The 57,671-nt window shown below is 33.3% G+C and carries 49 protein-coding genes and 1 pseudogene (2 of these 50 cut by a window edge); 34 read left to right on the forward strand and 16 right to left on the reverse strand.

Annotated features, from left to right (window positions below; translation table 11 throughout):
- The 7 genes and pseudogenes from ERL59_RS13210 to ERL59_RS13235 form a co-directional block, all read left to right on the forward strand.
- On the forward strand, nt 1–1,729 hold the 3' portion of the coding sequence (locus ERL59_RS13210; protein WP_160646702.1) for an IucA/IucC family protein. The gene continues 59 nt to the left of window position 1, outside the view; the window shows 1,729 of its 1,788 coding nt (coding positions 60–1,788); the start codon falls outside the window, past its left edge; it ends in the stop codon at nt 1,727–1,729.
- Nucleotides 1,704–2,276 carry a GNAT family N-acetyltransferase gene (locus ERL59_RS13215; protein WP_328699950.1) on the forward strand — a complete coding sequence of 191 codons (573 nt, stop codon included), beginning with the start codon at nt 1,704–1,706 and terminating at the stop codon, nt 2,274–2,276. Before ERL59_RS13210 ends, ERL59_RS13215 begins: the two co-directional genes overlap by 26 nt.
- Complete coding sequence (locus ERL59_RS13220) at nt 2,263–3,600, forward strand: lysine N(6)-hydroxylase/L-ornithine N(5)-oxygenase family protein (protein ID WP_160646703.1); 1,338 nt, start codon at nt 2,263–2,265, stop codon at nt 3,598–3,600. Before ERL59_RS13215 ends, ERL59_RS13220 begins: the two co-directional genes overlap by 14 nt.
- Nucleotides 3,597–5,384 (forward strand): annotated as a pseudogene (locus ERL59_RS13225) (IucA/IucC family protein); the annotation flags it as partial. The gene ERL59_RS13220 and the pseudogene ERL59_RS13225, both read left to right, overlap by 4 nt.
- A 48-nt stretch (nt 5,385–5,432) precedes the next feature.
- Nucleotides 5,433–5,993, forward strand: a complete 561-nt coding sequence (locus ERL59_RS21105) for a GNAT family N-acetyltransferase (protein WP_328699951.1) — start codon at nt 5,433–5,435, stop codon at nt 5,991–5,993.
- Nucleotides 5,983–6,927, forward strand: a complete 945-nt coding sequence (locus ERL59_RS13230) for an alpha/beta hydrolase (RefSeq protein ID WP_160646705.1) — start codon at nt 5,983–5,985, stop codon at nt 6,925–6,927. Before ERL59_RS21105 ends, ERL59_RS13230 begins: the two co-directional genes overlap by 11 nt.
- Nucleotides 6,928–7,187: 260 nt before the next feature.
- The gene (locus ERL59_RS13235) at nt 7,188–8,567 is read left to right on the forward strand and encodes a DEAD/DEAH box helicase (protein WP_160646706.1); all 1,380 of its coding nucleotides are present in this window, start codon (nt 7,188–7,190) and stop codon (nt 8,565–8,567) included.
- Between the two features lie 118 nt (nt 8,568–8,685).
- On the opposite strand, the gene ERL59_RS13240 is transcribed toward ERL59_RS13235, so the two are convergent.
- The 4 genes from ERL59_RS13240 to ERL59_RS13255 all read right to left on the reverse strand — a co-directional run bounded on the left by ERL59_RS13240 (nt 8,686) and on the right by ERL59_RS13255 (nt 12,525).
- Nucleotides 8,686–9,759, reverse strand: coding sequence for a CotS family spore coat protein (locus ERL59_RS13240; protein ID WP_407925713.1), 1,074 nt, complete (start codon nt 9,757–9,759; stop codon nt 8,686–8,688).
- Nucleotides 9,760–9,835: 76 nt separating this feature from the next.
- On the reverse strand, nt 9,836–10,618 hold the full coding sequence (locus ERL59_RS13245) for a HipA family kinase (RefSeq protein WP_160646708.1): 783 nt from the start codon (nt 10,616–10,618) through the stop codon (nt 9,836–9,838).
- Between the two features lie 5 nt (nt 10,619–10,623).
- Entirely contained in the window at nt 10,624–11,709 is a 1,086-nt protein-coding gene (locus ERL59_RS13250) for a glycosyltransferase family 4 protein (RefSeq protein ID WP_160646709.1), read from the reverse strand.
- Between the two features lie 6 nt (nt 11,710–11,715).
- Entirely contained in the window at nt 11,716–12,525 is an 810-nt protein-coding gene (locus ERL59_RS13255) for a UTP--glucose-1-phosphate uridylyltransferase (RefSeq protein WP_160646710.1), read from the reverse strand.
- Nucleotides 12,526–12,746: 221 nt separating this feature from the next.
- Here ERL59_RS13255 and ERL59_RS13260 point away from each other — a divergent pair, with 221 nt between their 5' ends.
- From ERL59_RS13260 to ERL59_RS13275, 4 genes are all read left to right on the forward strand, one after another.
- Nucleotides 12,747–13,889 (forward strand): glycosyltransferase family 4 protein, encoded by a 1,143-nt coding sequence (locus ERL59_RS13260; RefSeq protein WP_160646711.1) that lies wholly within the window; start codon nt 12,747–12,749, stop codon nt 13,887–13,889.
- 5 nt (nt 13,890–13,894) lie between these two features.
- A complete protein-coding gene (locus ERL59_RS13265) occupies nt 13,895–14,962 on the forward strand; it encodes a CotS family spore coat protein (protein WP_160646712.1) in 1,068 nt (355 codons plus the stop codon).
- Nucleotides 14,943–15,722 (forward strand): hypothetical protein, encoded by a 780-nt coding sequence (locus ERL59_RS13270; RefSeq protein WP_160646713.1) that lies wholly within the window; start codon nt 14,943–14,945, stop codon nt 15,720–15,722. The genes ERL59_RS13265 and ERL59_RS13270 overlap by 20 nt, the downstream gene beginning before the upstream one ends.
- A gap of 82 nt (nt 15,723–15,804) precedes the next feature.
- On the forward strand, nt 15,805–16,044 hold the full coding sequence (locus tag ERL59_RS13275) for a hypothetical protein (protein ID WP_160646714.1): 240 nt from the start codon (nt 15,805–15,807) through the stop codon (nt 16,042–16,044).
- A 69-nt stretch (nt 16,045–16,113) separates the two neighbouring features.
- On the opposite strand, the gene ERL59_RS13280 is transcribed toward ERL59_RS13275, so the two are convergent.
- Nucleotides 16,114–17,418 (reverse strand): UDP-glucose dehydrogenase family protein, encoded by a 1,305-nt coding sequence (locus ERL59_RS13280; RefSeq protein ID WP_160646715.1) that lies wholly within the window; start codon nt 17,416–17,418, stop codon nt 16,114–16,116.
- A gap of 174 nt (nt 17,419–17,592) precedes the next feature.
- On the opposite strand from ERL59_RS13280, the gene ERL59_RS13285 reads away from it, so the two are divergent.
- The 3 genes from ERL59_RS13285 (at nt 17,593) to ERL59_RS13295 (ending at nt 20,680) form a co-directional block, all read left to right on the forward strand.
- Nucleotides 17,593–19,020, forward strand: a complete 1,428-nt coding sequence (locus ERL59_RS13285) for an alpha/beta hydrolase (RefSeq protein WP_160646716.1) — start codon at nt 17,593–17,595, stop codon at nt 19,018–19,020.
- A gap of 48 nt (nt 19,021–19,068) precedes the next feature.
- Nucleotides 19,069–19,656 carry a hypothetical protein gene (locus tag ERL59_RS13290; RefSeq protein WP_160646717.1) on the forward strand — a complete coding sequence of 196 codons (588 nt, stop codon included), beginning with the start codon at nt 19,069–19,071 and terminating at the stop codon, nt 19,654–19,656.
- A gap of 166 nt (nt 19,657–19,822) precedes the next feature.
- A complete protein-coding gene (locus ERL59_RS13295) occupies nt 19,823–20,680 on the forward strand; it encodes a hypothetical protein (protein WP_160646718.1) in 858 nt (285 codons plus the stop codon).
- Nucleotides 20,681–20,850: 170 nt separating this feature from the next.
- Here the strand turns inward: ERL59_RS13295 and ERL59_RS13300 are convergent, their stop codons facing one another.
- Entirely contained in the window at nt 20,851–21,768 is a 918-nt protein-coding gene (locus ERL59_RS13300) for an aldo/keto reductase (protein WP_160646719.1), read from the reverse strand.
- Between the two features lie 527 nt (nt 21,769–22,295).
- On the opposite strand from ERL59_RS13300, the gene ERL59_RS13305 reads away from it, so the two are divergent.
- The 5 genes from ERL59_RS13305 (at nt 22,296) to ERL59_RS13325 (ending at nt 27,632) form a co-directional block, all read left to right on the forward strand.
- Nucleotides 22,296–23,417: a stalk domain-containing protein gene (locus ERL59_RS13305; protein WP_160646720.1), complete on the forward strand. Its 1,122-nt coding sequence runs from the start codon at nt 22,296–22,298 to the stop codon at nt 23,415–23,417.
- A 121-nt stretch (nt 23,418–23,538) separates the two neighbouring features.
- A complete protein-coding gene (locus ERL59_RS13310; protein WP_160646721.1) occupies nt 23,539–24,711 on the forward strand; it encodes a hypothetical protein in 1,173 nt (390 codons plus the stop codon).
- 66 nt (nt 24,712–24,777) lie between these two features.
- Nucleotides 24,778–25,473: a response regulator transcription factor gene (locus ERL59_RS13315; RefSeq protein WP_160646722.1), complete on the forward strand. Its 696-nt coding sequence runs from the start codon at nt 24,778–24,780 to the stop codon at nt 25,471–25,473.
- Complete coding sequence (locus ERL59_RS13320; RefSeq protein WP_160646723.1) at nt 25,470–26,861, forward strand: sensor histidine kinase; 1,392 nt, start codon at nt 25,470–25,472, stop codon at nt 26,859–26,861. Before ERL59_RS13315 ends, ERL59_RS13320 begins: the two co-directional genes overlap by 4 nt.
- A gap of 105 nt (nt 26,862–26,966) precedes the next feature.
- Nucleotides 26,967–27,632 carry a tetratricopeptide repeat protein gene (locus tag ERL59_RS13325; protein WP_160646724.1) on the forward strand — a complete coding sequence of 222 codons (666 nt, stop codon included), beginning with the start codon at nt 26,967–26,969 and terminating at the stop codon, nt 27,630–27,632.
- Between the two features lie 74 nt (nt 27,633–27,706).
- On the opposite strand, the gene ERL59_RS13330 is transcribed toward ERL59_RS13325, so the two are convergent.
- Complete coding sequence (locus tag ERL59_RS13330) at nt 27,707–27,928, reverse strand: DUF1128 domain-containing protein (protein ID WP_160646725.1); 222 nt, start codon at nt 27,926–27,928, stop codon at nt 27,707–27,709.
- Nucleotides 27,929–28,079: 151 nt separating this feature from the next.
- Between ERL59_RS13330 and ERL59_RS13335 the strand changes: the two genes are divergently transcribed.
- The 8 genes from ERL59_RS13335 (at nt 28,080) to glpX (ending at nt 36,452) form a co-directional block, all read left to right on the forward strand.
- Nucleotides 28,080–28,283, forward strand: a complete 204-nt coding sequence (locus ERL59_RS13335; protein WP_235929888.1) for a hypothetical protein — start codon at nt 28,080–28,082, stop codon at nt 28,281–28,283.
- Nucleotides 28,284–28,646: 363 nt separating this feature from the next.
- Complete coding sequence (locus ERL59_RS13340) at nt 28,647–29,843, forward strand: NAD(P)-dependent malic enzyme (RefSeq protein ID WP_160646726.1); 1,197 nt, start codon at nt 28,647–28,649, stop codon at nt 29,841–29,843.
- 166 nt (nt 29,844–30,009) lie between these two features.
- Nucleotides 30,010–31,053, forward strand: a complete 1,044-nt coding sequence (gap, locus tag ERL59_RS13345) for a type I glyceraldehyde-3-phosphate dehydrogenase (protein WP_407925715.1) — start codon at nt 30,010–30,012, stop codon at nt 31,051–31,053.
- On the forward strand, nt 31,032–31,202 hold the full coding sequence (locus tag ERL59_RS13350; RefSeq protein ID WP_160646728.1) for a GapA-binding peptide SR1P: 171 nt from the start codon (nt 31,032–31,034) through the stop codon (nt 31,200–31,202). The genes gap and ERL59_RS13350 overlap by 22 nt, the downstream gene beginning before the upstream one ends.
- Nucleotides 31,186–33,834 (forward strand): pyruvate, phosphate dikinase, encoded by a 2,649-nt coding sequence (gene ppdK / locus ERL59_RS13355; protein WP_201763561.1) that lies wholly within the window; start codon nt 31,186–31,188, stop codon nt 33,832–33,834. Before ERL59_RS13350 ends, ppdK begins: the two co-directional genes overlap by 17 nt.
- Before the next feature lie 67 nt (nt 33,835–33,901).
- Nucleotides 33,902–34,531, forward strand: coding sequence for a helix-turn-helix transcriptional regulator (locus ERL59_RS13360; RefSeq protein ID WP_328699952.1), 630 nt, complete (start codon nt 33,902–33,904; stop codon nt 34,529–34,531).
- A 15-nt stretch (nt 34,532–34,546) separates the two neighbouring features.
- Complete coding sequence (locus tag ERL59_RS13365; RefSeq protein WP_160646784.1) at nt 34,547–35,371, forward strand: pyruvate, water dikinase regulatory protein; 825 nt, start codon at nt 34,547–34,549, stop codon at nt 35,369–35,371.
- 94 nt (nt 35,372–35,465) lie between these two features.
- Complete coding sequence (glpX, locus tag ERL59_RS13370) at nt 35,466–36,452, forward strand: class II fructose-bisphosphatase (RefSeq protein ID WP_160646729.1); 987 nt, start codon at nt 35,466–35,468, stop codon at nt 36,450–36,452.
- A 158-nt stretch (nt 36,453–36,610) separates the two neighbouring features.
- Here the strand turns inward: glpX and ERL59_RS13375 are convergent, their stop codons facing one another.
- Both ERL59_RS13375 and ERL59_RS13380 read right to left on the reverse strand, forming a co-directional pair.
- Complete coding sequence (locus ERL59_RS13375; protein WP_160646730.1) at nt 36,611–37,294, reverse strand: SOS response-associated peptidase; 684 nt, start codon at nt 37,292–37,294, stop codon at nt 36,611–36,613.
- Between the two features lie 11 nt (nt 37,295–37,305).
- The gene (locus ERL59_RS13380; RefSeq protein WP_160646731.1) at nt 37,306–38,844 is read right to left on the reverse strand and encodes an NAD(P)H-hydrate dehydratase; all 1,539 of its coding nucleotides are present in this window, start codon (nt 38,842–38,844) and stop codon (nt 37,306–37,308) included.
- A 300-nt stretch (nt 38,845–39,144) separates the two neighbouring features.
- Here ERL59_RS13380 and ERL59_RS13385 point away from each other — a divergent pair, with 300 nt between their 5' ends.
- A complete protein-coding gene (locus ERL59_RS13385) occupies nt 39,145–39,438 on the forward strand; it encodes a hypothetical protein (RefSeq protein WP_201763563.1) in 294 nt (97 codons plus the stop codon).
- A gap of 99 nt (nt 39,439–39,537) precedes the next feature.
- On the opposite strand, the gene ERL59_RS13390 is transcribed toward ERL59_RS13385, so the two are convergent.
- The 4 genes from ERL59_RS13390 to ERL59_RS13405 form a co-directional block, all read right to left on the reverse strand.
- The gene (locus tag ERL59_RS13390) at nt 39,538–41,802 is read right to left on the reverse strand and encodes a YcdB/YcdC domain-containing protein (RefSeq protein WP_160646732.1); all 2,265 of its coding nucleotides are present in this window, start codon (nt 41,800–41,802) and stop codon (nt 39,538–39,540) included.
- An 80-nt stretch (nt 41,803–41,882) separates the two neighbouring features.
- Nucleotides 41,883–44,177 (reverse strand): M56 family metallopeptidase, encoded by a 2,295-nt coding sequence (locus tag ERL59_RS13395; RefSeq protein ID WP_160646733.1) that lies wholly within the window; start codon nt 44,175–44,177, stop codon nt 41,883–41,885.
- Nucleotides 44,178–44,251: 74 nt separating this feature from the next.
- Nucleotides 44,252–44,632 carry a BlaI/MecI/CopY family transcriptional regulator gene (locus ERL59_RS13400; RefSeq protein WP_160646734.1) on the reverse strand — a complete coding sequence of 127 codons (381 nt, stop codon included), beginning with the start codon at nt 44,630–44,632 and terminating at the stop codon, nt 44,252–44,254.
- 170 nt (nt 44,633–44,802) lie between these two features.
- Nucleotides 44,803–46,167, reverse strand: coding sequence for an MATE family efflux transporter (locus tag ERL59_RS13405; protein WP_160646735.1), 1,365 nt, complete (start codon nt 46,165–46,167; stop codon nt 44,803–44,805).
- A 343-nt stretch (nt 46,168–46,510) separates the two neighbouring features.
- Between ERL59_RS13405 and adh the strand changes: the two genes are divergently transcribed.
- Both adh and ERL59_RS13415 read left to right on the forward strand, forming a co-directional pair.
- Nucleotides 46,511–48,031 (forward strand): aldehyde dehydrogenase, encoded by a 1,521-nt coding sequence (gene adh / locus ERL59_RS13410; protein ID WP_160646736.1) that lies wholly within the window; start codon nt 46,511–46,513, stop codon nt 48,029–48,031.
- A gap of 1 nt (nt 48,032) precedes the next feature.
- Complete coding sequence (locus tag ERL59_RS13415) at nt 48,033–48,377, forward strand: DUF779 domain-containing protein (RefSeq protein ID WP_160646737.1); 345 nt, start codon at nt 48,033–48,035, stop codon at nt 48,375–48,377.
- Nucleotides 48,378–48,473: 96 nt separating this feature from the next.
- Here ERL59_RS13415 and ERL59_RS13420 read toward each other — a convergent pair whose 3' ends face one another.
- Complete coding sequence (locus tag ERL59_RS13420) at nt 48,474–49,790, reverse strand: D-arabinono-1,4-lactone oxidase (RefSeq protein WP_160646738.1); 1,317 nt, start codon at nt 49,788–49,790, stop codon at nt 48,474–48,476.
- Complete coding sequence (locus tag ERL59_RS13425) at nt 49,778–50,965, reverse strand: amino acid deaminase/aldolase (RefSeq protein WP_160646739.1); 1,188 nt, start codon at nt 50,963–50,965, stop codon at nt 49,778–49,780. Before ERL59_RS13425 ends, ERL59_RS13420 begins: the two co-directional genes overlap by 13 nt.
- 191 nt (nt 50,966–51,156) lie before the next feature.
- Here ERL59_RS13425 and ERL59_RS13430 point away from each other — a divergent pair, with 191 nt between their 5' ends.
- Both ERL59_RS13430 and ERL59_RS13435 read left to right on the forward strand, forming a co-directional pair.
- Complete coding sequence (locus ERL59_RS13430; protein WP_160646740.1) at nt 51,157–52,902, forward strand: 5'-nucleotidase C-terminal domain-containing protein; 1,746 nt, start codon at nt 51,157–51,159, stop codon at nt 52,900–52,902.
- 605 nt (nt 52,903–53,507) lie between these two features.
- Complete coding sequence (locus ERL59_RS13435; RefSeq protein WP_160646741.1) at nt 53,508–53,738, forward strand: spore coat protein; 231 nt, start codon at nt 53,508–53,510, stop codon at nt 53,736–53,738.
- A 103-nt stretch (nt 53,739–53,841) separates the two neighbouring features.
- Here the strand turns inward: ERL59_RS13435 and ERL59_RS13440 are convergent, their stop codons facing one another.
- Nucleotides 53,842–54,168 (reverse strand): dehydrogenase, encoded by a 327-nt coding sequence (locus tag ERL59_RS13440; protein WP_235929889.1) that lies wholly within the window; start codon nt 54,166–54,168, stop codon nt 53,842–53,844.
- A gap of 188 nt (nt 54,169–54,356) precedes the next feature.
- Here ERL59_RS13440 and ERL59_RS21440 point away from each other — a divergent pair, with 188 nt between their 5' ends.
- Nucleotides 54,357–55,451: an NERD domain-containing protein gene (locus tag ERL59_RS21440; RefSeq protein WP_160646742.1), complete on the forward strand. Its 1,095-nt coding sequence runs from the start codon at nt 54,357–54,359 to the stop codon at nt 55,449–55,451.
- Between the two features lie 370 nt (nt 55,452–55,821).
- Nucleotides 55,822–57,671, forward strand: partial view of a methyl-accepting chemotaxis protein gene (locus tag ERL59_RS13450; protein ID WP_160646743.1) — the 5' portion only. The gene runs 133 nt beyond the window's last position; only the first 1,850 of its 1,983 coding nucleotides appear in the window; its start codon is at nt 55,822–55,824; the stop codon falls past the right edge of the window.

Raw genomic sequence — 57,671 nt, forward strand, 5'->3', positions numbered from 1 at the left:
TTTAAAAGAAACAAATCATTATGAGTGGGATGAGCAAACGAAAATGATCAGATGTCCTTTACAACATGTTGGTGGGGAACTGATAGTGAAGGTTGAGTATTTTTCACTAACAGGGCGTCATTTATTTGATTTTCCTGTGAAATATGAGACAGATGGAGGGAACAAATCACTTGATCTTGATTATGTTACCCTCATCTCACTTCTATGTAAAGAGTTAACAATGTCTGAAAATCATCAAGAAACACAGGATGAGTTAATGCTAAGAGTGATTCAAAGCTGCCAACAAATATCTCGATTTGTAGAGGCAAGAAACCATGAATTTGAGGATTTATTTTCATTAAATTCAACATTTATTGAAACAGAGCAAGCTCTTCTTTTTGGTCATTTATTACACCCAACCCCTAAAAGCCGGCAGGGATTCAGTGAAGAGGAGCTACCCATCTACTCACCAGAAATGAAGGGGCGGTTTAGTCTTCATTATTTCCGTGCTCATCGTTCGATTGTAGAGGAAGACTCAGCCGTTGAAAAATCAGCAATAGAGTTGATTAAAAATGAATTGTTGCAAGATCCTGAAGTACAAAGCTCCTTTAAACAAAAGTACTGTCAGACAGACGATTATGCATTGATTCCAATACATCCTTGGCAAGCTCAATACTTATTAGAAAAACCACAAGTCAAAGATTTGATATCAAAAGGGGAATTAGAATATCTAGGAAGTGCAGGCACTGCATTTTATGCAACCTCTTCATTAAGATCGGTATATCATCCAAGAGCTTCTATGATGTACAAGCTGTCGCTCAATATTAAAATCACAAATTCCTTGCGAGTGAATAAGCGTAAAGAATTAGAGCGAGGGGTTGAAGTAAAACGTTTATTAGATACAGAAGTTGGCAAGGAGTGGAAGAAAAAGTTTCCTCATTTTGAGATTATTACCGACCCTGCTTATTTAACCATTCGATTGGATGGGGAAGAAGAGTCTGGTTTTGAAGTCATGATTCGAGATAATCCTTTTCAAGAAGGAGAAGAGCATCATGTAATGCCGATTGTTGCTCTAGGTCAAGATCATCCGTTAGATAATAAGACCACCTTATTAGGTGAAATCATTCAACATTTAGCAAAACAGGAGGGACGTTCACAAGAAGATGTCAGTTTGGATTGGTTCCGCAATTATTTAAACATATCCTTGCAGCCTCTCGTTTGGTTGTATATGACGTATGGAATTGCTTTGGAAGCTCACCAACAAAATAGTATTGTTAGATTAAAAGAGGGTTATCCAGAAAAGGTATATTATCGAGATAATCAAGGTTATTATTTTTGTGAATCTATGCACGAAACCTTGGAGCAATTTCTTCCTGGCATTAGCGAGAAAAGCCAAACGACCTGTGAAGATGAGATAGCAGATGAGAGATTTCGTTATTATTTCTTTTTTAATCACTTATTTGGAATAATTAATGCCTTTGGTTGCAGCGGTCTTATCGAGGAACATAAATTATTAGCAGAGTTAAGAGAACAACTAGAGCAATTAAGGCCAATCAATCGTATGCCTTCTAAGCTATTAGATAGTCTGCTAGATGAAAAAATACTTCCTAGTAAAGGCAATTTATTAACTAGATTTTATGACATGGATGAGCTTGTTGGATCATTAGCCACACAATCTGTATATGTCAAAACAATGAATCCACTCACTGCTAAGGAGGTTTATCGTGTTGGTCAGCTTCAAGATATTTGATCAAGAAATCCAAAAAACGATCTCTTTTCGTCCAGTAGAGTTAACAAAAGATGTGAATAGACTCCATAATTGGATGCACCAGCCGCATGTCGTTCCATTTTGGAATCTTGCAATATCCTTAGAAGATTATGAAAAACACCTTAAAAATTTTTTGAATGATAATCATCAAATATTATATATAGGTGAACTGGATGGAGCACCGATGAGCTACTGGGAAGCATATTGGGCGAAGGAAGATATCATTGGTCAATATTACAATGTTGATTCATATGATCAAGGCATTCATCTATTAATCGGACCAAAAGAATTCATTGGTAAAGGTTTGTCTCTGCCTTTTTTACGAGCTATGGTGAAATTTCAATTTCGGCATTTACAAACAAAAAAAGTCATTGCAGAGCCAGATATTCGTAACGATAAAATGATTTATGTTTTTGAAAAATGTGGCTTTGAAAAAGTGAAGTCCGTTGAATTACCAGACAAAACAGGGATGTTGATGTTTTGTGATCGTGAACGTTTTAAAAGGAGATGGAAGTATGAAGATTTATGATGTCATTGGAATTGGAGTAGGACCTTTTAATTTAGGACTTGCAGCTTTACTAGATCCAGTTGCAGAAATCGAAGCTCTATTTTTTGAACAAAAATCGCAATTTGAATGGCATGAAGGAATGCTCATTGAAGGTACGACATTACAGGTTCCTTTTTTAGCGGATATGGTTACAATGGCTGATCCTACTAGCCCATTTAGCTATCTGAATTATTTAAAGGTTCATCAACGATTATATCATTTTTACTTTCTAGAGCATTTTTTAGTCCCGCGTAAAGAATACAATCACTACGGACAATGGGTAAGCTCACAACTTGATTCATTAATGTTTCATCATCGTGTTGAAAATATCCAATTTATTGAGGAAGGTAACGATTCATTTTACAAAGTAGAAGTGCGTGATCAAACTAATGATGAAGTTAACAGTTACTTTGCTAAACATCTTGTTTTGGGCATAGGTAGTGAACCTTATATGATGGATATGCTTGGTCCATTTTCAAACGAGGATATCTTTCATTCTGCTCTCTTTTTACAAAGAAAAGAGAGAGTTAAACGTGCTGAATCTATTACGATTATTGGATCAGGACAAAGTGCGGCAGAAGTTTTTTATGAACTTTTAAAAGAACAACCTCAGTATGGATATGAATTAAATTGGTTTACACGTTCACGAGGGTTTTTTCCTATGGAATATTCCAAGCTTGGTTTAGAGCACTTTTCTCCTGATTATATTCAATATTTTTATCAATTGCCTCAGTCAAAACGGGATCAGATATTACCTAAGCAAGATTTATTATATAAGGGGATTAGTGCTAAAACCATCGCTGACATTTATGAGCAGCTCTATCATTTAACTATTGCGAATAAAGAAATACCCGTAAATATGCTCGCATTAACAGAATTGCAAAAGGCTGAGGAAATGAATATAAATGGGCGAGTAAAGTATAAACTGCATTTACAGCAGATTGAGGAAAATACTTCAATTGAGACAGAAAGTGAAATTGTTATTGCTGCTACGGGATATAGGCATCCAATTCCTTCTTTTATTTCAGATATTCGCTCACAGATTACCTGGGATGAACAAGGTCGGTATATTGTTGGAGAAGATTATAAATTACAACTTACTAACCAGATAGAGCGTCATATTTTTGTACAGAATGGTGAGGTTCATACTCATGGCATAGGTGCTCCAGATCTTGGGCTAGGTGCTCATCGTAATTCAGTCATTATTAATGCATTAACAGGTCGGGAAGTTTATCCTATTCAAAAGAAAAATGTATTTCAACAGTTTGGTATAAATAAAAACAATCGAAGAGGTGTAAATATATGAATTACATCGATGAATTGAAACAAATAACGCCACATATTTGGAAGCAAGCTGGCACACAATTGTTAGAAAAAATGTTTGCGGAATTTATGTATGAAAACATTATTGATCCAGAAATCATGCAAAAAGATGGAGATATCGGACAGTATAAATTATTGCTTGATGAAAGAATAGAATATCGCTTTGAAGCAAAACAGCGAATGTTTGACAGTTATCAAATTTTGGAAGGTTCTATAGAACGAGGAGTTCATGGTGTATTTTTAAAAGCAACACAGCCTATTCAATTTTTATTAGATATCCAAAAATTGATTGGAATGCGCTCAACTACTACAGGACATCTCATTAAAGAATACCAGCATACGTTACTGGCGGATTGCCACATTTTATTAAAGAAAAAAAATAAAGAAGCTAATTTGTTAGATATGGATTATGCAGAGATTGAAGGAGAAATGGAAGGACATCCTTGGATTACTTACAATAAGGGTCGAATTGGTTTTGGATATGATGACTATTTGGCATATGCTCCTGAAAGCAAACAAGAGGTGAAGTTGACTTGGTTAGCAGTTGACAGAAGCATTGCATCCTTTCAAGGAACTAGTTCACTTTCGTATGAAACATTGATGTTGAATGAACTGGGTCAAGATCTTATAAATCATTTTACAGCTATTTTAACAGAAGAACACATTTTACTAGAAGATTATTTATTCATTCCAGTACACGAATGGCAGTGGAACAATATATTGATTCCTTTATTTGCTGAAGACCTTGCTTTAAGAAAAATCATACCACTTGGTGAAGGTACAGATTTATATTTACCACAGCAATCTATCCGTACATTTGTAAATAAGAGCAGCAAACATAAACATCATGTAAAATTGCCAATCAGTATATTAAATACATTAGTGTATCGTGGTTTGCCGGGTGAAAGAACAGTAATTGCCCCGGAAATAACGGAGTATATTCAAGGTATTTGTGAACAAGATCGATTTTTGAAAGAAGAATGTCGACTTATTTTACCTGGAGAAGTGGCTTCAATACATGTTAGACACGATTATTATGAGAAATTAGAAAATGCACCATATCAATATATTGAAATGTTAGGAAGTATTTGGCGTGAGAGTATTTATTCATATCTTGATGAAGGGGAGAAAGCCATTAGCTTAGCATCTTTACTTTATGTTGATGATCAAGGTAGACCGTTTATTGGTCAGTTAGTGGAGGGATCTGGAATATCCGTACAAGAATGGTGTGAAAAATTCTTTAATGTAATAATGCCTCCGTTACTCCACTATTTATATCAATACGGAACAGTGTTCTCACCACATGGACAAAATACGATATTAGTCTTGAAAAACAATCAGCCTCATAGACTGGCAATCAAAGATTTTGTAGACGATGTGAATATAAGTGATCAACCACTGCCTGAATTAGAAGGGTTATCAGATGAACTGAAAAAAGTGCTGCGAAGTGAACCACCTGAAGGTCTTTGCCAATTTATTTTTACTGGGTTGTTTATTTGTCACCTGCGATATCTTTCTAATATTTTAGAAGATCATTATCAGCATGAGGAGAATAAATTTTGGGGTCAGCTTCTTCAAGCGATTATAAATTATCAAACACGTTTTCCTGAACTACAGGATCGTTTTGATTTATTTAATATCCTTAAACCAGAGATGACTAAATTGTGTTTAAATCGAAATAGAATGTTGGATTATGGTTATGAAGATGATGGTGAACGACCGCATGCATCAGAATATGGTAAAGTAAAAAATGCTTTATACGAAGTACATCGATTACGCCAATCCGTTACTTATGTAGATATTCAATATAAAAAAGTGGTTACTGTTCGTCCAGTATCTTATGAAAAAGATTTAGAGATGATATATGAGTGGATGCAAGAAGAACATTTAGCACCATTTTGGAAGTTAAATGTCCCTTTAAATGAATTTCAAAGTTACTTGAAAAAAACGCTAGAGACTGAATACAAAGATATATATATTGCTAGTCTTGATGAGGAACCCATTTGTTATTTTATGACATATAAAGTATCAGAAGATCAAATTCGAAACTATTATCATGTTGAAGAAAAGGATTTAGGGGGGCACTTTGCAATTGGAAAAAGAGAGAATTTAAAAAAAGAGGTTATGATCCCCTTAGTACGAGGACTTCTCTCTTTTGGTTTTAATAGGTATGACGCCAAACGCATCATTGTTGAACCTGATATCAGAAATCGAATTGTGATCCCTACTTTACAACAGTGTGGGTTCGAGGTTCACTCTCATATACAATTACCTCATAAAAAAGCAGCACTGATGATCTTGAGGAAAGAGCAATTTGAAAAACAAATGTCAGAATTGAAAAAAATAACTAACGGAATAGATGCATATGCCTATTGATCCTCAGATTCATCAATTATTACAAAAAATAGGGAAGAGGATGACGGACCTTGGTCATCCTCCTATCTCTCAATTAACACCTGAACAATCTCGTTATTTTCATCGAGAAGCGAGAAAAATGTTTCTTAAACAAAGAGAGGGTGAGGTGACTGTAACAAATAAGAATATTCATCGAAAAATTCATCCGGATTTGCCTGTACGTATTTATCATCCTATTCAAAAAGAAACACATCTTCCAATTCTTGTTTATTTTCATGGAGGGGGCTGGGTATTTGGTGATCTAGATAGCACTGATGATATTTGTAGTTTTTTAGCAAAGGTTGCAAAATGTATTGTAGTTTCCGTTCAATATCGTCTTGCCCCAGAAAATAAATATCCTTTGCCTTTTATTGATGCTGTTGATGCTGTTAAATGGACATATCAAAATGGGGATGTTTTTGGTGGAGATGTAAACCGTATAGCCATTGGTGGTGAAAGTTCAGGGGCTAATTTAGCAGCAGCTGCAGCTATAAAAATAAGAGATAGCTACGATATTAACCTTTTATCTCAATTACTAATTACCCCTGTTACCAACTATGGCTTTAATACATCATCTTATTGTGAAGGTTTTGCTTACAGTCTTTCGAAGGAAACGTTAATTTGGTTTTGGAATCATTATTTGGAAAATGAAGAGCAAGGAAAGGAAATCTATGCTTCTCCTTTACAAGTAATAAACGCTGAGAATTTACCCCCGGCTTTGATTATTACAGCTGAGCTTGATCCTCTGCGAGATGACGGTTTTTTATTTGCTGAGAAATTGAAATCTTCTGGAGTTGATGTGGAGTATATTTGTTATGAGGGATTTGTTCACAGCTTTGTACATATGATTCACATTGTTGAACGTGCAATGCTTGTTATGCATGAAATCGCACTGCGTTTTCGTAAAATGTTATAACTATAAAGTAACATTCTATTAGAACCCCTGAATCACAACCACTTGAGTCAGAACCAAAAAAGTTATAAAAAATATTCCCTTTGCCAGATTACGATAATATGATAAAGTTGAAGTATTCATAAAAGAATAACACTATAGAAAAAGCGCCCAATGTGGTGCTTTTTTATCGCGTAACTTTCCTCTTTATCACAAATAGGATAAATAACAATTATTTGGAAAATGCTATTCAAATATAAATATAAAAAGAAGGTAAATTAAAAATGCAAAACTTTTTACAGCTCGGTATAAGCGAAGAAATAAATAACTTTTTGAAAGAAAACGGGATTTTCAAACCAACTCCAATTCAACAACAAGCCATTCCTCATTTATTAGAAGGGAAAGATGTTATTGGTAAGGCTCAGACAGGAACAGGTAAAACCTTAGCGTTCGTATTGCCTATTTTAGAAAAAATTGATCCTGATAAACCAGAGATTCAAGCCATTATTGTTACACCAACACGTGAATTAGCATTACAGGTAACTTCTGAAGTAAAAAAGCTCGTTGCTAAGATACAAAAACTTAATGTTTTAGCAGTATACGGTGGACAAGATGTGGAAAAACAGTTACATAAACTAAAAGGAAATAATCAGATTATTGTAGGTACACCTGGGCGTATCATAGATCATTTGGGACGTGGAACGATTAAACTTACCAATGTTTCCATGCTTGTGTTGGATGAAGCAGATCAAATGCTGCATATTGGATTCTTATCTGAAGTGGAAGAAATTATTCAGCGTACACCATCCAGCAGACAGACAATGTTATTCTCAGCAACGATGCCACAACAAGTAAGATCTTTAGCGAATCGATATATGAGAAAACCAGAAGATATTCGAGTTAAAGACACAGAAGTAACAGTCAAGGATATCAAACAAATCGCAATCGAGACAACAGATCGTGCGAAGGAAGATGCATTAGTAAGCACTATCGAGAAATATCGACCATTTTTAGCGATTATATTTTGTCGGACAAAGCGAAGAGCAAGTAAATTAAATGAGGCTTTAAGAGAAAAAGGATTGAATTCAGACGAGCTTCACGGTGATTTATCCCAAGCAAAAAGAGAACAGGTAATGAAGAGATTCCGTGAGTTGAAAGTCCAATTTCTAATTGCTACAGATGTTGCTGCTCGTGGATTGGATGTAGAGGGAGTTACTCATGTAGTTAACTATGACATTCCTCAAGATGTGGAAAGTTATGTCCACAGAATAGGAAGAACTGGACGAGCTGGTGAAAAGGGACTGGCGATCACATTTGTAGCACCTAAGGATCGTGTGGCTTTAAATCAAATTGAAAAGGGTATTAACATGCCTATAAAAAAACAAAATGTTGATGGACATGTTGCCGAAGACCGTTCCAAAAAAACTAAAAAAGTCAATCAAAAGAGAAATAATAATGATGAAGGCAAATTTGGTAAAAAAGAGAATAAAGGACAAAAAGGGCGACGTGGTGAAAGTAGAAGAGGGGAAGGTAGAGCTTCATCAAAGCCTTCTGAGAAAAGAAACAAGGTTAAAGCAGGTAAGCCTGCTAAGTTTGCTAAAAAGAGTAGCAATTCAAATAAAAGAGGTGCAAATCAAAAACAAAAGAAAAATAGCTACAGATGATTTCAACTTAAAAAAATGCAAGGGAAAGGGTTCCTACAATATACCATTTGAAAAGTGATAGAGGATACCCTTTTTTAATTTTAAAAATTGTTTTTTCAACAACCCGCAATCAGCTGATTTATACTTGATGAATCAGTTTATTTAATTCCCGTGATTTAATTCTTTCATACTCAAGAGCGCCATGAAGTTCCTCCACAAACATTGGGGATTTTCTGACGTATCTTTCTCGAATTACATCATATAACTCATAAGGAAAAAGCATATCGATAAACATAATTTGTTTTTGTTCCGAGGTTAGAGGTGCAACAGACTCATACGCTTCAATCATGACATTAAATTGTTCTTCGTTCCAGACACCTGTTGTATCCAGCAATGGGATGATCATTTTTCTCAGATCTCGAATGGGTAAATCGTAAGAAACCGTATCTAAATCAATCACCCATATTTGTTGATCAAGATCTAGAAGTGTGTTTCCAGTACCATAATCTTGATGACACAAATTAGGTGATGCTTCTATTTGTGTAACCCAATCCATGTATCCACTTTCTAATAATCTGCGTAAAGTATCAATTCCTTCTTTAATAAATGGATCAATTTCTTTTAGATACATTTGTGAAAATGGATCATCTGGAAATTGTTTTGCAACTAATTTCCAAGTTTCCATCTGTTGACATCTTTTAATATAATGATTTGGCCAACGGCCAAGTTTTTTAAATACGGGGACACCAGGAGGTGGTAAATATCCAACTGACGCAATGTGGAAAGTTGCAAGTCCTCTCATTATGAATTGTAGATCTTCTGTAACGGTTAGCTCAAATGGTCTTCCCTCAATCCATTCGTAAACAACAAACAAAAAAGGTCCATGTTTTGTATACAATTCACCGTTTTTGTTTGGGATGATACCAGGTACTCTTGTTCCTTTTTTTGCTAAGTAATCCTGTGCATGAATTGAGAAGAGTGCTTTCTTTTCTGGGCGATGAATTCTTTTTAGACAAAATGGACCTTCTTCTGTATGAACCTTCCAAACAATGGCCATCTGTCCACCTTGAATGACTTCAATAAGATTCACTTTTTTATCCCAATTACTAATTATCGTATCTGCAAGTTGAATTAGTTTTTGTTCTTCTTCTGGTGACAAAACATATTCATTGCTTTCTTCCTTATTTTCATCCTGTAAAGGGTCTACACTCAAAATTCCCACCATCCTTATCCTATTTTAAGATATAGCTTAACTAGGCTCCTTTATGGGCTGTATCTGTGATGTTTAATTATTTTCTGTTCTTAAGCAAAGGTGAATATATTTCATTAATAAATTGATTAATAACACGTGGAATCACTTTGTGTCTTCTGTAATTTAAAGTCTTTAGAACATTTTTTTGTTCTTCTTCTGATATTTTCCATTCCTCAGGGATTAGAGATAATATTTCCTCAAGTAACAATGTAGGAATGGTTTGGATCACTTCAATTTGCTCTATAAATTTTTTTTCATTTGGAATATAATTTGCAAGAGTTTGATGGGTTACATTGTTTAATACTGTTTCAGGAAGATTTTCTAAATCAGCAGCTGTCCAAGATATTGAGGAGAATATTTCGGAATGATCCATGAGCCAACAATGATAAACGCCAGGTGATTCGTTCTTTAGCATCACATTTTGATGTGTCCGATTAGTATTACATAACCAATAATCAAACACGACTACCTTTGCAAGGTCTTCAACATTTGAAATATGCCCAGCTTCTGCTTCATTTAAAGGAATAGTTTCCTCTAAGTAAAGGTTTGCAAATTGTTTTTTGGATAAATAATGTTGCTTGTTCGTATTGAGATCTGGTATTTCCTCTAAAAATATTTTAGGTATTTCAATAATTTGAACTTCTGGTACAGGAATTCCCATATATTTTGCAATACAGTAAGCGATCCATTCATTCATTAGAGCTTTTTCTTCACCAGCATGCAAAAAATGTACTGCATAGTTTTGATGATTGTCAAAAGAAACAAGATGCTTATGGTTTGATTTATGTTTTAAAGGCTTCTGATACGAGATGGGAAGCATCTTGATCAACTCTCTTTCATTACGTTATGGAGCATATCAATATACTTGGTTGCGCACTGTGAAATTGAAAAATGGTTATTTACTCTTTGGATTGCAGCATTAGACAAATGCTCATATAAAAAAGGATCGTCTAGGATTGTATAAATAGATTCTGCTGCTTCTTTAATGTTGTTTTCACGAAATAAATAACCCGTTTTTTTATGAACAACAATTTCAGGTATTGAAGAGACATTTGGTGCAACGACAGGGACACCGCAGGCCATGGCTTCAATGAAGGTGTTTCCAAAAGATTCTCCTTTCGTTGTAGCAATTGTACAACCACCAGATTGTTTAATTTTCGCATAAAGATGTGGCATTTGTTGGTAAGGGATGACAGGGAACCATTTAATGAACTCATTTAACTGCTGTTTATCCCTTTGATTTTCAAATTTAATTCTATCCTTACTTTGGTCACCACCAATGACCCAAAATTCAATGTCATCTCTTTCTGATTGCACAAGTTTGGCGATTTTAAGAAGCTGTTTCCAATTTTTTCTTTGATCTAGCCTTCCAATATATGCAACAATTTTTTTATTTGATACGATGGGATCAGCCATCATATCTATTTGATCTTCAGGAAGTTTTCTAAAGAAAGAAGTATCTACTCCATTATAGATGACCTCTATTGGAGAGTTATGTTTAACTAAGATGGATAAAACTCTTCTCTGATGCTCAGACGGAACTACAAATTTGACCGGATTCACTTTGTCGAAGCCTTCTAAATTACGTTTTAATTTAATAATTTCCGGGGTCCGAGCTTCGATTAATATTGGTCTTCTAGAATTTGTTTGTGACAGCCATTTGTAAGCTTGATTTGTATCTACCACAATAACAGCATCATAATGATTGTACTCCAGTAAATGATGAATTTCTTTCTCATCTTTTGTAACATAAACAGCAGCAACGTCCTTCATCATATGCAAGCCACCAAGATCCTTACAATATAAAAATTCAATATCTATTCCATGTTTTTTGAAGAAAATGGCACGATTCCGCCATCCAGCATTCACTCCGCCAACAGTTAAAAGGCGCCATATGACTAATAATTTCAAGTTTAGTCACTCCTCAATATCCTTTAAATATGTGATCGCTTTTAGATATTCTTCTTTTCTTCCTATATCAAAACGCTCAGCAGTAATAAGTTTACCTATGCACGTTTCTGACTTTCGAAGTTCATTGATGGCGTCAGTAAGTTGAATTTCTCCATCTACACCTGTGTTGATATTTTCTAAATAAGAAAAAATAGATGGAGTAAATATATACCTTCCTATTACAGCTAAGTTTGACGGAGGGTTATGGGTAGGTTTTTCAACGATATGAGTTACTTTGAATAAGTCAGGTTCGATTTTATTTGTTTTAACAATGCCATAGTTTGAAAGTTGTTTCGGATTTACTTCATAAAGTCCTAAAACGCTTTTTTTATGTTTTTCATAAACAGTAGTTAATTGTTTTAAGGCAGGTATTCTGTTATTTAATATAATTTCGTCAGGTAATAATACAGCAAATGGTTCATTCTGAATGAATCTTTTTCCTAACTTTATAGCATCACCGAGTCCTTTTGCAAAGGGCTGTCTTATATATTGAATATGAATATCAGGTATTTTAATTTTGTCTAATAAATGGATTTTGTTTTTTTGCTGTAAAAAAGTTTCTAATTCAATAGAACGATCGAAATAATCAAAAATTAAATTTTTTGAACGGGAAACGATGATTAATATCTCTTCAATCCCAGAAGAAATAGCTTCTTCAACAATGTAATCAATAGCGGGTTTGTTTCCAATTGGAAACAATTCCTTAGGTACAACTTTTGAAATTGGCAAACAACGCGTACCGTAACCAGCTGCAGGTATAATTGCTTTTTTTATCACATTTACATAACTCCTCTTATTTTTTAATCTAGTATATTCTGTTGAGTTTAAGTGGGAATTTGTCTAAAAACACAATTTTTTTAAAATCCAATAAGATTAGGAACACCCTTCATTTTATTCTCGTATCATACATATAAGAAATAATTATTTTTCATGAGAGGTTGTTCAAAAAGTCTCGGATTAATAATCTTTTGAACACGAATTATGAATGGAGGCTGAAAATGAAAATTGCTTTAATCTCTACAGAGAAACTACCGGTACCAGCAATACGAGGTGGAGCTATTCAAATATATTTAAACTCGGTTGCTTCCATTATTGCGAATAAACATGATGTGACAGTGATTTCTATACAAGACACAGAGTTAAAAGATGAAGAATCCAAAAAAAATGTAAGGTATGTTCGTTTTCCTGAAAATCAATATGTTGAAATGATTGAACAATATATACAAGTTGAAAATTTTGATGTGGTTCACTTATGCAATCGTCCTAACTGGATTGAGCAGCTTTGTCATGCAGCACCACAAACGAAATTTGTATTAAGTGTTCATAATGAAATGTTTTCCTATGAAAAAATGACAGATGCAGAAGGGAAACGTTGTGTGCAACAAGTTTCTCAAATTGTGACGGTAAGTGATTTTATAGGTCGGACAATAACAGATCGATTTCCAGAAGCAAAAAATAAAACGAAAACCGTATATTCCGGTGTTGACTTACATCAATACCAACCTTCATGGTCTGTAGTAGGTAAGGAAACGAGAAATAATGTTAGAGGTGAACTTGAGTTACAAGGAAAAAAAGTAGTTTTATTTGTAGGAAGACTTAGTAAAGTAAAAGGTCCTCATCTCCTTCTTCAAGCACTTCCATCCATTATTGAAAAACACCCTGATGTGATGATGGTGTTTATCGGTTCCAAATGGTTTGGTGACGATAATCTGAACAATTATGTAAGGCATTTGTATACGTTAGGTGCAATATTTGAAAATAATGTGACTTTTATTAAATTTGTTAGACCGCAAAATATTCCTCAATTGTATGCCATGTCAGATGTGTTTGTATGCTCATCACAATGGCAAGAACCTCTTGCTCGTGTTCATTATGAAGCTATGGCGGCAGGTTTACCGCTTATTACGAGTAATAGAGGTGGTAATCCAGAAGTTATAGAAGAAGGAAAAAATGGTTACATCATTCATGATTTTGAAAACCCACAAGCGTATGCAAAAGCGATTAATTTGTTATTAAATGATTCTAGTAAACGAGCGAGAATGGGTAAGTATGGTCGTAATAAAGTAGAGAAGGATTTTAGCTGGAATAGAGTTGCAGAAAATTTATCGCAAGTTTATGAGGGAGTAGTCAAGGAGAGGTGATACATTTGGATCAGGAATATGCTCAAGAAAAGCACTTAAAACGTGTTTTACAATTATACCCCTTTGAGGTTGGGGAAGTTAGATTATTAGAAAGCAGAAGTGGCAGAACAACATGGGAAGTGAATACAGATCAAGGTAAAAAAATTCTGAAACAAGCACACATGAATCCTAAACGAATGTTGTTTATTGCTGGTGCCCATAATGATTTGGTTCAAAAAGGTTTAGGTATTACTCCTATTCATAAAACGAAAAATGGGGCCATTTGTATCGGTGCAGAAGATCATGCATACGTTGTATATGATCATGTAAAAGGCAATGAGATGATTTATTACAATAAGGAGCAAATGAAGAAAATATTTGATTTTGCAGGTAAGTTTCATCAATCATCAAAAGGGTATGTTCCATCCAATGAAAGTAAAACACGAAGTAGGTTGAATAAATGGCACAAGTTATTCAGATGGAAACTACAGGAGTTAGAAGGGAACAAACTTTTAGCTCAAACCTATCCAGATGAACCTTTCTCTGTTTTATTTTTAGAGTATGCAGATAAAATGCTTGAAAGAGGAAGAACTGCCTTAAACGAACTTGATTCTGGACCGTATGAAGAGTGGATCAAACAATCTATTGAAGATAAAAGTTATTGTCAACAGGATTTTACACTAGCACGATTTACTGAATTAAATGGGGAGCCTTTCATGAGGGAGCTTCATTCGATAACCTATGATTTACCTTCTAGAGATTTACGAATTATTTTAAATAAAATGATGAAAAAGCTGTCCGTTTGGGATATTGATTTTATTATTCAATTGCTTCGTGAATACGATGCTTGTTATCCATTAACTAGAGACCAATATCGAGTTCTTTGGACTGATTTGAAATTTCCACATCTTTTCTGTGCAATTGTACACAAGTATTTTTTAAGTCAAAAACGTTCATGGGGTGATGAAAAATATATTTGGGCTTTACAAAATATTATTGCAGTTGAGGATTCTAAGGAACGATTTCTTAATCAATTCTCTGAAATAACGGAAGCTATAAAAGAAGGTGAACGAGGTGAGAAGGCTGAACAATAGAAAATCAATAGATTCACAATTTAACATTCCAAAACTTGAATTAGAAAAGTTTAAGTTTTCACCACCAGGACCAATGGGATGGAGTTTTGCTGAATATGAAAAAATGCTTGAAAATCATGAAAAAATTGTACTTAATGAATCAGCTGTAGAGGAAAATTTAGCAAATCTAGAAGGAAAACGGTTGCAGGAATATCCAAGTGAAGGATTAGTTTCACAAGATACAAATGAAAGTTTAGAGGGTGTAGGTGTTGAAGAAACCTTACAAAGTATGAAAACAGAGAAAGTTATAGATGATTCAGCTCCAGCAAAATCTGAGGATGTAAATCTTGACAATTTGACTGAAAGTTTAGATGAGAACACTCTAGAGGAAAAAGAAGTTAAAAGAATAGATCTAATCGATGGAGAGGAGGCAGATGAACATAAAATGTATAGCGGTAGAGGAACAAAAACGAATTTATTAAAAATAATAAATGATCAACAGCCTGCTAAAGAAACAGTAGATGAGTCTAAACAAGAACAAGCTGAAAAACAGGTTGATAATCAAGAAAGTGAACAAGTGAAAGAAAAACCAGTGAAAGAAAAAGAATCAAATGAAAAGCATTCAAACGAAAAACATTCAAATGAAAAACAAACAAAACAATTGAATAAGAAGGAGAAAAAATCAAATAAAGTCATTGTACCTAATAACCTTTCAGCTGCACCGTGGTTATTGAACCCTATAAATAAAACAAAAAATACGAAGCGAAAGAAAAAGAAGTAAAAAAACATGATTAAATTTGTCAATAATGTATGCATTGCTGCATATCATGTAGCGTAATTACTAAGGATGAGGAGGAATTTAGGTGGGAAGAGTGATTAAAGCGAAGGTGGATTTGGATTTTGAAGAAGGGTTTGAACTATCTCATAAAAAGAGTGCAGAGCATGTTTTAAAAGCTGTGATGGAACAAATTAGTAGTGCAACATTTGAAGAATTAGAAGTTGAATTAGAATTTGATGATGGCACCACTCATGAATTTGTCATTGGCGAAGATGCTGATGATGAAGACGAAGAAGACGATGATGAAGAAGAAGATAACGAATAAATATTAAATTGTAGAAAAAGATCTGACTCAAATCCATTGAGTCAGATCTTTTTTTGCTTTCAAAATGTATTACTCTGGAAGTTTGGTTTCATTTCTTGAACGACCTAAGCCAACGTAGGTGAATCCATGTTTTTCTACTTTATTTCTATTCAAAAAGTTTCGAGTATCCAGTACAATATTCTCATTCACTCGCCGCTTAATATCATTCCAGTCTAAATATAAAAACTCATCCCAGTCTGTAGCCACAATAATACAGTCAGTATCATTCAATGCATCATTTACATGATGAAATTGAATTACATTGGTAGTTTCATACTTTGCTTTCGGGTCATAAACGTGTACCTTGGCATTATGTGCAACTAATTTATGGATCAATCTAATTGCAGGGGAAGATCTAATATCGTCTGTGTTTGGCTTAAAGGAAAGACCTAATACAGTGATTTTTTTGTCTGTTAAATTTGGGATATAAGATTTTAATTTATCCATATACACATCTACTTGTGTCTGATTAATTTCTTCAGTAGCCATGAGTAGTTTCGGAAGGATCTCTTGCTTTTTTGATGTATAAATTAAAGATTGAAGATCTTTAGGAAAGCAAGACCCACCATATCCTATGCCTGCTTGTAAAAATTCAGATCCTATTCTTGGATCACTACCAATACCTTTAGCAACATCCATAATATCTACGTTAAATACATCACATATTCTCGCCATTTCATTCATAAAAGAGATTTTAGTTGCTAAAAAAGAATTGGAGGCATATTTTATCATTTCAGCTCCCTTCAAACTAGTAACGACAAATGGGGCATTAATACCGTAGTATAGTTGTTTCAATTTTATTAGTGACTGTTGATCATGATCTTCTAATCCCACAACAATTTTGTCAGGGTGTAACATATCCTTCACTGCCGAACCTTCCCTGAGAAATTCTGGATTTGATACAATATGGAAGCGGCTTCGTTTTACTTCAAGTTCAAGTAATATTTCTACAAGTTTATCGTTTGTTCCGATAGGAACGGTACTTTTTGTAATAATTGTTTTATGTGAATAAATTGTGTTTGCTATTGTTAGTATAACTTCATTTACAAATTGTAAATCTGCTTCTCCATCTGGAAGCTGGGGTGTGCCTACAGCAATAAGTATAGTCTCTGCTCTTCCAATGGCATCTTCAATATCTTCAGAAAAAGAGATGTTTCTGTTAAAACCAACAAGTAATTTTTCTAAACCAGGCTCAAATATTGTGATAGACCCTTCATTGAGTTTTTTTATTTTTTCACTGTCTTTATCTACACATGTTACCTTATGACCAAGCCTTGCAAAAACTACGGCTGATGTTAAACCTACATACCCTGCTCCTATGACACAAATTTCCATGTGAACACTCCTTCGTGTTGAAGAGATGATATAGTTTATATCAAACATCTGATTTTGTGACAATGGGATTTAGAAGATTTGAAATGTTATAATATTGACATTAAAAACAACGAATAATTTTAATTTTGGAGGTGGCAACATAGCTTTAATCGATAAATATGAGGCTATGGATCTATGAGAATACTTGAGGTAATTTTATTTTTACTAGTTTTAGTCATGATCATGTCTATGTTTAATAGGAAACTTAGGGGAACTAAATTAATAAAGGTTTTACCTTGGTTTTCTTTATTAATATTCATTATTCACGGTTATACTGAGGGAATGCGATGGCAACTGAGCATATTGTATATTTTAATTATTTTACAACTATTTTTAAGTTTCAAATTTATTAATCAATGGATGTTTGAACATATACGTCTAAAAAAAGCGATCTCTGTATTGGTGATATTGTTTTTTGTAGTTTCCTTACTATTTACTTACGCATTTCCCGTGTATAAAATGCCAGTACCAGAAGGGAAATATGAAGTTGGAACCGTTTCATTTGATCTTGTAGATAATAATAGACAAGAGATATATAGTGAGAATATATCTACAAATAGAAAAATTAAAATACAGATGTGGTATCCTGCACAGGATGTTCAGGAATACAATTTAGTACCTTGGTTAGAAAAAGATGCCGGTACAGTTGCTAAAGGGGTAGCAAAAATGATGGGATTCCCTCAATTCGTCTTAAGTCACACTGCTTTGGTTATGTCTAATTCATATGAAAATCCACCAATATTGGAAGGGGAGGATTTATGGCCAGTCGTAATGATCTCTCACGGGTGGACGGGATTTAACAATATTCATGCAGATGTAGCTGAATTGTTGGCTAGCCATGGTTATTTAGCGATCTCTATTGATCATACTTATGGATCTGCGGTAACTGTTTTTAATGATGGAGAAGTAGCTTATGTGAATGAGGATGCATTGCCTGAAAGGGAAATCACTCCAAATTATTTGGAGTATGCAAATACATTAGTAAATACATTTGCTGGAGATATAAACTTAACATTAAATCATTTAGAGAAAATTAATGTTGGTAAGGTAGATGAGAAATTCAAAGGGAAATTAGATCTTTCTAATATTGGAATAATCGGCCATTCTACAGGTGGAGGAGCCTCAGTTGCCACTGCTTTGGATGATGATCGAGTAAAAGCTTTAATTGGTATGGATGCTTGGGTAGAACCTATTCAAAAAAATAAACTGGATGCGGGATTGCAAATCCCCTCTTTATTTTTAAGAAGTCATGAATGGGAAGAAAGTTTGAATAATGAAAACTTATTTCTGCTATTAGACAAAAATAAACCGCCAACAGATTTATTTCAAATTAATAATACGGGGCATCAGGATTTTTCCATGATTTATATGTATTCTCCGCTTAGCAAGTACTTTCATATTACGGGTGAATTGGATGGAAGAGAGGGTGCTAAGATTCAACATGAATTTATTTTGAACTTTTTTGATTTGTATCTAAAAAAATCTGCTAATAAGTCCATTGATGATGTTGCTAACGAATTTGATGTTGTAAATAAGCTTTATAGTAAAACATCGAGTGAATAGTTTGAAGTATAATTGAAAAAAAGATAGAAGCAATGTGAGGTTTTTTTAATGACTGGTGAAAATGAGACGGTGTATGAAATGGATAATGAAAAATTAGTGGAATTGCGTAAGCATCAATTTATTTTACTTAATCTTACTTTTCTTTTCATTTTGATATTGTTTCTAGTCTTATCTATGTTGGATATTACTACAAAACAATTTTATTTTGGAAGTTCTATATTATTTGCTATTCAATTATTTTTATATTTAAAGTTTGGCAAAACGGATGTGCTCATACATACTAAAAAAATGAAAGAGTTGCACAAATACGAGAAAAAGAAGCTAGGTAAAGAAGAGAGAAAACAACGAAATTTGGTGATAGGGTTACAATTTTTCGCCATTGTTTGTTTTGTTATGATGGGTACAATTACTCCTTCTGAAAAATTTTTTAATTTATTAACCTTTTCATCTGTATTTTATTTCTTTTTTGTCATGATGATATTAGTCAACATAATTACATTTATTCGGAACAGAGCGTTTGATCGTAATAAAAATCTTGAAGGCTTTACGATGAAGATGTTTTTAATCAATATTTTATTTGTTTTCTTTATTGTTAGTATTTTAGTGATCAGTTCCATCTTATTAATAAGGCTCTGACATGTAAAAATTTGTTTACTAAATTTCACGACCTAAGCCTAGGTATCAACATAGTCTTAGGTCTATTTAGTATGTAATAAAAATGGTTTAAAGTAACATTTAGGATGAGTAATAAAGCATAATTTAAATAAAAGTTAAATTAAGGTTATAAAATGAGGTGAGGAATATGAACGATGAAATTAGATCGTTTAAAAATGAAAAAATGTTGTTTTCCACAGGGATGGTTGGATTTATAGCGGGGTTGTTTTGTATGAGTTACTATTTTTATCAAGGTAGTTCAATTGTCCCACCAGAAGGTGACATTTTTAAAGCAGTTTCTTTTAATTTTGCGATTGGCTTATTCGCACTCACTACCGCTTTTCTTATGCCTTTTGTAAACTTTTCAAAAGTAAAGGGTAATCTCTTTCGATTTTCAGTTTTCCTCACATTTGTAATTGCAATATTTTTAGAGACATTTCAGAATATTAGAGGTGTTGATCCTAGATTTTCAGCTAGTACTGAATCTTTTGATCAAATTTTAGGGTCTGTATTTGGATTAGATGCGATGTTGATTATATTAACCTATTTATTTTTCACATGGCAAGTCTTTCGTCCCAGTACCTTATTTTTTTCGTCAAATATGGTTTTGGGGATTCGTTATGGTATGTTATCAACATTAGTTTCATTTGCAGCAGGGATTTGGATCTCAGAACTGTCCAGTCGATATACTGGGGAGGATGGTAATATCATTTGGCTCCATGGGTTAGGTTTTCATGGTGTGCAGCTTATTCCCATCATGGCATGGTTACTTGGAAAAAGCAGAATTCATAACCAGAAGAGTCTGATCCATGTGACAGGTTTATTATGGTTAATTGTTAATTTGTCTGTTGGAATTCAAACCTATGTAGGTAAGTCAATTTTTGAGTTGTCCCCAGTTATGAGTACGGGTTATATTGCATCTATTTTGTGTTTCATTTTGATCAGTTATGTATTATTTCATGTTCTACTAGATAAGAAGGGTGCTGACTTCAAAAAGATGGTTTGATAACTTTATAAATGATTATCTGTTTTTTCAACTACAACAAAAAGAAAATAGAGGGAATCTGTGGTCTTATTGCACTAATTTTCGTTAATTTTTAATGGTTGTCAAATTCAATGTAATAAGACCACTAAATACCTTTATTTTTGATTACTTCAATATGAATAGAAGTTATGTTACCAAGGGACTGGATCATTCTTAAGTTCTTTTTGCCAGAACGTTTGTAGTTGTTTTTTCATTTCACTACTCATTTTTTGATCACTAGCTGATAAATTATCAAATAGCTGCTGTTCATTTTTTACACCAGGTATGACTGTAGATACTGCATCATAAGAAAGAATAAATCTTAAAGCAGCTTGTACCATGTTTTGATCTTCATTAGTAACATAATTAATTTGCTTTAACAGATCAAATCTACGATGAATGATCTCATCAGACCATCTGCTTCGAATTCCCTCAAACTGACTGTTTGCATTATACTTTCCGGATAACCATCCCGAATCAAGCGGAACTTTGGCAATAATACCAATACCTCTTTCTTTTGCCATTGGAAATGCTGCAGCAGTTTCTTGATGAAATATATTAAACAATACCTCTAATACTTGGCTATTTGTATTTTGAATAACTTCTAACATTTCTTTACTAGAATCAACAGAAGCTCCATAAGCTCTTATTTTGCCATCTTTTTTTAAGTTTTCCAGTTCTGCATAAATTGGACTTTCTCCATTTAAATATTCAAAAGGAGGATTATGTAATAAGATAGTATCGATATAATCGGTTTGTAATCTTTTTAAACTTGTTTCTAGTGATTTTTTTAATTGGGTTGGGCTGAAATCTTTACCAACCTTCGTGTTTACCACAACTTGATCCCTTTTACCTATAAAGGCTTTTCCTAATAATTCCTCACTTTTTCCACCACCGTAATTTGGGGCCGTATCAAAAAAATTGCAACCTTGATCTATAGCAGTATGAACTAAAAAAATCGCTTCTTGCTCTGACATGTTTCCCCAGTCTTTTGCATTACCTAATTGCCATGCCCCGAAACCGACTTCTGAAACCTTAATACCTGTACTGCCTAATATTCTAGTTTCCATATCATAAATACCTTCCTTCCATGTTATATGAAAAATTTTAACACAATCCCAGTCATAATATACAGTTTCTAATAAAACATTAAAGGGACTTATGCTCAGTAATTAATAAACTTCAGTCTTGACTCACTATTAATAGTTAGATAAGATTTCGTATAAATAGATTGAAGTAATATTTTAGTTAACTTGGATAGGAGTGAACAGAAATGTCAGAAGAGTTGTAGAAACTAGAGATATTGTCTTACCCGAAGCGAGTGCACCAGCAGCAAAGTATTCAAATGAAATTGAACAATAATTATGATTATTAAATAAATATAAGAATACGCCTAATCCGTTATTAGGTGTATTTTTTTGCATTAAAGTAGCATTCGATAAGGGGAACCCAATGAAAATAGTTCCTTACTTTTTTCTTAAAACAAACTGTAACTCTTTTGTAACCCATCAGTACTAGTATGTAATATATGATTTAGATGCAAGAGCTTAAATCTATCTTATATAAAAAAATCTAACAAATACAGGGAGAGATTCGAATGAAAAAATATGCAATGATTATTACATTAGCAGCTACTTTACTAGTTGGAGGCACGCTTCAACCTAGTTTTGCAAATCCAAATTTATTTCAAGAATCGAAAAATACATCAGATATAAACTTAATTAAGAATTTAGAACAAGCAGTATTGGTAAAAGAACACGATTTATCTTTTGAAAATGATTTTCTAGAAGTAAATGCCTCTTTACCAGAAATTCAAGGTTTAAAAGACGAAAACTTTCAAGGTAAAACCAATGAGAAAATCAAGATGATATTTGAAAAGAAGATAGAAGAATTAACAAAGGATGCAAAAGAGCATGCACAAGAAGCCAAAGAAAGTGGATGGAATTTTCACAAATATTCATTAGATATGGGCTATGATATGAAAATTGCTGGAGAATTAGTTTCGATTGTGTTTGAAACAAGTACTTATACAGGTGGTGCAAATGCAACTAGTATTGTAAATTCAGTAAATATAGTGAATCAAATCGAAGCGAAAGAAGTAAGTATTACAGATTTAATAGAAATAGATACAATCAATGAACTAGTCTTGAGAGAAATTAATAAAAATCCAGATGATTTTTTCAAACCAGGAGATCTTGGATTCCAAACAGTAGAAGAGAATCAGGCTTTTTATGTTGAAGGGAAACAATTGGTATTAATTTTTGATGAGTATGAAATCGCTCCTGGTACCGCTGGCACACCATCTATTTCCATTTCATTTGATAATGAAAGGATGTATCATACGTATGGTGATGAAGTCATTCAAACTGAAGAGATATTTGTAATCATTAATGGAGAAGTACAAAGTTATACTCAACAACCAATCGTTATGAACAATACAATTATGGTTTCTCTCAGAGGAATATTTGAAGTTTTGGGTGCAGATGTAAAGTGGGATCAAACAACTAAAACAGTAAAAGCTACAAAAAGTGAAATTGAAATTGTATTAACAATAGGTGATGAAGTAATAAAAGTGAATGATAAATCTATCATTTTACAACATCCTTCAATATCTATAAATGGATCAACAATGATTCCTTTACGATTTGCAAGTGACGTACTTGGTGCAAATGTAGAGTGGAATCAAGATACCAAAAAAGTGACAATAAAGACAAACTAAGATTATATAGTTTAGTTTAACTAAACGTAAATACAGAATAAAAGAGTGATGTGAATTGTTAAAAGTACTTAAAAATACCTTCATAATATTTATAGTCTTGATTATACTATCAGGATGTAATGTGCTTGAATCACCTACTTCTCTTATAAAACCACCTAAGTTAGGAGACTCTCAAGCTGATTTAATGAATGCTGTACAAGCAGCTTTACCTTCAGGAGTGATATTGCTTAGTCCAGTTGAAAAAGGTGATGCATCTCCTTTTCACCTCATAGATTTAGATCAGGACAAAAAGGATGAAGCCGTTATTTTTTATTATGATGCTATAAAAAATACAGGGATACAAGGTCTGATTTTTATAAAAATCAATGGGATTTGGCATTTGGATCAAACCTTTTCAGGCTTAGGAATAGAACTATACGATTTACAGTTTGCTGATGTTACAGGAGATGGAAGATTAGAAATTATAGCAGGTTATGCAAATGGTGTGTTAGAAAAGGGTTTGAATATTTATGAGTGGCAAGAAGGAAATATTGAGACTTTATTTGATACTGCTTATTCTAAATTTGTAGTGGATGATTTAAATCAGGATGGATTAAATGAAATAACAATATTGTTAGTCAATCGAGGGGTTTCAGCAGCAGTAACCACGCATCTTTATAAACAAAATGAGTTTATAGCTTTAGATGACATGTTATTAGATGAATTCGGTAGTTATGAAAACGTCACCTCAGGTTTTGTGACAAATGAGAGGCGAGGATTGGTATTGGATATTCAAGTAGGTGCTCATGCTGCCTATACTGAAGTTCTATTATTAGAAAACAATCAACTTCAAAAAGCCTCAGATGAAATGGAGAATTTAACTTGGAAAGACTATCCTGTACATAGTGAAGATACAGATTTGGATGGGATTATTGAAATTGGTAAATTAATTCCTCCTGTTGGATTTGAAAATGAATCTTATGCGACTACCCCATATATTACAGGATATTATCAGTGGATTGGTAACGATGAATTAAAATTAAAATTACAAAGATTTTATGAATATCAAAAAGGATTTTATTTTGAATTTCCTAAGGAGTGGAATAGTTTATTAACGATCGAGAGATCAGATAATGAACAGGAAATATCCTTTGTAACCATTTTAGGGGGGGATTTAGTTTTTGATGTGATTTCTATTCCTGTTGAAGAGTGGGAATCAAATGAGAATATGTTTGAGTTGGGTCGGAACAACAAATATGTATTTGCCACGAGTGTAGTTAACTCAGAGTTAAACATGTATTTTCACCTTCTTTAAATTGTAAAGATAGGCTGCTGAACTAGCGAAACTCTAGAAGTAAGAGATAAAAGGTGAGTGGGTTATTTGAGAACAATACTAGTATTAGAAGATGAAATGAGTATACGCAGTTTTATCACGATTAATTTAGAGAGAAAAGGTTATAAAGTGATTGAAGCTGAAACAGGAGAACAAGCATTAGAACTATTATCAGGGCACAATGATTCTATCGATATTGCATTATTAGATGTCATGTTGCCTGGCATCGATGGGTTTGAAGTCTGTCAAAAATTAAGAGAAATAAATGAGAGAATTGGAATTATCATGTTAACGGCAAGGGTACAAGAGGTGGATAGAGTTCATGGATTGATGTCTGGAGCGGATGATTATATTAACAAACCTTTTATCCCATCAGAATTAATGGCAAGAATTTATTCCTTATTAAGAAGAATGAACGTCTCAATAGATGAATTAAACAAAAATAATCAAGAGCTAGTCACTTTAATTCCAGATGAGAAAAAAATCAAAAGAGGAGATCAGTTGATTGATTTGACCCCAACTGAGTTTATGATATTACAGTTTTTGAGAAAGCAGAATGGGCAAGCTGTAAGTAGAGATGATTTATTAGATGAGGTTTGGGGACTTGATTATCCTGGTGATCCTAAAATAGTGGATGTGAATATGAGAAGGCTCCGTCAAAAAATAGAAGACAATCCTTCACAGCCTAAATGGATTGAAACGGTATGGGGTTATGGATATAAATGGACGGGTGATACGCCATGAATGGTATAAAAAGAAGAATCGTTTTTAATTTTATGTTTATCATATTATTAACGATTTTATTGCTTTTGAGTGTGTTTTTTTCTGTGGTTTATAATTATTACTATAATGGCGTTACGAATGCATTAATGAATCATGCACATACAACAGCTTCGTTTGCAAATCGATACATGACTCTTTCTATTAGTAATATCGAACAAAACTTATCACAAATTAAAGAGAATTTTACTTACGATCAAGCAGAATTACAAATTTTAGATACAGAGGGTACCATACTAATAACATCTAGTGGGTTTAACGTTAATAAAACGGTGGATACAGATGATATAAAAAAGGCATTACGTGGAGAAAGCGGGATTTGGAAAGGAGTTAATAAAAGCACAGACGAAAAAATCATGGCTGTCTCTACTCCAATTTTAGTCGATGGAAAAGTAATTATAGTTGCAAGATATATGACTTCACTAGAACAAATTGATCAAAAAATAAAAAGTACTATGATTTTCAGTATAGTCATTGCTCTTTCCGTAATGTTAATCGTTTTTATGATAAGTTATAAATTAGCCTCCAATATATCTTCCCCCATTAAAAACATAACTGAAGCTTCACGTAAAATTGCTAAAGGAAGATATGATATCAAGCTAAACGAAAATGATCGGGATGAAATCGGTATTCTTTCTAAAAACTTTAATGAAATGGCAGTTGAAATTAAAAATACAGAGCAGTTAAAAAATGAATTTATATCTTCGATGTCACATGAATTGAGAACACCACTTACAGGTATTAAAGGTTGGAGTGATACAATTTTAACAGGTGATCGAGGTAACAAGGAAGAAACAGAGCGGGGATTAAAGATTATCAATAAAGAAACGGATCGTTTAATGGAATTAGTGGAAGAATTATTAGATTTCTCTAGGTTAGAAGCCAATAACTTGAATTTATCCATTTCAAAATTTTCAATTACAAAATTACTTGAAGATGTGATTTTGCAAATGAGTATAAAAGCTAAGAGAAAAGGAATTCAAATCCATTTTAATCATAAGGATGAGATTGAAATCATTGCTGATAACCATCGTTTAAAACAGGTGTTTATTAATTTGCTTGATAATGCCATAAAGTTCTCTAATACCGAGGCTTCAATAGAAGTTACAGCAGAAGAGAATAACAATAATGAAATTGAAGTATGTATCAAGGACCATGGAATCGGAATTGAGAATAATAAATTAGAAAAGATTAAAGAAAAATTTTATCAAGTAGATGCGAATAAAGAAGGTACAGGAATAGGTCTAGCAGTAGTTCAACAACTCGTTCAGCTTCATAAAGGTCGACTTTCTATAATAAGCAAGTGGAGTCAGGGGACGGAGGTTACCGTCGTTTTACCTAAAGAGGTTTGATTATTAATTCAATCCATTAGATTTAGTTGTTGTTTGTAATTTCCCTGGTATAATACAATAATAATGAGTTGTTCGCTAAAATTAACAGCATGGTGGGTGTTTTATATGACTAAATTTATTGGTTTTATTTTATTATGGCAAATCCTTGGGAATCCATTTATAGCTTTATTTATCATTTTTATCATTTTATATTTTTTAGACAGACGTTTTTTTGGTTTTTTTCCTAGCTTAACAAAACCTTTTAAACGTATGAGGAAAATATCAAATTTGAGACAACAGGTAAGACTTAATCCTAATGATGTCTCTTCTAAATATGAATTGGCTAGTTTATTGATGGAAAAGAAAAAGTATGGTGAAGCAAACCAGATTCTTACTGAAATTCTCCCAAGGATGGATCAAGATTCACATGTATTGTGTGATCTTGGTTTGACCCATATTAAGATGGGCAACATTCAAGAAGGGGAGAAATATATATTAGAGGGATTAAAAATAAATCCTAGAACAGGGTATGGACAACCTTATTTGGAATTGGCTAAAGTTTTTATTCAAACTGATCGGGATAAAACTTTTCAATATTTACAGGAATTTCGCGGGATTCATTCCTCTTCTTGTGAATCTTATTATTTGTTAGGAAAACTTTATGAACAGAGTGGAAGTAAGGAAGAAGCTAAGCAGGCTTTTAAAGAAGTTATAGAGATTTATAAATCGTTACCTAAGTATATGAAAAGACATGAACGAAAATGGGCAATACGCAGCAGATTTAAATCTTAGTAATCATGAAAAATACAAACCCCAAAAAGATACTTCATACTTTTGTGTGATATCTTTTTGGGGTTTTCCACGCTTTATTTGCGCAGGTCTCCCAATTCCTTCACGATGGCTTCCATTTCTGAAATACTATAATTGGTTTTACTTGTTACCAAATCATAAATATCTTTAATTTCTTCATATCGTTCAAGTTTAAAATGTTCAGGATTCATTGCAGCAGCTGTTGCCATTTTTAATTTTTGTATGATTTCTTCTACCATAAACCGTATATTTTCATTTGTTTTTTGAGTTAAATCCATTGACTATTTCATCCCTTTCAATAGTTCATGTCAAGTAAAGTAAAATCACAACTTATTGTATCACGAATAACAAAGAAGTGGTATGATAGAGACATACCATTTAATGAATGGTTTTTGGGAGATGATGAAATTTTAAAGGAGATGTTTTAAATTGAATTCCCCAAATCAAATGTGGTTATCTATTGAAAAAGAGTATAGAAAAATGATTGTAAACAATGTTTGGTGTTCTAACTGTAGCGATGCGGTAAGCATTGCTCAATATGTGATACAAGAACATTCAACTGGTATAGTATTACAAGGTAAATGTAAAAACTGTGGACAAGAAGTTGCAAGAGTAGTAGACTTTGAAAACTAAATTTCTTATTAATTTTTTTTAATTCTTCATTATAATGAACATTGATTTAATGAATTTTTATTAATTTTATTATTGAACTCAACTATCAACCTGTGCTGGTATATTCTCTCTCCCACGTCTGTGGGTTTTTTTATTTTCATTTCATTCCTGCAAAACCAGCCCCCAGTAAATTTATTTTTTATTAGCATACTTTTCATTATTTCTTTAATATGTTATCTTATTTTTTTGCATTAATAATCACCTTAATTAAAATAAATGCACATTATATAAAATTAATAAATTTATATATTGTGCATTATTAATATATATGATACATTATTTAAAACGCATTAACACATTAAAGTAAGAGGGTGTGAGATTGTTATGTCATTAAGTGAAGAAGCACTAGAACTGCATCGATTGAATAAAGGGAAGTTAGAAGTAAATACTAAAGTAGAAGTTAAAACGGCTAAGGATTTATCACTAGCTTATTCACCTGGAGTAGCAGAGCCGTGTAAAGAAATCCACAAACATGAAGATGCGGTTTATGACTATACCATAAAAGGGAATAGTGTTGCTGTCATCTCTAATGGAACAGCCGTATTGGGCCTTGGAAATATTGGTGCTAAAGCGTCACTTCCAGTAATAGAAGGAAAAGCAGTTTTGTTTAAAAGTTTTGCAGGAGTAGATGCTTTCCCTATTTGCTTGGATACAACAAATGTGAATCAGTTTGTTGAAACTGTAAAATTGCTAGAGGCTACTTTTGGGGGTATTAATTTAGAGGATATTGCTGCACCCGCATGTTTTGAGATTGAAGAACGTTTAAAAAATGAGTTAAATATCCCAGTTTTTCATGACGATCAGCATGGAACAGCCATTGTAACAGTAGCTGGATTAGTAAATGCACTAAAATTAGTTAAAAAATCAATGGGCTCTATAAAAGTAGTAGTGAATGGTGCAGGTTCAGCTGGTATTGCCATTGTAAAGTTATTAAATCGATTTGGTGTCAATAATATCATCTTATGTGATTCTAAAGGTATCATTTATGAAGGACGTGAGTTCGGCATGAATGATGTTAAACATGAAATGGCTTGTTTAACAAATTTCAAAAAAGAAAAGGGAACAATAGTTGATGCCATGAAAAAAGCAGATGTATTTATTGGTGTTTCTGCTGCAAATGTTGTAACAAAACAAATGGTACGTTCCATGAATCAGAATGCGATTATATTTGCTATGGCAAATCCAATTCCAGAAATTATGTATGAAGATGCGATTGAAGCAGGTGCAAGAGTCGTTGGTACTGGGCGCTCTGATCTTCCAAATCAAATTAATAATGTCTTAGCTTTTCCTGGCATATTTCGAGGTGCATTAGACGTACGTGCAACAGATATTAATGAGAAAATGAAAGAAGCAGCCGTATTTTCAATTGCTTCACTAGTTTCAGATGAGGAGTTAAGTGAAGACTATGTAATACCAGCTCCATTTGATAAACGTGTTGCTCCAGCTGTAGCCAAAGCTGTAAGTAAAGCGGCAGTTGATTCAGGTGTTTCTATGGAAAGATATAAAACTGCACTTATTTAAATAGCTAACTCGGAAATTTGTTTTCCGAGTTTTATTATGCCTTTTATTTAATATTTTTATAATACATATTAAATATAATTCCAATTTTATATATTGTGCATTATTTTTAAATATGATACATTATATATAAATAAGACGTATTATATAGATTAGGGGATGAATGATAATGATTGGTATTAATGGTATGGGGAGAATTGGTAGACTTGTTTTACGTAAGGCTTTTGATTCAAACCTAAGTCTAAACGACCCAAGGGTAGTTGCAATTAATAGTAAATATTCTATAGAGACGGTAAGTCACTTAATTAAATATGATACAGTTCATGGAAAGTTTGATGGTTCCGTAGAAATTGAAGATGGGGATCTAATCATTAATGGTTTTAGAGTGAAGGTAACCTACGAAATGTACCCGGAAAACATTCCTTGGGAAAAACTTGGTGTAAAGGTTGTTATAGATTCAACAGGACAATTTAACAACAGAGAAAGTGCACAAAAACACTTGCAATCAGGTGCTGAGACTGTTATTAACACAGCCCCTGCAAAGGATATGGATTTAACAGTAGTGATGGGAGTCAATGATCACCTCTATGATCCGGAAAGTCATAAACTCTTATCATCAGCTTCATGTACAACAAACTGTGTTGCACCCATTTTAGATGTTTTAGATAAAGCATTTTCTATTAAAAATGGATGGGTTACTTCTGTTCATTCCTATACAAACGATCAAAAACATTTAGATAATCCACATCATGACTTACGTAGAGCACGTGCTTGCACTCAATCTATTATTCCAACAAGTACTGGGGTAGGTAAAGCGCTTAAAAATGTCATACCACACCTAGCGCCGATTATTCAAGGATTGTCCGTACGAGTACCTACTCCTGATGTTTCATTAATTGATATGACAATTCAAGTGCATGACGATGTCACTTTAGAAAAGGTTCAAAAATTATTTGAAGGTGCATCCAGAGGTCATTTATCTTCATATTTGGATTATATAAATGACCCTTTAATTTCAAGTGATTTTATTGGAAATGAAAAATCAGCTGTAATTGATGGGCTATCATTATCAGTTGCTGGTGATCAGATCAAAGTGTTGGCTTGGTACGATAATGAATGGGGATATTCCTGTCGTGTAGTTGATTTAGCTCATTTGGTGATCAATAAACAAAAACAAGGAGAGTGTGAATTATGGGACAAAACGGTCATATGAACGACTTAGGCACCATTTTATGTAAACACTGTGGGGAAGTGATAGATACAGTAGATACAGATAATGTCGTCACATTTTATAGCTCTTGTAAAAATGATCATTGCAATGAATTAAATTCGGAGGTACTTTTCAATGACAGTGAAGGTTAAACGTATATTCCATTTTCATGAAGGTAACGCAAATATGAAATATTTACTTGGCGGTAAGGGTGCAAACCTTGCAGAAATGACTAATATAGGACTACCGACACCTCCAGGTTTTACAATAACTACAGACGTATGTAGAGAGTATTATAAATGTAATGGACGACTTCCTGAAGGGTTATTTGATGAGGTATCTAGTGCATTGAAAGAATTGGAACAGGTGAAGCAGCAGACTTTTGGAGACCCAGAAAATCCTCTATTAGTATCCGTTCGATCCGGTTCTGTTGCTTCTATGCCAGGTATGATGGATACTATTTTAAACCTAGGATTAAATGATCAGACGGTAAAAGGACTAGCTAAAAATGCTCAAGATGCTCGTTTTGCCTATGATTGTTATCGTAGATTGATTCAGATGTTTGGGAATGTCGTTTTTGGTGTGGAATCACATTCATTTGAAATAAAAATACATGAGATAAAAATGAAGAATAAATACCAACATGATAGTGATATTTCGGCAGAAGACTTACAATTTTTAATTGATGAGTTTAAACAATTGATTAAATATCATTCAAATAGAGAATTTCCTCAGGATGTTAATGTTCAATTGAGTTTAGCCATCGAAGCTGTTTTTGAATCTTGGAACAATCAACGTGCCAAAGTGTATCGTAAAGCTTATGGTATTCCAAGTGAACAAGGGACTGCAGTAAACATTCAATCTATGGTCTTTGGAAATTTAGGGGAAGAAAGTGGCACAGGAGTATTATTTACTAGAGACCCATCTACTGGAGAAGCAAATTTATTTGGAGAGTTTTTAACTAATGCACAAGGTGAAGATGTTGTTGCAGGAGTAAGAACACCTATCGCAATTGAGTTTCTTAAGGATCAATTTTCTGAAATTTATAATCAATTATATGAAATTGCTAGTTTATTGGAAAAGCAATATAAGGATATGCAGGATATTGAATTTACAATTGAAAACAATAAATTATATATTTTACAGACTCGTAACGGAAAACGAACAGCACAAGCTTCAGTAAAAATTGCTGTGGATTTATCCAAAGATGGGCTGATTACCAAAAAAGATGCATTGCAAAGAATAGAAGTAAATCAATTGGAACAGCTTTTCCATCGTTCAATTGATGATCAAAATAAATTAGATGTTATTGCAAAAGGACTTCCAGCTTCATCTGGAGCAGCTTCTGGGAAAGTTGTGTTTGATCCTGATACTGCTCAACAACTAGCTAATGATGGGGAAAAAGTTATTTTGGTTAGAATTGAAACAACTCCTGAAGATATACATGGTGTTTTTGCTGCAGAAGGAGTTTTAACAAGCAGGGGTGGAATGACTAGTCACGCAGCAGTAGTAGCCAGAGGTATGGGTAAACCTTGTGTATGTGGCTGTAATGAATTAGAGATTGACTTAAAGGCAAAAACCTTTATGGTTGGTGATATTACTGTGAATGAAGGAGACTGGATTTCCATAGATGGATCTTCCGGTCAAGTTATTCAAGGGGAAATAAAATTAAAGGATCCTGAAATTTCTGAAGAGTTATCCACTTTATTAAATTGGGCTGATGAAATAAGAGAATTAAAGGTTTATGCAAATGCGGATAATGGCATAGATGCAAAAAAAGCCCGTGAGTTTGGAGCAGAAGGTATTGGGTTGTGTCGCACGGAACATATGTTTATGTCGCCTAGCAGGTTGCCAATTGTTCAAAATATGATTATGGCTCAAACATTTGAAGAACGAAGAGTACATTTAGACCGTTTATTGCCATGGCAACAATCTGATTTTGAAGATTTATTTCATGAAATGAATGGGTTACCTGTTACGATTCGATTGTTGGATCCACCTCTTCATGAATTTTTACCTAAACTAGAAGAATTATTACTACAAAAACAAAGAGTTGATTTAGGTGTTGATACAGAGACGAATATAAAAGAATTAGATTCATTAATTAATAAAGTTCGCAATTTACATGAGATGAATCCCATGTTAGGACAACGAGGATGCAGATTAGGAATTTTATTTCCAGAAATTTATGATATGCAAATTGAAGCTATTTTTCGTGCGATACTTTCCAGCCTGAAAAAAGGAATAGAAGTCATGCCACAATTAATGATTCCACTTATTAGTGATGTGAATGAATTAAAAAGATTAAGAGAGCTAGTGAATCAAGTTGCAAAGGAAATTTTAGGTGAAGAAATTAAGTATTGTCATTATGAAGTGGGTACGATGATTGAAGTTCCTCGTGCCGCTTTAACTGCAGATGAAATTGCTCAATATGCAGATTTCTTTTCCTTTGGAACAAATGATTTAACTCAAATGACGTTCGGATATAGCAGAGACGATGCAGAAGGTAAATTTCTCGATAGGTATACAGAAGAACATATATTAGAAAATAATCCTTTTGAAGTTTTAGATCAAAAAGGAGTAGGTAAATTAATACAATGGTCTGTAGAAAACGGTAAATCTGTAAAACCGAATTTGAAAACAGGTGTTTGTGGAGAACATGGTGGGAACAAAGAATCCATTTTCTACTGTCAGCAAATTGGATTGGATTATGTTAGCTGCTCTCCATATCGAATTCCACTAGCAAGAATCGCCGCTGCCCAAAGTGCAATTGAATTTAAATAACTTTTAGTTAATAATTAAAGTAAATATGTTAAGTTTATATTGTTGAGCAACGTATGCACTATTGGAGGTGAAAATAATCGAACTCACATCTCGCCAATTAAAAATTATAGAAATTGTACAAGAAAATGTACCTATTACTGGAGATCAAATTGCAGAAATGATTGGGGTGAGCAAGCCTACAATACGCTCAGATTTATCCGTTCTTGTCATGGTAGGTTATCTTGAAGCCAAACCAAAGGTAGGATATTTTCCAGGAAAATCAGCCTTACCTAACTACGAAGCGGCAAAAAAATTAGAGCAAATTAAAGTCAAAGACATTCAGAGTATTCCTGTTGTTGTAAAAGAAACAACAACGATACACGATGCAGTAGTCACTCTTTTTATGGATAATGTTGGAAGTTTAGTCGTGAGTGATGAAGATGGAACTTTGAAGGGAGTTTTATCAAGGAAGGACTTGTTAAAAGTCACATTAGGCAACCCTGCATCTTCTACAATGCCAGTACACCTGGTTATGACAAGACAGCCTAATATCGTTACCATTCAACCTGATCAATCTGTAGTTGAAGCCGCTAAAAAAATGATTGAACATGATGTGGATACGTTGCCTGTAATTTCAGAGAAAGACGAAATCATAGGAAGAATTACGAAAACGAATATGACTCGTTTATTGTTGGACTTAACTGATACTTTATTATAATTCATTGGAGGATTCATAGTGGACGAGAAACTTAGATATAAAATTTTTATATGTTCAGATTCCATAGGAGAAACAGCAGAAACTGTAGTGAAAGCTACTGCGCGTCAATTTGATATGACTCAAATTGAGATCAAAAGGGTAGGTCATATTCAATATGAAGATCAAATAAAAGTTGTCATGGAAGATGCATATTCAGAAAATGCAGTCGTTGCCTACACTCTTGTACAACCTGAGCTTCGTGAAATGATGAAACAAGAAGCCATTCGTTTAGGTGTAAGAGCAGTTGATATTATGGGTCCAATGATGCAAGCTTTTATCGATACATTTAATAATATTCCTAAACAAGAACCTGGATTGCTTCATAAAATGGATGAGAACTACTTTAAAAAAGTAGAAGCGATAGAGTTTGCTGTTAAATTTGATGACGGTCGTGACGTGAGAGGTCTTTTGCAGGCTGAATTAGTCTTGGTTGGCATATCCAGGACTTCAAAAACACCTTTAAGCATCTTCCTTGCACATAAAGGAATTAAAGTGGCAAATCTTCCTTTAGTACCTGAAGTGAAACCACCAAAAGAGTTGTTTGAAATTCCTAGAAGTAAAGTAATCGGTCTAACTATGCAGCCAGAACAAATCTTGAGGATTAGAAAAGAAAGATTGAAAGCTTTGGGCATGCCTTCTGGAGCAAATTATGCAACTTTAGATCGCATTATAGAAGAGCATAAAATAGCAAGTGATTTAATGAAAAGAGTAGGATGTCCAATTATTGATGTAACTGAAAGAGCGATTGAAGAAACAGCTGCTATTATTATAAGTTTACACGATAGTAACTTACATTCATAACTAAATTCAAATATAGATTCAAGACAAATCATAGGAATACTGAGAATTTAGGAGTCGGTTTAGATTAAAATATTCATAAAAAGGAGAGGGTATCTTGGAGCGTGAATTAGCATTAGAGATTGTAAGAATAACAGAGTTAGCTGCATTAGCATCTGCTCCTTGGATGGGACGTGGCAATAAAGAAGGTGCTGATCAAGCAGCTACCTCAGCTATGAGATATGTATTAAATTCAGTATCCATGAAAGGTACAGTTGTTATAGGCGAGGGTGAAATGGATGAAGCACCTATGTTATATATAGGTGAAAGTGTTGGGAGTGGGACAGGTCCTGAACTAGATGTTGCAGTTGATCCTTTGGATGGTACGGAAATTGTAGCTAAAGGACTTAATAATGCACTTGCTGTGATTGCAGTCGCAGATAAAGGAAATTTACTTCATGCTCCTGATATGTATATGGAGAAATTAGCGGTTGGGCCTGAGCTAGTGGGTGTTCTAAGTATTGATGATCCATTAAAAGATATGATTTATAAAGCTGCTAAAGCTTTAAATAAAAGAATATCCGATTTATCAGTAACAATCTTAGACCGTGAGCGACATAAACATTTAATTTTACAACTGCGTCAAATCGGTGTCAGAATTAAATTATTAACCGAAGGTGATGTAGCAGGTGCCATTGCTCCTTCATTGCCAGAAGCTGGAGTTGACATGTATATTGGGTCTGGAGGTGCTCCAGAAGGGGTATTAGCTGCAGCTGCGCTTAGATGCTTAGGAGGAGAGATACAAGGGAGATTAATGTCTGCTACACATGAAGAATACAACCGTTGTAAAAAAATGGGATTTGAAAGACCATGTCAGGTTTTAACGATGGACGACATGGTTGGAACAGATGATGTTATTTTTGCCGCAACGGGAGTTACTGAAGGTGACTTCTTAAGTGGGGTTCGTTATCTCTCAGGTCAAAGAGCAGAAACGGATTCCATCGTTATGAGAGCTAAAACAAGAACAGTAAGAAATATTAAATCCATTCATTATTTACCTAATAAAGCATTTTTTAAAGAAAAAGAAATTTCTTTAGTGGAATGATTTTTCAACATTTATTGTATTCAATTTGATTAGGAAGTAAGGGAATCTAGTGTCTAATATGCATATTTTAATGAAAATTTTAAAATCATAGATTCCCTCTAATTTAGATGTGATAAATCACATTCATCAATGATTATTATGAACTTTTTTAGGGAATTTTAAAATAACAAAGGTTCCGTATATTCTTCGATACATTCTGGTGAATCATTATTCACATTACCAACCATGTTGGATACAGGATAAACTTTCATTTTATCAGAAGGATACGGTTTGAATAAATTCATAACAGTATTAAAGTGATAATTTTCATGATCTAGCCATTGATGTTCTTCTTCTTGATTTAATATAACGGGCATACGATCATGAATGTTAGACATGAGTTGATTGGGTTCTGTAGTAATAATTGTACAACTGTGTAATTTTTCCCCATCAGCATTTATCCACGTATCATATAATCCAGCTAATGAAAACAATTTATTATTTTTAAGTTGAATTCTCATGGGTTGTTTTATCCCGTTTGTTTTTTTCCATTCATAGAAACCGTCTACTGGAATGACACATCTTTTATTGTGGATAATTTTTTTGAAAGATGGTTTTTCTTGTAATGTTTCTGCTCTTGCATTTATTGATTTATATCCCATTTTATCATCCTTTGCCCACGAAGGTACAAGTCCCCATTTCAGTTGCCCTATTCTATTTTTACCTTTGTGTGCAATGATAGACGTAATCATTTGACCTGGTGCAGCATTATATCGGGGGATATACCGAAAAGGAACTGATTCTAACAAGTAACGACTTAATAATTCATCAATTGTAACGGTAATGGTGAATCTGCCACACATCATTTTTCCTCCTAGATTTCGTCTATAATATCCCCTGCGATTAGAGAATGTTGTGAATATCTTTTTGCTGCTGCACGATCACCAGCTAGTCCATGAAGATATACACCAAGAACTGCTGCTTGTTCAGCAGTATAATTTTGTGCTAATAATCCACCTATCATACCAGCAAGTACGTCCCCTGAACCTCCGGTAGCCATGCCAGCATTGCCTGTATGATTAATATATACATTTTCATTCGCTGTAGCAATAACGGTATGTGCCCCTTTAAGTACAACCACTATTTTGTGTTTCATAGCATATTCTCTAGCAATTTGAATTCGATTTTCTTGTACTTCTTTGACGGTACATTTTAAAAGTCTTGCCATTTCTCCAGGGTGAGGAGTGATAATGACAGGTGTATCCTTACCGCTCCATTTATCAAAATGTTCAGCATCAGATAGTATATTTAAAGCATCAGCATCCAAAACAATAGGACACTCAATACGTTCCCATAGTTTATGAAGCCACATTTCATCATCTTCAAACCTTCCTAACCCAGGTCCAATTACAAGGACTTGTTTATTCTCACTTAATTGTATAATATCTTCTGCTGAATGAACATTCCATTCACCATTATTTTTGTCTTCTACAGGCACTAACATAACTTCAGGTAATTTTCCTAACATTTGGTTTGCTACCATTCGTGGTAAAGTCCAAGTAACTAATCCACAGCCAGCTCTTAAAGCTGTTTTAGAGCAAAGTAGACCAGCACCACTCATTTGTAAAGTTCCTGCTACAACCAATACATGACCATAAGTACCTTTATGTGTATTTGATTCTCTAGGTAGGTTAACATTTACATTAAGTTTCTTTTCTAAAACAGAAGGTTGAAGTGAAAAGGTTTGTATTGAAAATTGCTTAGCTGTTGTTATTGGGATGCCAATAGGTTTTACTATAACATCTCCTGCTGTTTCTGCTCCTGGTGATTGGATAAGACCACATTTTAAAAATGCTAAAGTTATCGTTTTCTCTGCTTTGATACAAGGTTGATAAAGAACTCCGGTATCGGCATCAAGTCCACTTGGTATGTCAATTGAAAAAACCGGTAAATTTGATTCATTTACTTTGTTGATCAAAGAGGCATAAGGATCTCTTGGGGCACCTCTAGTACCCGTTCCTAGAAGAGCATCAATAATACCTTCATATCCATCCCAATCAATCTTTTTATTTTGATAAACATTTGATGAGAGTTTTAATTTTTTCGTGATATGATGTTGTGTGATCATATCCCCCTTAAATAAATTTGGGGATTGTGCATATAGGATATCAATATCAAAACCAGCCTCTATCAAATGTCTAGCAGCAACTAAACCATCTCCACCATTATTACCTTTTCCAACAAGAATCAACCATTTTTTGTGATGTGGTTTGTTTTGTTTTTTTGTCCATATTATGATTTCATTAGCGACTTCTCGACCTGCATTTTCCATTAATACTAATGATGGAATTCCAATCGTATTTATCGTATAATGATCAAGTTTACGCATTTCATCTGATGTAACTACATACATCATTAAAACCTCCCATCCATGTTCTAACCATTTATAACTTTCTTTTCATATGATTAAATGCAAGAACTCATTATTTTTATTATAATATACGAAAATAGAAAACTTAATCTAGAAAAGCAATGTGCTGATAGAATGTTTATATTTAACTTAACATCTGCAGATGATATTCAGTCTAAGGTTATCAATTTTTTTTATTTAGAACCTGTATTGATTTATAGTTGAAACCTTTATAGAAAGAAAACGTAAATATTTTAAAGGATTTTTTAATTGATATTCTGGAATTCCTAGGAGGAAGACTTTATGGCTGAAACGATAATAATGATTATTTTGATGATTCCTATATATGGTTTGTTAATTTGGACTTATTTTTATCCGGAGGAAAGTATATTATTTGGAAGAAGATGGATGTACAAAGAAGAACCAAATCTATCCAAAGAAGTTATTCATTATACTAAATTCGTATCTATTGTTGCTATGGTTGGACTACCTATTGTTTTAATTAGTATCATCTTTGAACTTTACTTACTCAGATTTATTTTAGTTTTGGGGTTTGCTTTTATGTTTATATTTGGGTTATTTAAAATATTCAAATGAAAAATTCTCAAATTCAAATCTTAAAAAAACACATTCCTCTTAAGAGAGAATGTGTTTTTTTCTTTTTATTTCAACCTTCATAATAATGTTTGGTGTAGGTTACCTAATCATAAATTTATCATTATTCATGGTGTTAGGTAAATTTACTAAGTTACGGATATATTTAGCTAATTGAGCAGTAGTTACTGACTCTTGTGGGTGAATTTCACCATTTTCATTTTTTGTAATAAGCCCTAAGGCATCTGCAAGTTCAACTTCATCTACATATTTGTCAGAAATGAGATGACTATCAGTAAAGTTGGAGATAAATAGTTCTTGTTCTGAGATGGCTTGTGAATCTAGCAATCGAACAAACCAATAAGCAAGTTTTTCCCTTGTCAGTGATTCATCGAGATTGAAAGTTTCTTGTTGAGTATCAATGATTCCTTTATCAGCAGCACTTTCAACAAATGGATATGCTGCCATGTCAGGATGAATGTTATGGAAAGTTTGAGATCCTGATAAACCTTCAGGGTAGTTTTTAATATAATTTTTATTGTATAAAGATTTTACAAGTATACTTATTCCTTGTTCGACTGTTAAAGCTTTATCCGTTTGTATTTGTCCATTTTTATCAGGGACAATAATTCCAGATTGTATCATATAATTAATTTCGTCTTCTGCATAAGGATGATTCACCTTGATATCAGGAGTTTCAAAGGTATCTACACCATATCCCTTAACAATATCACCTGTTGTTGCATCTACATAATGTACTTTAAAATTAATTTCGTAGATTAAATTATAATGTACCTGTTTCAGATCCTCATAATAATCATTGTATTTATGCTCATAATATAAATCTGTGGACATTTGATCTAGATATGCAGATAAAGCTTCTTCCTTGCTTATAACAATATTAGCGTTTGGAAACTGTTCCATGGAATCAAGGATCATAACATACTCTATTAATTCCCCACTATTTTTGGAAACTGTAACGTTGATTTCATCCCCTTCATAAGGGATTCCATTGATTACTCTGTGAAATTCAAAACTATAATTTTCATTGTAATTAGAATAATCTTCAGGATGACTTCTCCACACAATTTGTTGAGAAATGCCAGGGGAGAGTTGTTTTATATATTTCATTGCAAATTCTCTAGCTTCATTCAGGGATAACTTGGACGCTTGATTTGTATTTGGCATATTTAATTGATCAGTTGAACTCAAGTAATATAAGTCACCAGTTTTACCATCAATCATCATCTCAACACTATTATTATTCAAATTAAATGATATAGAATATTTTAAGTTTTTTTCTATACTTAGTTTTTCTATTTTATCAATTTCTATTTCTGATTGTTCTACCTTTAATATTTGTCCCAATATTTTTGTGGCATATTGCTCTATATTGTCTTTATTAAAACTATACATCAATGTATCAGTAGATTTAGATAAAGGTTGATATGCAGAGATGGAATTTAGTTCACTAATATCCATAAACTCTCCTTTGATGCTGTATGTTCCTTCTATAGCATTCATTTTATATACAGAAGGGTCTATTACGTAAGCTAAATAGATATTTTTACTCGAAGGTGAATTCCATTCGCTAATGTATTTAAGCTGTACATTTAATTCATTTTTTAGTTGTTGCTTAACTTCATTTTCAGTTAACATGTTGCTTGACGAATCAAATGTATGTTCTTGTAGAGATGAATAATAGTTCTCGTAAGGTTGATTATAATAGTTATAACTTCTTATCTTTCCATCTCCTTGAACAAGCACCCTGCCTCCTTGATCCGAAATACGAATGTCATCCTTCATTTTATAAAACTCAAATTCAGTTTGAACGTGTTCAGTTAAAGTTTTTTGAAAGTCTTGATAGTAACTATACTTGATGCCATAATCACTCATGTCATAAAATTGCTTTAAAAATTCCTCAGCGATTCTTTGGCTTTCCTCAACATCAACTGATGGAGGAAATAAAGTACCTTCTGTTGCTTTACCACCACCAAAGGAGAATGCGATTAAAGTTAACTCTCTTCCATAAAATAAAAATGTCCCTCTTAAATCTGAATTCGTATACTTATCAGCATTTTCATGGTAATTTAATGAAAATTGTTCATTTTTAGATGGATTATTTCCTTCAAAAGTGAATTCTTCTATCTTAGCCGATGCTAATTCATTTGGAAACAACTGCTTTACTCTAATAACTAAGTTTTCTTTTGTTATTTCTTTAACTTGTTGACTTTCTGAGTTTTCTTTATTTTCAATTTTGCTATCAACTGATTTATTTAAGTCGGCTAGTGGATCAGTTCCCCCAAAATTTATATACAAAATAATCAATAGAGCTACACTAAGGATGAAACTCAACATTATTTTCATAAATTTCTTATCTCCTATCTTTAAAAACAATCTATTTAAATCTCAGACGATATTTTTTAATAAAACCTAACCATTTTCAATTATTTCATAAAATTATAGACTTCTGTTACGTTATCTCCTATTGCATAAATTTTCCCATCTATGACTTCTGTTTCATGACCAGATTTCGCTTGATTCATGTTAGTTAGTTCTGTCCATGTTTCTGTTTGTGGATTATATACTTCTACGCTTAATAAATGATTGTAATCATAATATCCACCTGTTACATAGATTTTCCCATTTAAGACTTCTGTTGCATGGTTCCTTCTTACTTGATTCATACTAGCTAATTGTGTCCATGTGTTTGTTTTGGGATCATATACTTCCATACTTGATAGAAAATTTTCTTTTCTGTATTTCATAAAATTACCAATATATCCACCGATTACATAGATCTTACCTCCGATGACTTCTGTTGAAAAATCATCCCTTTCTCTATTCATACCAGCTAATTTTGTCCATATGTTCGTTTCTGGGTCATAAACCTCTGAACTGAATAAATAATCAGAATTATTGTTTTTCCCACCAACTACATAGATTTTTCCTTGGATAACTTCTATTGCAAATTTAACTCTGGCATCACTCATACTATTTAATTCTGTCCATGTATTCGTTTGTGGATCATACACTTCTAAGCTAGATAAAACATTAGAATCAGATCCATACCCACCTACAGCATAGATTTTCCCATTGATGATTTCTGTTGTATGGTAGCCTCTAGCTTGATTCATACTAGCCAATTCTATCCATCTGTCCTTTTGTGGATCATACATTTCTAAGCTCGATAAAAATTCATAAGCTTGATTATTATCATTATATCTAGATCCACCAACCACATAGATTTTCCCATCAATGACTCCAGTTGTATGATTATGTCTTGCTTGATTCATACTAGCCAATTCTATCCATCTGTCCTTTTGTGGATCATACATTTCTAAGCTTGATAAATATTCATAACCTTGATCATTATATCTAGATCCACCAACCACATAGATCTTCCCATCGATGACTCCAGTTGCATGGTTATCTCTAGCTTGATTCATACTGGAAACCTCAGTCCAAGTCCCAGCTGATTCTACACTTGAAATTTCTTGCACACTTTTTATAGGATCAACTTCTGTTTCATGATCAGATTGAATATTTCCATCTTTTGATTGAGATGCTTGCTGGTCATTGTTACTATGATTTAAATCAAATATTGTGAATCCAACAAGAACGATACAAACAGTGATCAAACTAGAGAACATCATCCATGTCCGAGTTTGTTTTTTAATCATATGAATTCGCTTCATTCTTAATTTCATATCTGATAAACTAGAGGACATTCCAATGGACCGAGGAATGAAGGTTGGTTTTGATACTTTTCCCAAAACACTTAACAAGGTGTTCCCATACGCCAGGTGTTCGTCTTTTTTAAGTTGAGATAAAACGGTGGCATCACACGATAGCTCACAATCTTTACGCAAATGATAGAAACTGTACCAAATGATGGGATTAAACCAATGAATGGCAAGAACAATGATACTCATCCATTGAATAAGGACATCCTTTTTTTTGAAATGTGTTAACTCATGTAACAGCACATATTTCTTTTCACTTTTTGATAAACTTTCAAATAATGGCTTTGGGATCAAAATTTTGGGTACTAAAAAACCAATTATCGAAGGCGAGACTATCTTGTCATCATATATCATTTGTATATTGGACCTCACCTTTAATTTCTTTTTGCATGCTTCTAACAGTGATAATATGTCATCATCTTTACATTTTGTTTGTTTAGATAATCTCCAGTTATAATCGAAATTTTCAATCAAAAACAATATAATAACCATCAACACACCAAACAACCACAACATTCCTAATGTATTCAAATTTAATATGTTGAATATTATCTGGTTAGTAGTTACACTTTGTGAAATTGAATCCTTTGCTTCTATTTTTATTATTTCTGTATTAAAATTCGGCACAGTTAGATTTGTTTTTGGTTGAAAAGTAACGAGCGGTCCATTCATTTCATTTGAGGTTATATCTTCATCTTTACTTTTAATGTTTCCCATATTTAAGGGAGGCGTTGTGGTTTGGTTTTGAATAGGTATTTCCATAGATTCATTTATTTTATACTCTGCAAACGAGGGTAAGAAGTGAACAAAACTCAATGAGCTTTCAAAATTAAAAGGAATCATAAGTCTTATAATCAATACTAGCCAAATATAATAGTGCCAATGTGCTGAGAGTTTGTCATTCAGAGCTCTTTTTATAAAGAGAATGAGGAATGCTATAATACTCCCTACCAGAGAATAGTTTAAAACAGTTATGAATATATTTTGTAAATCCATGTTTTCACCACACTTTATTTGCGAAATGGAAACAATCATAAGTCATTTTATTAATCTAAATGTCTAAGTAAGTATTAATTTTCATCTTTTTTCTGATTAAGGATCTTTCTTAACTCTTCAATTTCTGTGTTCGTTAACTTTTCATTTTTAATAAAATTTAAGATAAACATTTGACGTGAACCCGAATAGATCTTTTTTAAAAAAGATGTAGTCTCTCTTTTCCTACATTCCTCTGCTGAAAGAAGAGGGTAAAATTGTTTAAAACGACCTTCTCTTTTAACACCCAGTACTTCTTTTTTAACTAAACGGTTGATTAAAGTATGTATCGTTTTGGGATTCCATTCTGTTGAATCCTTTAGTTGATCAATAATTTCAGCAGAAGTTAGAGGAGAGTTTTTCCATAACTGCTCCATTATTACCCATTCAGCATCTGATATCTTAGCATGATTACTCATATGAAATACCTCCTTGATTGACTTTTTTAATATTACGTACGTAATACTTTATTTATATATTACACTCGTAATATTTAAAATGTCAATAGAAATGTATCTGTTTTATAAATTTAAAGTTTTAAAATAAAAAAATCACCAATTCTACTTTGTTGTACAATTGGTGATTATATTTATGAATCAGCTGCTTGTTTTTTTGTTTTAACTAAAGCCATCTTTTCCCATGCACGAGAACGCCATCTCCAAAGCATCGCTAATCCTCTAATCCATTCATCTAAAATATACCCAATCCAAATTCCATAAAGTCCAAATCCAAAATGAATCCCTAAAATATAAGCGGTAGGTACACTTAATCCCCACATAAATAAGGCTCCCATATAAACAGGGAATTTGACATCTCCTGCAGCTCTTAATGAATTGTTGATGACAAGGTTTAGGGCTCTTCCAGGTTCAAGAATAATAGTAATCAATAATAAACTAGTTCCTAAGCTAATAATCTCAGCATTATCTGTAAAAATACTTAATAATGGTTTGGCTAGGAAATAAAAAGCTGTTGCAATTAATAAACTAATAAACATACCAATTTTCAAGCTTCGTATTACTTGTTTATAAGCTTTCTCGTTTTCTCCTGCTCCAATACGATGACCGACAATAATCTGAGTTCCTTGTCCGATAGCTAGAGAAAATAGTAGGATGAGGAACATGAGATTAAATACATATACACGAGTAGTAATAAACATGGTTCCAAGCACTGCAATAAAAGCTGTAATTGTAAGTTGTTGTGTATTATAAAACAAGCCTTCACCTGCAGATGGAACTCCTATTTTAATTAGTTTTTTGACATGTTCTTTTGGAAAATAAAATAGATGGCGAAAGCTGATTGGTTGTTTTACCTTAGTCATTAAAAATATAACTAGAATGACTAATCCAATGGAGCGGCTAATCACAGTAGAAATGGCTACGCCTGTAACACCTAATACAGGAATTCCAAAAGGACCAAAAATGAATAAATAGTTTCCAATCACATTAATAACATTCATAGTTAGTGTGGAATACATCGTTTGTTTCGTGTATCCATGACTGCGAATGATGCCTGATACTGTCATGATTAACGCTTGAATAAACAAAAATGCACTAATAATTTGCAAATAGGTTTTAGCTTCAGCCATTAACTCAGGTGGTGTTTTCATCAATTTTAAAGCATAGGGAGCACAGATAAATAAAACCAAACTAAGTCCAATCCCAATCACGATGTTTAGTGAAATAGACGTTCTTCCAATTTCGAATGCTGTTTTTTTATCATTTGCCCCTAAATTTTGTGCAACTAGTATCGTTGTACCAGTAACAACGATACCAAACATCAAAATCATGAAATTCTGAATTTGATTGGAAATTCCAACGGCTGCTACGGAGTTATCTGAATACTGACTAAGCATGATTGTATCAGCATTTCCCATTAAAATATATAATAAAAACTCAATAAAAATCGGCCAGGTTAAATGAAAAAGAGATAGTTTTTTCTTTGGTAATTCACTCATGATTTAATCTCCTATAAAAATTAAAAGTTTAGCTTAGGACCTCGCAAAGTATAGATGCCTAATCCACAAATCATCTTTTCACTTTTGTGAGTTGCTTTTGAAGTAATTTGAACATTATATCACGATTGACGTTGGATGAATACATCAATAAATGAACAAAATGAAAATACTTAGAAATATATTATTAGTTAAACTTGTAATTATTATATCTAGTTAAATTTAATATTCTTATTCTTCTAATTTTTTATACTTCTATCATTCAATATTTTGAATAGATTATGAATAGAAAGATAAACTTTAATGGTTTTCTTTTTAATATAAAAATTGTTAGGAGGAAAGTAATATGACATATGCAGCTCCAGGTACAAAAGATGCATTGATTAATTTTAAACAAAGGTATGATAATTACATTGGAGGAGAATGGACCGCTCCTACAAAAGGTGAATACTTCGAAAACGTGAGCCCAGTTACGGGTCAAGTTATTTGTGAAATTGCTCGTTCAAATGCTGAAGATATTGAATTGGCACTTGATGCAGCTCACAAAGCTAAGTATAAATGGGGTAATACCTCAGTTACGGAAAGAGCACAAATTCTGAACAAAATTGCGGATCGAATGGAAGAGAACTTAGAGAAGTTAGCCATTGCAGAAACATGGGACAATGGTAAACCAATTAGAGAAACAACAATAGCTGATTTACCACTTGCTATTGATCATTTCCGATATTTTGCAGGATGTATTCGTTCACAAGAGGGGAGTTTAGGAGAAATTGATCAGGATACTGTATCCTATCAAATTCCTGAGCCTCTAGGTGTGGTTGGACAAATTATTCCATGGAATTTCCCATTGTTAATGGCTACGTGGAAACTAGCACCTGCCCTAGCTGCGGGTAATTGTGTAGTATTAAAACCAGCAGAGCAAACTCCAGCAACCATTATGATATGGGCTGAACTTATGCATGATTTATTACCACCAGGGGTGTTAAATATTGTGAATGGGTTTGGTGTTGAAGCGGGTAAACCGCTTGCATCTAGTGATCGGATTGCTAAGATTGCTTTCACAGGTGAAACCACCACAGGACGTTTAATTATGCAATATGCATCAAACAATATTATCCCTGTAACATTAGAATTAGGTGGAAAATCTCCAAACATATTTTTCAAAGATGTGATGGATCATGATGATGACTTTTTGAATAAGGCTATAGAAGGGTTTGCCATGTTCGCTTTAAATCAAGGGGAGGTTTGTACATGTCCATCACGTGCTCTCATTCACGAATCCATTTATGATCAGTTTATGGAAAGAGCGATCTCACGAGTAGCAAAAATAAAACAAGGAAATCCACTAAACCAAGAAACGATGATCGGAGCTCAGGCTTCCTCTGAGCAAATGGAGAAGATATTAGCTTATTTTGATATTGCTAAGCAAGAAGGAGCAGAAACTCTAATCGGTGGTAAAAGAAATATGCTTGAGAAAGAATTTAAAGATGGATACTATATTCAACCAACTATTTTTAAAGGACATAATAAAATGAGAATTTTCCAAGAAGAAATTTTTGGACCTGTTGTATCTGTTACTACTTTTAAAGATGAGGAAGAAGCTTTGCAAATTGCAAACGATACTTTGTATGGATTAGGTGCTGGCGTATGGACTAGAAACATAAATACAGCCTACCGATTTGGACGTAACATTGAGGCGGGCCGTGTATGGACGAATTGTTATCATGCTTATCCAGCTCATGCAGCTTTTGGTGGATATAAAATGTCTGGTATTGGCAGAGAGACCCATAAAATGATGTTATCTCATTATCAACAAACTAAAAATTTATTAGTTAGTTACAGTCCGCAAGCTTTGGGATTCTTTTAAAATGGATGAGAAGGTTATCGCGACAGATGAGGCAATTCGATTGATTAAAAGGTTGAAAGAGAAACATGGGCCGCTCCTTTTCCATCAATCAGGAGGCTGTTGTGACGGGAGTTCTCCGATGTGTTATCCAAAGGGTGACTTTTTATTAGGGAATAGTGATGTATTCATTGGTGAAATTGGAGACACTCCATTTTATATGAATAAACAGCAATATGAATATTGGAAACATACTCAATTGATTATTGATGTAGTGCCTGGTCGTGGGGGAATGTTTTCATTGGAAGGACCTGAAGGATTTCGTTTTTTAACAAGATCCAGAGTGTTTCCAAGAGATGAAACATCATAAAGAAAGATGACAGTGTGCAGCTCTTAAGAATGAATCGAATTTGATTAATAATAGGGGTCCCAATCTTCTTATGGGACCCTTTATATGATTTTACTTTTATTTAGTGTCGAATAACTCCTCCATATAATCATTTAAAAAGATTCCTTCTGGATCCATCTGGTCTCTTAACTTTTGAAAGTCATTCCATTTTGGGTACAATTTTTTTAATTTTTCTGAGGTTAAGGTATGCATTTTCCCCCAGTGAGGTCTACCATTATATTTTAGCAAAATCTTTTCCATCTCTTGAAAATAGAACTCATACTTCATCCCTTTATACATATGAACAGCAATATATGCAGAATTTCTTTGGTAAGATGGACTTAACCATATATCATCTTTTTTTACATAACGACATTCAATAGGGAAATGTACGGCAAATTGTTGCCGATCCATACAACTTTTCATTTCTTCCACAACTTTTTTTAGTTTTCCTTCAGGGACACAGTATTCCATTTCATTGAATCGAACCACTCTGTCAGTTGTATAAACAAATGGACTATAGTTTATATTCTCTGTATTAGGTACACCACTTGCTGAAATTCGACTGATCGTTTTGCTTAAACGAGGAAAAAGACGACTTGCTTCTGACAATATCCAGAAGACATAATTTTCTAAAACTTTATTTTTAAATTTGTTTAAAGGTCTGCGGCGGGAAGGAGCTTGATTCGTTTCGTTGGTGATCTTTATTTGAGTGGTTTCTGTGTGAGGGTAATAAAAAAATTCAAAGTTTCGATTCGTTTTTAAATGATCTAATTGCTCTAAACAATTTTTAATTGTTTGTTTGTACGATTTACAATGCAATTTGTATGAAGGGACTACTTTAAGTTTTACCTTGACTATAATACCTAATGCTCCGAGGGAAACGGAAGCAGCTTTAAATAGGTCATGATTTTTTTTATTGGTACAAGTGATCACCTCCCCCGTTCCTGTTACAATTGTGAGTTCTTTTATTTGCGTTGAGAGATTCCCCAGGTTTACACCAGTACCATGTGTGCCAGTACTCAATGCACCTGCTATTGATTGATGGTCAATATCACCCATATTTTCAAGAGCAAAACCTTGTTGATGCAAAAGCAAACTAAGTTTTTTCAGTTTTGTTCCCGCCCAAACTTCTGCCCATTTCTCGGCATCGTTTACTTCTGCAATCCCTTGCATATCATCTAGTGAAACTAGTAATTGATTTGTATGAACTAGAGGGGTGAAAGAATGTCCTGAACCTACAACACGTAATCGTAGTTTTTGATCTATACAATGATGAATGAGTTTTACAACCTCCTCAATGTTTTGAGGGTAAATGATATTTTGAGGTGAACTTTTTACAAGACCTGACCAGTTTTTCCATTCTTTAATCGGTTTTTGTTTTAAAGAAAGCATTTCCCTTCCCCCCTATATGTTAAAAATTCATCTACAACTTCACCATTTGAAATACAATATAGTTGATTAAAGCGTTCACATAACTCTCCACTTTTACTATGACGGAAAAAGATTGGATCACCCATATCCAAGTTTTCTTCTCCTTTATATAAAATAGGAGTTTGTACTTCACCAGCACCTTCTAAAGAATGAAGTTTCGTCTTTTCTGGTAAATAAGGAGCAGGCAATTTATCCTTTCCTGTTGCTCCAGAAGCCACATACCCTCCTCCTGTACAAGTAAATATATTTTCCTTTGGTATGCGCACGATTTCTAGGGCAAAACCTGCTGCAGGCTTATATTGAAACTCCTTGTATGAATCAAATAATAGAGGGGAGAAAAATCCAGATCCCACAGTAACTTCAGTTATGACTTCTTCTTTACAAGTGCTTGCTAAACTCCCCGTTCCACCCCCGTTTACAAACCGAAATGATAGATCATATTCATTTATTGAATCTATGATTTCAGCTCGTTTTTCTTTTATCTGTTCAATAGACTGTTTTTTAAGTAATTGAACTACTGAATTTTTAAGATGCTTTCCTTTCACTTGATCACCAATACCTGCAATTTGTGCTTCGTAACCCATAAAACCATCAAGTTTTAACTGTTTTGATTGCTGAATTGTATAAATAAGCTGATGAATTTCGTGAACGGAACGTAGTGGAGAACGATATACTCCAAATCTGAATTTAGGGTAAACTAGAGACATATCCACATCGATGCATACTGGTATTTTAATATTTTCATCTTTCACTGTATCTTCAATAAGTTTGATATGTTTGAAACAATCTACCATGAAGGTGATTTGTTTTCCTTCTCTTATTTTTTCAACAATAGAAGTGATGTAATTCTTATCGGTAATAGGATAACCCAATAAGAGATCGTCAAATCCGTGTTCAGAGAGGAAGACAGCTTCGGGTGCAGAGTAACACATCACTCCTTGAAAACGATCACTTTTTTCCATGATTCTTTTTAACACAGGTACACAGCGAATGGATTTACTAGCTATTCTTATTTTTTTATTTGAACTATGATTTAGAATTTGGAGTATGTTATCATCAAGCAGATCAATATCCAAAAAGGCAAATGGTTTTGAAATATGGTCTGTTGCTTTTTTATATTGAATATATGTTTTCATTAAGTTCCTCCCTTATATAGATTATTTAACATAATATATTCTATAACAGTGTTTAATTTTCCTTTGTATATCAATGGTTCTAGTACAAAATGATTAAATTTAATATAAAGTTGATTAAAAGTAGTTGAATTTTTGAAATAATAGTTTACACTTATGATGCAATCAAATTTTAATATTGCGGAGGGGAAGACATGAAGCGTTTATTTATTATTGCTTTAAGTTGTTTTTTAGTTTTTACTAGTTTTAGTTCTGTTTTTGCAGAAGGGGACAACTCAACGGATACTGGGGTTGAGGTGAATCAAGGTGGAGAAGAACAAGCAGTAAAAAAAATTACGATCTTACATACGAATGATACACACGCTAGAATTAACGAAGGTAAATATGATGGGATGGGACTTGCAAAATTATCTACTCTTGTTAAACAACATGAAGCAGATAATGCAAATGTACTTTTACTTGATGCGGGAGATACGTTCCATGGGACTACTTTTGCTACTTTAGAGCAAGGGAAGAGTATCGCAGAGGTTTTTAATGCTGTAGGTTATGATGGAATGGCTGCAGGAAACCATGATTTTAACTATGGTTATGAAAGACTACTAGAATTGAAAGAAATGGTTACTTTTCCAGTATTAAGTGCAAATGTTATCGTAGAAGAAACGGGAGAATTATTATTACCTCCTTACATGATTCAAGAAGTAGATGGTGTAAAGCTAGGAATCTTCGGACTATCTACACCCGAAACTCACTTTAAAACACACCCAAAAAATGTAGAGGGATTAGAGTTTACAGATCCTGTTCAAGCAGCTCAAGAAATGGTAGCAGAACTTCAATCGCAAGAGGTGGATGTCATCATAGCTTTAACACATTTAGGAACTGACGCTTCAAGTACAGATACTAGTATTAAGGTAGCTGAAGGAGCGCCTGGGATTGATTTAATCGTTGATGGACATAGCCATACGGAAGATAACATTGGTGAAAGTGGAACTCTAATTGTAAGTTCTGGTGAGTATACTAAGAACTTAGGTGTGGTAGAGCTTACTTTTGATGAAAATAATGAGTTAGTAAGTAAAGAGGGAAGTTTAATTACAAAAGAAGATGCAACTGAAGTTGAACCAGATGCAGAAGTTCAAGCTGTAATTGATGTGATTACAGCATCCCAGGAAACAATTTTGGCTGAAGTTGTAGGTTCAACAAGTGTAGTACTCGATGGGGAAAGAGAACAGGTGCGAGCAGGTGAGACAAATTTAGGGAACTTAATTACAGATGCGATGTTAAACGAAACTGGAGCGGATGTAGCACTTACTAATGGTGGTGGTATCAGAGCTTCTATTGATGTAGGTGAAATTACAAAGGGTGAAGTGATTACTGTTTTACCTTTTGGAAATTACATTGTTACTAAAGAAGTATCAGGTGCAGTGATTAAAGCAGCTTTAGAAAATGGGATTGATTCTTATCCAGATGCAAAAGGAGCATTTCCTCATGTAGCTGGTATTGATTATACAATTGACGCTTCCAAACCTGCTGGTGAAAGAGCAGTATCCATCCAAATTAATGGAGAGCCAATCGATCTAGAGAAAACTTATGTATTGGCAACAAACGACTTTTTAGCTGCAGGTGGAGATGAATACACGATGTTTGCTGATATTGCGATTAAAAACGAATATCCAGCTCTAGATGAAGTGCTTATTCAGTATATTCAAGAAAAAGGAACAGTAAGTCCTGTGGTAGAAAATCGTATAACAGCGATCAATGAAGAGACAGAAACTGAAGAAGTGACTGAACCAACAACTGGAATTTATATTGTAGTACCTGGTGATTATTTATCTAAAATAGCAGTTAAATATAATACAACTTGGCAAGAACTTCAAAAATTAAATCAGCTTGATAATCCAAACTTAATCTTCCCAGATCAAGAAATTATCGTTCCAGCTGAATAAATAGTATCAATCAAATTTAATTATATTATCAACCTGAATTTGGACGAGTACTTTAGTCTAAGTTCGGGTTTTTCCATTTTTTATGATTTCAATTTTATATATTAAATTTTTGAGGCAAATGCCACGTGTCAAGCATAATTTATTATGAATAATTAATTTGGGAGGTAAAATGATTGATTCAAGAAGTTAATCACCGACACAAATATCGTCTGCGATCAAGGCATCTGACATGTCCCAAAATACGCACAAATAGTAACATTCATCTAAAAAGGAAATTGAGAGGGAAATATAATGTGAAATATTTTTTAGATAAAAATAAGACTAACGAGGCAAATAAGACTAACGAGACAAATAAGACAAGCGAGAAAAATACGACTAATGATTATCCAATGATTGTGTATGCTAGAACACGACCTAATGATCCCGGCTATTCGGTTTATGGGTATGGGTATCCAACTTTTATTTATTAATACTTATTCAAGTGCACGCCAAGGAGTTTCCTTTCTTTATAATTCAAAGCTCTCATAATTGGGCATTTGTAGGAGGCAATTCGTCTAGACATAGCATATTTTGATATGGAGTAAGTTAAAAAGGAGGTTCAATCATTGAGTCATTATCAATATTTTAATTCCCTATCTGGATATCGTCAGCAACCCCCACGACCACGCCCAAGACCAAGGCCAAGACCAAGACCAAGGCCATATCCTTACCCGTACCCTAGACCTAGACCTTATCCATATCCAAGACCCATACCAGTGCCGTATCCTTATCCATACCCTTACCCTCAACCTCAACCTCAACCGTATCCGTACTATCCACCACAGCCATATTATTAAAGAAAACTCGCTGATTGGCGAGCCTTTAAGAAGAGAAACCACCTTCTATTAAAAGGTGGTATTCTTTTTTATAAGGAAAACTTCATCGATAAATTACTTTTGACTATTTTTTTTGCCTTACGAATGCATTTCTGAATGCTTTGCTTATCTTAGACTCCTCTATACCCCATAGTTTTGAAAAATCGGCACAAACATTTTCATCAAACCAATCAGATAGTAGTTTTCGATTTTGTGCATTTTCTAAAATATATTTTGAATTTATCAATACTTTTTTATAGTATAGTTCTTCAGCTTCTTTTATTTTTTCCGGTGGAATCCATGTTTTTAAACGTTTGATGGTTCTGTAAATTTCTTTATTACACGCCCTTCGTATTTTTCGTGCAGTGGGCAAGTCTAAATTATGTTTTTGTGTATCCTGATGCTTCATCATGATCTGCTCCTCTCTACAATTATTTGTATGCAGAAAGAAGCGGCTTAGCTACTAGGCTAGTTGCTCAAAAAGTATGTACACATTTATTTTACAAAGATGATGAAAATTTTTTAGAAGTGATCTTGGTATGACAAGCTTTATGTTAGAATAAGATGTGGTAAAGACATAATAAAGGCAGGGAACAATGGATGGAATTAATAACAGAGGTCATACATTATATATTTATTTGGTTAACAGATTTAGGTTATTGGGGTATCATGATTGGTTTAATGATAGAAGTCATTCCAAGTGAAATTATTTTATCTTATGGTGGATTTTTAATTTATCAAAACAAAATTACTTGGACTGAAGCGATGGTTTTTGCAACAATTGGAGGGACATTAGCTCAAATCTTTCTTTATTGGCTAGGGAAATTCGGCGGCAGACCTTTAATTGAGAAGTATGGAAAGTATATCTTAATACATAAAAAACATCTTGATTTATCTGAAAAATGGTTTAATCAGTATGGTACGGGTATGATTTTTACAGCTCGATTTATTCCAGTTGTTCGACATGCCATATCTATTCCAGCTGGTTTAGCTAATATGTCGTTTATTCGTTTTAGTGTTTTAACAACTTTAGCTGTAATACCTTGGTCTGCTTTTTTCTTGTTTTTAGGAACGACATTGGGAGAGAATTGGGAGCAAATTGATGAAAAAGCACAACCTTTTGTGATGCCATTTATTATTGTTTCTTTGCTGCTTACTGGTTTTTATTTGATTTATAAAATAACAAAGAAAAAAGATAGCTCGTCTCAAAATTATGGTCTTGAAGGAGAGAAAATAGTAAAACATCAATTAAAGTATCTTCCTAAGGGCTATACAGTTTTTCATGATATAAAATTAAAAACAAATGGAAGAACACAACAGTTTGATCATGTTGCTATCGGACCCAATGGTATATTTCATATTGAAACAAAACATTGGTCTGGTGAAATTCGTTTTACTTCTCAAGGAATTCAAAGAAGTAATAATAAAAACAACGTAGATCCAACAGCACAAATGTACAGACACGATTATATTATAAAAGAGCTGTTAAGAAGAAATAATATGAAAACTAGCATTCGTGGACTAATTTGTTTTTCTCATCCTAATTGTCAGATTATAGGTGAAAGTCCCGCTTTTAAAACGATAAAAGTAGATCGCTTATTGCATACGATCCAATCTTATAAAACGAAACGGCCTGTATCTAAAGAAGAAATGAAAAGACTTTCAAATATTATTGAGCATCACCTTGTAAGTTAATAAGAGTATGATTGATTTATATTAAAATCCATTCAATGACATATATCAGTATCATATCTAACAAGGCTGTAGGTGATGTTTTTTTCATCTACAGTTCATTTTGTTCAATTACGTGTTCATCCAATCTATTAAATAGCTCAAAAGCAGTTTTCCAGAATCAGGATTTTATAAAATATGAGGTTCATTTTAACATGAAAATAAGTTGTTTATTGCAACTTTTGTAGAAGAAATTAAATATTATTTTTATACATACGTTTTAATTTTTATACATTTTTTATAAAAAAGATATAGACGTTTTGGTTGAGTAAGGTTAAAATTTACAATTATAGTATGGTAAATTCATCTAAAACGTCTGGGGGAGAAATAGACTGTGTTTAAAAAAATGAGAACCAAATTAACAGTAATTATGGGTATTTTATTGGTCTTTATGTTAGTTATAAATCAATCACTAACGTACTTTTACATGAAAAAAAATATGGAAAGTGAAATTATTACTCAAGGAAAAGGCACTGTAGAACAGCTTGAACATAATTTTGAAGTTTATTTTAATGATTACAAAAAAAATATAGAAAGATATAGTGTAGACCATAGGATAATATCTTTTATAAATAACAACGACGGAAAAGTACTTTTAGATATTGACCAAGACTTTAGTACGTTTTTACAAACAAATTCTGACGTTTCCATGATTTATTTTGGAACAAGTGATAAAAGTATGTTCGACATGCCAAAGAAAGATAGGACTGGTTATGATCCTACTGAAAGACCTTGGTATCAAAAAGCATTGGCATATCCAGATCAAGTGGTATGGACTGAGCCATATATAGGACATTCCAATCAACAATTAATGATTACAGCTGCGAAAACGATTCGAGTTGATAATGAAATTAAGGGTGTTATTGGTATAGACATTTTATTAGAGACACTAAGTCAACTTGTAAATGAAATCAATGTAAGCCATAATGGTAGTATTTTTTTATTGGACCAAGATGGCAGCCCTCTCATATATACTGATAATGAAGGTAAGGATTTATCTGAGAAAGAACACATAACAAAGCTGTACGAAGATGATTCAGGGAAGATTTCATATGTAAGTGGGAATGAAGAGAGAATACTGTACTTTGTAACGATACCAAATCTAGGGTGGAAAATATTTATTGACTATAATCAAGAGGATCTATTTGCCAGACTGAATAATGCGTTGTTTCTTAGTATGATTATTGGTGGTATTGCCATACTGATGACTATAGGGGTTATTTATGTAGCAGCAAGAAGTATTTCTACACCAATTGTCTCATTGCGAGAACAAGTTGAAATGGTATCTTCAGGTAATCTTTCAAACAATACGACCGTAAGAGCAAAGGACGAGGTAGGGGATTTAGCATTACATTTTAATAAAATGATAATAAATATGCGTAATATTATTTTTAATGTAAAAAGTGTTTTAACAAGGGTTATTAGATCATCAGAAAGATTACAGAAGATAAGTAAGGAAATGATGGGTACGAGCGAGCAAATAGCTGTAGCGATAGAAGAAGTTGCTCAGGGGGTTAGTCAGCAAGCAGTGGACACGGAAAAAATGAATGATAAAACAATTCAATTGTCTGATAAAATTAATCAAGTTCATCATTCTATTAATGAAATTAAAGAGTTGTCCATGAAGTCTACTGATGCAAGTAATGAAGGACTTCAAAGTTTAGAAAATTTGCAGCTAAAATCTAATCTATCTAATCGTGAATTTAGTTCTGTAGAGAGTGTACTAGTAAAACTTATCGAAAAAGTAAAAAAAATAGAATTAGTATCACAATCCATTTCTGAAGTGTCCGAGCAAACAAATTTGCTTGCTCTAAATGCTAGTATAGAAGCAGCAAGGGCAGGTGAAAGTGGAAAGGGTTTCGCAGTTGTGGCACGAGAAGTTCGGAATTTAGCTAAAAAATCAGCTAAAGAAACAAGTGAAATACATGGTATAATATCTGCAATACAAGTTGAATCTGATCACGCAACAAATGCTATGAGTAAAGCAATTGCTATTAGCCACGAACAACAAGTTGCTGTTAGCCATTCGTGTGATTCTTTTAAGAACATCACATTTATGATGAATCAATTGATTGAATCCATTAACCATATTGTGATAGAGATTCAGCAAATGCATGAAAATAAGGATGTAGTAAATGATTCAATAACAAGTATATCAGCAATATCCCAACAATCTGCTGCGAC

The organism is Chengkuizengella marina, from assembly GCF_009910845.1.
Classification (GTDB): Bacteria; Bacillota; Bacilli; order Paenibacillales; family KCTC-33759; genus Chengkuizengella; species Chengkuizengella marina.

Coding starts and splice junctions, on each gene's coding strand:
- ERL59_RS13405 (WP_160646735.1), bottom strand. CDS start 46,167: ATGAGTGAATTACCAAAGAAAAAACTATCTCTTTTTCATTTAACCTGG.
- ERL59_RS13305 (WP_160646720.1), top strand. CDS start 22,296: ATGAAAAAATATGCAATGATTATTACATTAGCAGCTACTTTACTAGTT.
- ERL59_RS13235 (WP_160646706.1), top strand. CDS start 7,188: ATGCAAAACTTTTTACAGCTCGGTATAAGCGAAGAAATAAATAACTTT.
- ERL59_RS13245 (WP_160646708.1), bottom strand. CDS start 10,618: ATGCTTCCCATCTCGTATCAGAAGCCTTTAAAACATAAATCAAACCAT.
- ERL59_RS13350 (WP_160646728.1), top strand. CDS start 31,032: ATGGGACAAAACGGTCATATGAACGACTTAGGCACCATTTTATGTAAA.
- ERL59_RS13300 (WP_160646719.1), bottom strand. CDS start 21,768: ATGGAAACTAGAATATTAGGCAGTACAGGTATTAAGGTTTCAGAAGTC.
- ERL59_RS21440 (WP_160646742.1), top strand. CDS start 54,357: ATGGAATTAATAACAGAGGTCATACATTATATATTTATTTGGTTAACA.
- ERL59_RS13290 (WP_160646717.1), top strand. CDS start 19,069: ATGACTGGTGAAAATGAGACGGTGTATGAAATGGATAATGAAAAATTA.
- ERL59_RS13280 (WP_160646715.1), bottom strand. CDS start 17,418: ATGGAAATTTGTGTCATAGGAGCAGGGTATGTAGGTTTAACATCAGCC.
- ERL59_RS13400 (WP_160646734.1), bottom strand. CDS start 44,632: ATGAGTAATCATGCTAAGATATCAGATGCTGAATGGGTAATAATGGAG.
- ERL59_RS13385 (WP_201763563.1), top strand. CDS start 39,145: ATGGCTGAAACGATAATAATGATTATTTTGATGATTCCTATATATGGT.
- ERL59_RS13380 (WP_160646731.1), bottom strand. CDS start 38,844: ATGTATGTAGTTACATCAGATGAAATGCGTAAACTTGATCATTATACG.
- ERL59_RS13330 (WP_160646725.1), bottom strand. CDS start 27,928: ATGGATTTAACTCAAAAAACAAATGAAAATATACGGTTTATGGTAGAA.
- ERL59_RS13390 (WP_160646732.1), bottom strand. CDS start 41,802: ATGAAAATAATGTTGAGTTTCATCCTTAGTGTAGCTCTATTGATTATT.
- gap (WP_407925715.1), top strand. CDS start 30,010: ATGATTGGTATTAATGGTATGGGGAGAATTGGTAGACTTGTTTTACGT.
- ERL59_RS13230 (WP_160646705.1), top strand. CDS start 5,983: ATGCCTATTGATCCTCAGATTCATCAATTATTACAAAAAATAGGGAAG.
- ERL59_RS13325 (WP_160646724.1), top strand. CDS start 26,967: ATGACTAAATTTATTGGTTTTATTTTATTATGGCAAATCCTTGGGAAT.
- ERL59_RS13375 (WP_160646730.1), bottom strand. CDS start 37,294: ATGTGTGGCAGATTCACCATTACCGTTACAATTGATGAATTATTAAGT.
- ERL59_RS13340 (WP_160646726.1), top strand. CDS start 28,647: ATGTCATTAAGTGAAGAAGCACTAGAACTGCATCGATTGAATAAAGGG.
- ERL59_RS13420 (WP_160646738.1), bottom strand. CDS start 49,790: ATGCTTTCTTTAAAACAAAAACCGATTAAAGAATGGAAAAACTGGTCA.
- ERL59_RS13430 (WP_160646740.1), top strand. CDS start 51,157: ATGAAGCGTTTATTTATTATTGCTTTAAGTTGTTTTTTAGTTTTTACT.
- adh (WP_160646736.1), top strand. CDS start 46,511: ATGACATATGCAGCTCCAGGTACAAAAGATGCATTGATTAATTTTAAA.
- ERL59_RS13285 (WP_160646716.1), top strand. CDS start 17,593: ATGAGAATACTTGAGGTAATTTTATTTTTACTAGTTTTAGTCATGATC.
- ERL59_RS13295 (WP_160646718.1), top strand. CDS start 19,823: ATGAACGATGAAATTAGATCGTTTAAAAATGAAAAAATGTTGTTTTCC.
- ERL59_RS13395 (WP_160646733.1), bottom strand. CDS start 44,177: ATGGATTTACAAAATATATTCATAACTGTTTTAAACTATTCTCTGGTA.
- ERL59_RS13440 (WP_235929889.1), bottom strand. CDS start 54,168: ATGATGAAGCATCAGGATACACAAAAACATAATTTAGACTTGCCCACT.
- ERL59_RS13220 (WP_160646703.1), top strand. CDS start 2,263: ATGAAGATTTATGATGTCATTGGAATTGGAGTAGGACCTTTTAATTTA.
- ERL59_RS13320 (WP_160646723.1), top strand. CDS start 25,470: ATGAATGGTATAAAAAGAAGAATCGTTTTTAATTTTATGTTTATCATA.
- ERL59_RS13415 (WP_160646737.1), top strand. CDS start 48,033: ATGGATGAGAAGGTTATCGCGACAGATGAGGCAATTCGATTGATTAAA.
- ERL59_RS13425 (WP_160646739.1), bottom strand. CDS start 50,965: ATGAAAACATATATTCAATATAAAAAAGCAACAGACCATATTTCAAAA.
- ERL59_RS13260 (WP_160646711.1), top strand. CDS start 12,747: ATGAAAATTGCTTTAATCTCTACAGAGAAACTACCGGTACCAGCAATA.
- ppdK (WP_201763561.1), top strand. CDS start 31,186: ATGACAGTGAAGGTTAAACGTATATTCCATTTTCATGAAGGTAACGCA.